This is a genomic window from Mesorhizobium sp. M0051, assembly GCF_040323235.1.
In the GTDB taxonomy this organism is placed as follows: domain Bacteria; phylum Pseudomonadota; class Alphaproteobacteria; order Rhizobiales; family Rhizobiaceae; genus Mesorhizobium.
Genome location: NZ_JAMYUT010000004.1, coordinates 173,015 through 227,883 on the forward strand (window position 1 = coordinate 173,015; position 54,869 = coordinate 227,883).

Below are 54,869 nucleotides of genomic sequence, written 5' to 3' on the forward strand. Positions count from 1 at the left end.
CCCAGCGCCATGATCAGGCTGGAGCAGGCGATCGCCGTCGGCGCATCGCCCTCTTCCAGCAAACGCCTGGTGGCGCGATAGCCGTTCTCTTCGGTCATGACCACCGAGCAGACATGGCGTTCGTCCAGTTCCAGTCCGCTCGCGGCCAGCGCCCGGCGCACGCCGCGTTCGCGATGGATGGCAAAGGTCTCGCGGTTGTCGCCATTGATCAGCGCCAACCGCCGGTGGCCGAGCTGGATCAGCAGCCTCGCCGCCTCGCGGAAGGCGCCCTCGTTGTCGATGTCGGTAAAGGCATAGTCGAAATCGAAGCCTTCACTGCGGCCATGGACGATGAAGGGTATGCCGAGCGTGTTGACCAGCGCCACGCGCCGGTCGGCGGGCCTCGGCGAGGAGATGTAGACAGCGTCGACCTGGCGGTTGGCGACGATGCGCCGGTAGGTCGTCTCCTGATCGTCGGCGTCGGCCGGCGACAGCACCAGATCGAGCTCGTGCGAACGGGCATAATCGCCAAGGCCGGACAGGAACTCGACGAAATGCGGATCGATGTCGACGGATGCACCGGTCGGCAGGACATAGCCGATCATCCCGGTCTTGCCGGTCGCCAGCCGGCGCGCGCTGGGATTGGGGCGGTAGCCGTGGCGCTTGGCGGCGTCCATGACACGCCTTCGCGTTTCCTCGTTGACCTCAGGATAGCCATTCAGCGCGCGGCTTACCGTAGTCTGCGACAATGCCAGCATATGGGCAAGCTGCTTGAGGTTCACGAAAACTCTCCATCTCCCTCAAAGCGCTTTTAAATTGAATCGACCCAAGTGCCGTCGGGGTTGGGCCATTCGACATCGGACCATAAGCGTGGTTCAGAGGTGTTTGAAACAAAAATTGCTGCTGCACTGCCATAAAAGCATGTTGCAGCGCACTTTTCAGACCACAAACGCATCAGATTAAATCGATTAGCCCAGCTGCCTCTTGACTTCCGGCCGATTCAATGGCGAGATCAAAAAGGCCAAAGCGCTTTGGAAGACTCTTCGAAAGGTTGCGGTTCCTTTCTGACTGAGTCACAGTCCTGCGGCGTCGGCGGGCGGAATGGAGGTTCCGTCCGGTGTGTATGATCCACTGGGAGGAATACCGATGAAGAAAATGCTTTTGCTGGGTGCCGCGTTTGCCACGCTCGCCCTGAACGCGCCCGCGCATGCCGAACTGAAATTCAAGCCGGGTGAGGACAAGCGCTTCAACTGGGCGAACTACGAAGAGCTCAAGAAAGTCGACCTCAAGGGTGAGACGCTGTCGATCTTCGGACCATGGCGCGGTGAGGACGAAGGCCTGGTGCGCGGCGTTCTCGATTATTTCTCGGAAGCCACCGGCGTCGAGATCAAATACTCCTCCTCGGAGAATTACGAACAGCAGATCGTCATCGATACGCAGGCCGGCAGCCCGCCGAACATCGCCGTGCTGCCGCAGCCAGGCCTGATCCAGGATCTCGCATCGAAGGGACTGTTGACGCCGCTCGGCGACGACACCGCCAAATGGGTCAAGGACAATTACGGCGCCGGCCAGTCATGGGTCGATCTCGGCACGTTCAAGGACAAGGACGGCAAGCCGGGCTTCTTCGCCTTCCCCTACAAGGCCGACGTGAAATCGCTGGTCTGGTACTCGCCGGACAATTTCGAGGAAGCCGGCTACAAGGTGCCGAAGACGCAGGAAGAGCTCGCCGATCTCGAAAAGAAGATCATCGCCGACGGCGGCAAGCCGTGGTGCATCGGCCTCGGCTCCGGCGGCGCCACCGGCTGGCCGGCGACCGACTGGGTCGAAGACCTGATGCTGCGCACCCAGCCTCCGGAAGTCTACGACAAATGGGTGAAGAACGAGATCCCGTTCAACGACCCGGCAGTGGTCAGCGCCATCGACATCTTCGGCAAGATCGCGACCGACGACAAGATGGTCGATGGCGGTGCCAAGGCAGTTGCGGCGACCGATTTCCGCGACAGCCCGAAGGGCCTCTTCTCAGTGCCGCCGAAATGCTACCTGCACCACCAGGCGTCGTTCATCCCGACCTTCTTCCCGGAAGGCACCAAGATTGGCCAGGACGCGGACTTCTTCTACTTCCCGCCCTATGCATCCAAGCCTGAACTGGGCACGCCCGTGCTCGGTGCCGGTACGTTGGCGATGATCACGAAAGACAGCAAGAGTGCCCGCGCTTTCATCGAATTCCTGAAGATGCCGCTCGCCCATGAGATCTGGATGGCCGAAGGCGGTTTCGTGACGCCGCTCAAGTCAGTCAACAAGGAGGCCTATGCCAGCGACGCGCTGAGGAAGCAGGGCGACATCCTCGCCAACGCCTCGACCTTCCGCTTCGACGGCTCCGACCTGATGCCCGGCAAGATCGGCGCCGGCGCCTTCTGGACCGGCATGATCGACCTGGTCGGCGGCAAGTCAGCGCAGGATGTCGCCACCGACATTCAGAAAAGCTGGGACGCCATAAAGTAGGCAAGCCGCCGATTGTTCGGCTGGACGTTTGAACTATCGATCCTGACTGGATCCGGGCCCCGGGGCCCGGATCCAACCGGCGGCCCGTGCCGCGGCGACTATCATGAGCACACAGACATCCGGCATGAAGCGCGACCAGCAAAGAGGAAGACCTGTCTGCCTGGCGATAGCGCTCTGAACAACTGAATCGGCGCATCTCATCGCCCTGACCGTTCGGCCTTGGCTAGTGATGCGCAGGGGGAGGGACCCATGGCGGCTCAGATTTTCTCGGCCATATTCGTCATCATCGTCGGGGTCGGCGGTTGCGTCGCCTATTTCTGGGGCGCCAACAAACTGGTCGACCTGATATTTCCATCGCGCGGCGTCGCTGGCGCCGCCGCTATCGACAATCTGCGCCGGCAAGGGCTGGTCCGGCCGTGGCTGTTCGTCGGTCCGGCGATGATCATCCTGACCATCTATCTGATCTATCCGGTGGTCGAGACGCTGCGGCTGTCGTTCCTCGATCGCGGCGGCGTCAATTTCGTCGGCCTGGCCAATTATGAATGGGCCTTTGGAGATCGCGAGTTCCGCAACTCGATCCTCAACAACATCGTCTGGCTGGCGGTGGTACCGGCTGCCTGCACCTTCCTCGGGCTGATCATTGCCGTGCTCACCGACAAGATCTGGTGGGGCACGATCGCCAAGAGCCTGATCTTCCTGCCGCTGGCGATCTCCTTCGTCGGCGCCAGCGTGATCTGGAAATTCATCTACGAGTATCGCGGCGAGGGCCAGACCCAGATCGGTATCCTCAACGCCGTCATCCAGCATTTCGGCGGCCAGCCGCAGGTCTGGATATCGCTGCCGTTCTGGAACAATTTCTTCCTGATGGTGATCCTGATCTGGATCCAGACCGGCTTTGCCATGGTGATACTGTCTTCCGCCCTGCGCGGCATCCCCGAAGAAACGCTGGAAGCCGCCGTCATCGACGGCGCCAATCCATTCCAGATCTTCTGGAAGATCATGGTGCCGCAGATCTGGGGCACGATCGCCGTCGTCTGGACAACCATAACCATCCTGGTGCTCAAAGTGTTCGACATCGTGCTGACCATGACCAACGGCCAGTGGAACAGCCAGGTGCTGGCCAATCTGATGTTCGACTGGATGTTCCGTGGCGGCGGCGATTTCGGCCGCGGCGCCACCATCGCCATCATCATCATGATCGCGGTCATTCCGATCATGGTCTGGAACATCCGCCAGGCGAACAAAGAGACGGGAGGACATTGAGATGGCCGTTGCGACCGGAAATTCCTTCGCCAGCCGCTTCGGCGTCCACATCGCCGTGCTTGTCTTCGTCGCGATCTGGACCATACCGACGCTCGGCATCCTGGTCTCGTCGCTGCGCGACAAGAACCAAATCATCGCCTCTGGCTGGTGGAATTCGTTCGCCAGTTCCACTCAGACCGAAGCCGGCCGGCTGCCGGCCGCCTCGACGCAAGTCGAAAAGGACGGCAAGTTCGTTCTCGAGGGCAATATCTTCGGCGACGGTGCCAAGCGCAACATCAGCGCCTTCGGTGTCAAATCGGCGGCGCCAACGCAATATCCCGCTGGCACTTCGGCCGATCTCGGCGATGGCGAAATCTTGCAGCTGAATGAAGACGGCAGCTTCGTCATGCAGTCGCCCAAGGCATTCGAAGGCGATCGCGGCCAGCGCGTCTACTATGCCTCGTCGGCGCCGCCGAAATTCACCACCGAGAACTACAGGACAGTCTTATTTTCCGAGGGCATCGGGCGGTCGTTCATGAATTCGCTGACCGTCACCATCCCGGCGACCGTCATCCCGATCCTGATCGCCGCCTTTGCCGCCTATGCGCTGGCCTGGATGCGGTTTCCCGGCCGGGCGCTGCTGATCGCGGTCATCATCGGCCTGCTGGTGGTGCCGCTGCAGATGTCGCTGATCCCGCTCCTGAAACTATACAACGGCGTCGGCGCTTTCTTCGGCATGCCGTCGAAAACCTATCTCGGCATCTGGCTGGCGCATACCGGCTTCGGCTTGCCCTTCGCCATCTACCTGCTGCGCAGCTACATTGCCGGCCTGCCGCGCGAGATCATGGAATCGGCGCGTATCGACGGCGCTAGCGATTTCGAGATATTCGTCAAGATCGTCTTGCCGCTGTCCTTCCCAGTGCTGGCTTCGTTTGCCATCTTCCAGTTCCTATGGGTATGGAATGATCTGCTGGTGGCGATGGTTTTCCTGGGTACAGAGGCAGACCAGATCGTGCTGACCGCCAAGCTCAATGCGCTGTTGGGCTCACGCGGTGGCGACTGGGAGATTCTGACGACATCGGCTTTCGTGACCATAATCGTGCCGCTGATCGTCTTCTTTTCGCTGCAGCGCTATTTTGTCCGCGGGCTGCTTGCCGGCTCGGTGAAAGGAGGCTGAGACGATGCAATCCGCTTTGAAGGCCAGCTCGAAACCTGACCTCGCCATCGATCGCGACTGGTGGCGGGGTGCTGTGATCTACCAGATCTATCCGCGCAGCTATCAGGACTCGAACGGCGACGGTATCGGCGACCTCAAGGGGATCATCGGCCGCCTGCCCTACATTGCGGCACTCGGTGCGGACGCCATCTGGATTTCGCCGTTCTTCAAATCGCCGATGAAGGATTTCGGATACGATGTCACCGATTATTGCGACGTCGATCCGATGTTCGGCACGCTGGCCGACTTCGACGCGCTGACCGTCGAGGCACACAGGCTAGGCTTGAAGGTGATGATCGACGAGGTGCTGTCGCACACCGCCGACAATCACCCATGGTTCAAGGAAAGCCGGTCGAACCGCACCAACCCGAAGGCCGACTGGTACGTCTGGGCGGACGCCAGGCCGGACGGCACGCCACCCAATAATTGGCTGTCGATCTTCGGCGGCTCGGCCTGGCAATGGGACACCAGCCGCCAGCAATATTACCTGCATAATTTCCTGGCCGAGCAGCCCGACCTGAACTTCCACAACCATGAGGTCCAGAACGCGTTGCTCGACGTCACCCGCTTCTGGCTGGAGCGCGGCGTCGACGGTTTCCGGCTCGACACCATCAATTTCTACTTCCACAGCCAGGGCCTGGAAAACAACCCGCCGCTGCCGCCGGAAGAGCGCAACGACCAGACCGCACCGGCGGTCAACCCCTACAACTACCAGGACCATCTCTACGACAAGAGCCGCCCCGAAAACCTCGGCTTCCTCGAGCGCTTCCGCGCGCTGCTCGACGAATATCCGGCGACCGCCGCGGTCGGCGAGGTCGGCGATTCGCAGCGCGGACTGGACGTGGTGGCTGCCTACACTGCCGGCGGCAAGCGCGTGCACATGTGCTATTCCTTCGACTTCCTGGCGCCGGAAAAGATCAGTGCGGTCAAGGTCCGCTCGGTGCTGGAATCCTTCGGCAAGGTCGCCAGCGACGGCTGGTCGTGCTGGGCCTTTTCCAACCACGACGTGATGCGCCCGGCCTCGCGCTGGGCGGCCGGCGAACCCGACCCGACCGCCTATCTCAAGATCATCTCGGCGCTGCTGATGTCCTTGCGCGGTTCAGTCTGCATCTATCAGGGCGAAGAGCTTGGGCTCGGCGAAGCGGAGCTGCGCTTCGAGGACTTGCAGGACCCCTACGGCATCCGCTTCTGGCCGGAATTCAAGGGCCGCGACGGTTGCCGCACGCCGATGGTGTGGGACGGCAGCACCAAGAATGGAGGATTCTCCCCGGCAAAGCCCTGGCTACCGGTGCCGACCAAGCATCTTTCGCAAGCGGTCAATGTCCAGCAGGGCGACGAGAATTCGCTGCTTGAGCACTATCGTCGCTTTCTCACGTTCCGGCGTGCCCATCCGGCGCTCGTCAAGGGTGACATCACCTTTATCGAAAGCGAGGGCGACACCGTTGCCTTCACCCGCCGCGCAGGCAACGAGCAGGTCGTCTGCGTCTTCAATCTGAGAGCCGGGCCAACCAAGGTTGACCTTGGCAGCCGATCGCTGCAACCTTTGCCCGGGCACGGATTTTCGGGGCAGGCAAGCAGCGGTTCCATCGAGCTTGGCGGCTACGGCGCCTGGTTCGGGCGCGTCGACTGAATTTCAAATCACTGGAGGAAACCAATGGCCGATGTCACACTAAGGCAAGTGAAGAAGTCCTACGGCAATCTGAACATTCTCCACGGCATCGACCTCGATATCAAGTCGGGCGAATTCATCGTCTTCGTCGGTCCGTCGGGCTGCGGCAAGTCGACATTGCTGAGGTCGATCGCCGGGCTCGAGGAAATCACCTCCGGCGAGCTCAGAATAGCCGGCGAGGTCGTGAACGACGTGCCGCCGTCGAAGCGGGGCATCGCCATGGTGTTCCAGTCCTACGCGCTGTACCCGCACATGACCGTCTACGACAACATGGCGTTCTCGATGAAGATCGGGAAGGAGAACAAGGCCGAGATCGACCGGCGCGTACGCCAGGCGGCGGAAATCCTGCAGTTGACGAAATATCTCGACCGCTTGCCCAAGGCGATGTCGGGCGGACAGCGCCAGCGCGTCGCCATTGGCCGCGCAATCGTGCGCAATCCGAAGGTGTTCCTGTTTGACGAGCCGCTGTCGAACCTTGACGCCGCACTTCGCGTCGCCACCCGCATCGAAATCGCCAAGCTCAAGGAATCGATGCCCGCCACGACCATGATCTACGTCACCCATGACCAGGTCGAGGCGATGACGCTGGCCGACCGCATCGTGGTGCTCAAGGAAGGCCATATCGAACAGGTCGGCACGCCCATGGATCTCTACAAGAAGCCCGGCAATCTGTTCGTTGCCCAGTTCATCGGCTCGCCGGCCATGAACATCCTGCCGGCGACCATCGACAAGACCGGGAACCCGACTGTCGTCAGCCATGTCGGCGGTCGCAAGGCAACCGTGCCGATCACGACCCCTGCTTCGGCAAAGGGCGCCGCGGTGAGCTTTGGCGTGCGGCCGGAGGATTTGATCATTGCCAGCGGTGCGGACTATCTGTTCGAAGGGACGGTCGACTACGTCGAGCAGCTCGGCGAGGTCCAGCTTGTCTATGTCGACATCGGCCGCGCCGACCTGCCGCTGGTGACCAAGCTGCCCGGCAACGTCGAGGTCAAGCGCGGCTCGACATTGCGGCTGAGCGCCAATGGCGAAGACCTGCATATCTTCGATACGGACGGGCGGTCCTTCGCGCTTCACGAAGCAGAAGCGAAGGCGGCTTGAGACGGAACCATCTCGACGGTAAAAAAAGAGCGGCGGGCAAGGCCCGCCCCTCTTTTCTGGACATCGGCTTAGACTGTTAGCGGCCGAAGAGGTTCCGATCACTGCCCTGGGGGGCGGACTTCGGAGCGTCGCCCGACGAATTGAGCAGCTTGTAGATCGGCGATTCGCTCTTGCGGATCGAGCCCGTATGCGAGGTATCGACGTTGACGGTCGACTGCTTGTTGATGTCGGTGCCACCAACGTTGTCGTTGCGGGCATAGGCGCTGCCGGCGGCAATCAGAAGAGCGGCGGCAGTAAGAACAATCTTTTTCATTTTTGACACTCCGTATTCTCGAATTCGATGCTGCGGGTTAACCCGCAGCATCGCTGTCGGATGTTGGTTTTGATCGGATGTTAGTTGTTGCCGAACAGGTTGCGGTCGCTGCCATGGTTGACAGGCGCCTGCGTGGCCGGCTCCGACTTCTTGACGGAAGCCGTGTACGAGCTGTCGACGGCGGTGGTGGCAGGCTGGTTGGCGCCGTTCGAACCATAGTTGTCGCTAGCGGCGAAAGCGCTACCCGAGATGGCCAGAACAGCGGCGGTAGCAAGAATGATCTTCTTCATTTCAAGTCTCTTGAATTTTCTGGATTTCGCCAGGACGGCGGGCGAACCCGCTGTCAACTGGGAATTGGTTGTTAGTGGCCGAAGAGGTTACGGTCGCTGCCCTGGGCAGGCGTCTGAGCAGCCGGTTCCGACTTCTTCACCGAAGCGGTGTACGAGCTGTCGACGGCAGTGGCTGCCGGGGCGTTCGAACCGTAGTGGTCGCTGCCATTAGCGAAGGCGCTGCCGGAAATGGCCAGAACGGCGGCGGCAGTGAGAATGATCTTTTTCATTTTTTGTACTCCAGTATCTTCTTTTCGTCCGTCTAGCGGCGTGTCTTGGAAATGAAATCGCGTCGTTCGGACAGGCCCGATGTGGGAGGGCATCCTCGCCTTTTCCAATCACGAAGTTGTTCCGTGTGGACCATGAATCCGCTACTTGAAATTGTGCCAAGGGCTTCCACACGCTACTTCTTATCTTTATTTTTCAATGGTTTAAGCAAAACCGTCCGCTGGATCACCAACTGTTGCCAAGGCCCGGCGTTCACAACGTCCTGCACGCACCGTCAACAGAAACGAACCGTTCGGTTCGATTTTAGAATCAGCTAATAGTCACTTTTCGAAACCGCTAGCCTTTTTTGGCCGCCAGCAAGGGTTGGCTTTCGAGGAGATTGCAAGTGGCGATGGCTGCCGAAGAGATAGGATTTCAGCCCGGCAATCGCCAACCCGAACGTTTCGCACGCGTGTCGCGCCGCATGGATACGATGTCGTTTTCATGCCGATGACGCGCCAGCGATCGTGGTTAGATCATGCCATCTCAGGTGCCGCTTCGTGACGACGGGGCGGAGAATTGGGAAGCCGGTCAAAATCCGGCGCTGCCCCCGCAACGGTGGTGGAGTTCAAGTCGCAACGGGAGACCACTGGGCAACTGCCTGGGAAGGTGTCGCGATCGTCCGCAAGGACAACTCCAAAGCCCGGAAACCAGCCCGAGATTTCTAGACTCGACTGATCGCGGTGGGCGATCAAGAGGTGGATAGTGCATGCCCGGCGCCTCGCCGGCCTGCGTCCAATCCTCCCTCCGTCACCACCAGTTCAGTCCTTAGATAACGAGGACAGGACATGGATATTCGCAACGACATGCTGAGGCTCTTGAACAGCCGTCGGCAAGGCTTTTCGCTAGAGCAGCCCTTCTACACCGATCCAGACTACTTCAAGCTGGACATGGAGCTGATCTGGTATCGCGATTGGCTGTTCATCGGCCATGATTGCGAGCTGCCGAAGCCGGGCAGCTACATTACCGTGCAGATCGGCGACTATCCGGTTGTTCTTGTCCGTGACCAGCAAGGCAAGATCAACGCCTTCCACAATTCGTGCCGCCATCGCGGTAGTCGCGTCTGCAACACCGACAAGGGTACTGCGGCAAAGCTCGTCTGTCCCTATCACCAGTGGACCTATGAGCTCGACGGCCGCCTGCTGTTCGCCCGTCAGATGGCCGACGGTTTCGACAAGAGTGAGTTCAGCCTGAAGCCGGTCGCCTGCGAGAGCGTCGGCGGCTATATCTTCATCTGCCTGGCCAAGGAGCCAGCGGATTTCGCGCCGATGCGGGCGATGATCGAACCTTATCTTCTGCCTCACCGGTTGAGGGAAGCAAAGGTCGCCTTCGAGAGCACGATCATCGAGAAGGGCAACTGGAAGCTGGTCTGGGAAAACAATCGCGAGTGCTATCACTGCGTCGCCAACCATCCCGAGCTGTGCAAGACCTTCCCGGAGGCTCCGACTGTGACCGGCGTCAACGGCGCCGACAGCGACCCTGAAATGGTCGCGCATTGGGCCAAATGCGAGGCCGTCGGACTTCCGAGCAAGTTCCGCATCGATCCGGCCGGGCAGTATCGAGCCACCCGCGCGCCGCTGCTGCGCGATGCCGTCAGCTACACCATGAGCGGCAAACTGGCGGTGAAGAAGAACCTCTCCGACGCTGTCTCCGCCGACCGCATCGGCACCTTGATGCACTATCACTATCCGACGACATGGAACCACATCCTTATCGATCACGCGGTGACGTTCCGGGTGGTGCCGATCAGCGCCACGGAAACGGCGGTGACGACGAAATGGCTGGTGCACAAGGACGCGGTCGAGGGCGTCGACTACACCATCGAAGACCTTACCCATGTGTGGACCGAAACCAACGACCAGGACCGCCGCATCGTTGAGGAAAACGCTCTCGGCATCCTGTCGCCCGCCTACGAACCAGGCCCCTATTCGGAGCTGCATGAGGGCGGCGTGATCCAGTTCGTCGAATGGTACGCGTCGTTCATCGGCCCGCGCCTCGCCGAAGGTGGAAGGCCGGCGCTACGCAGCGTCGCCTAGTTGCATCACATGCACAAAACATGAGGGACAAGAGAGGATGAATGCGATGACGGATCTTGGCCTCTATCGCCATCTCGACCAGATGACGCCCTGGAACGACAGGCTGCAGGTGCTGGAGGTGATCGGCGTCAGCGACGAAGCGCCTGACGTCAAGACCTTCACCTTCCGCTCCGACAACCAGACCTGGTTCCGCTACAAGCCGGGCCAGTTCGTGACGTTGGAACTGCCGACTGCGGACGGGCCGCTGATGCGCACCTATACGCTGTCGTCCTCGCCATCGCGGCCGTTCTCGATCGCAGTGACGGTGAAGGCGCAAGCCGGCAGCACCGGCACGCGATGGATGTTTGACCATCTGACGCCCGGCTCGCACGTCAAGGCCTATGGGCCGACCGGCGATTTTTCGCTGCACAGTCACCCGGCGGCTAAATATCTGTTCATTTCGGCCGGTTCGGGCGTGACGCCGATGATGTCGATGCTGCGCTGGCTGAACGACTGTGCGCCATGGACCGATGTCGGCTTCGTCAATTGCGCGCGCCGCCCGGAAGAGATCATTTTCCGCAAGGAGCTCGAACTGCTCGGCAGCCGTATGCCGGGCTTGTCGCTCGGTTTCATGATCGAGGAGCGTTCGAGCCGAGAGGGCTGGTTCGGCCATATGGGCCGCATCGACGCCATCAGGCTGCCGCTGCTGGCGCCCGATTTCCGCGAGCGCGAAATCTTCTGCTGCGGCCCCGATCCTTTCATGCGCGCCGTGCGCGGCATGCTGGACTCCGCCGGCTTCGACATGACGAAATACCATCAGGAGAGCTTTGCGGCGCCGGCCGTGGAGGAGATCCCGGCGCCGTTCGCTTTGCCGGCGGGAGACGACGCCGTCGCCCCGATCGAAGCCGTGACACCGATCCGATTCTCGCTTTCGGATGTCGATGCCGACTGCGTCGCCGGCCAAACCGTCCTGCAGACCGCGCGGGCCTCAGGCGTGCGGATTCCCGCTGCATGCGAGTTCGGCCTGTGCGGCACCTGCAAGGTGAAAAAGGTCGCGGGCGACGTCGAGATGAGCCACAATGGCGGCATCCTCGATCATGAAATCGACGACGGTTTTATCCTTGCCTGTTGCTCAAAACCGCTTTCGGCGCTCGAAATCGAGGCGTGACCGGCGGTTGGTGCCATTTCAGGAGTCCGGAGTGATCAGTCTCAAAGACGGGAAATAGGTCCGGTATCGACCGACATCGCGGGTCAGAAGCGGAAGCTGAGCGACCGCGGCATGGGCGCCAATGAAGTAGTCGGGCAACACGCCAATCCTGGATCCTCCTGATCGGCGGTACTGTGTAAATACCTTCCCGGCCAGGAAATGAGCTGCTCTTGGCATCGGAGCCATTTCGAGGCCGGCCGCATCCAGAAATGCGTCGAGATCCTCGACGCTGATGTAGCGAACAGCAAGCTCGGCATAGACCGCATCATTGATCAACAATGGTCCATCGAGGCTCGCTGCCTCGAGCTGTGCAACCGACCAGTCCGCCCAGGTCGGATCGTCCGTAACGAGGTCGAGCAGAACATGGTGTCGACCAGCGTCACGCTTCGCCACGCGTCAGTGCCATGATCGCATCGGTCGTGAGCTCCTCGCCGGCATGGCCGTACAACTTGGCGAAGCGGCTCGCAGGCGGCTCTTTGTCAACGCGAGGCAGCACCACGCTGCCATCGGCAGCGCGTCGGAAATCCACTCTGCTGCCCGGGACGATTCCAAGGAGATCGCGGACCGGTTTGGGAATGGTCACTTGTCCCTTTGCCGTAACAGGAGTGGCCATCTTCATCCTCGTGGTAATACCATCTTTCACGAACTGTCAGCGCCAAGACCACATGCGTTAACAACGTCCATTCAAACTCCGTAGCGCTCGGTGCGAATGTTTCCCGCTGCAACGCCGGCATCAATCAGCGCCTGGGCGGCGACTGATACAAACGCGTTGGAGCCGCAGACAAAGGCGAGACCAGGCGGCTCGGGCAGCCGCGCCATTGCTTGCGCCATCATCGCGACGTCCACCCGCCGCACATAATCGGCCGGGCGCCGGGCGGCTTCGCGTGTCAGTGTCAGCACTAGGTCGAACCCGTCCCTGCGGTCGTCGAGGGCGATCAGTTCGTCGCGAAAGATCACTTCGTCCCAGATCCGGGCTGAAAAGACCAGAACGACGGGCACTGTCGAATTGCGCGCGGCGCGATGGCGAGCCATCGACATCAAGGGCACGACGCCGGAACCGCCGCCGACAAGCACAAGCGGTCCGCCCACATCTTCTGGCCAGACGAAATGCCCGCCGAGCGGTCCGCGAAGTTCGATTTCGTCACCAATCGCCGCGACCTCGTGGAAGAAGGGCGAAACCTCGCCATCGTCGAGCTTCTCGATCGCCAGTTCGATCGCGCCAACCGTCTCGGGCGCGGAGGCAATGGAGTAGGAGCGACGCGCCTGGTAACCATCCGGTGCCGTCAGCCTGACATCGACATGTTGCCCGGCGCGGTAGGCAAACGGCCGCGATGGCCGGAAAAAGAAGCTGGTAACACGCGGCGTGCGTTTTTCGATGCGGACGATCCCGGCCGTCTGCCAGGGCGATTGCACTGCTGCCACAGCGCTCATGGATCGCCCGTATAGCGCTGTTCGCGCCATGGATCACCATAGATGTGATAGCCGCGCAATTCCCAGAAACCGGGTTCGTCGCGCGTCGTGAATTGCAGGCCGTTCAGCCATTTGGCAGACTTCCAGAAATAGAGGTGCGGCACCAGCAGCCTTGCCGGGCCGCCATGGTCCGGCGCAATCGGCTCGCCTTCGTAGAGCAGCGCCACCATGGCCTTGCCGCCGGTAAGATCCTTTACCGGCACATTGGTGGTGTACCCGTCGAACGCGTGCGCCAGCGTGAAGCCGGTCGGCGGCTCCAAACCCGCGTCGGCAAGGATATCGTCGACCAGCACGCCCTGCCACGGCGTGTCGAACTTGGTCCACGCGGTCACGCAATGGATGTCGCGTGTCATCTTGGTCAACGGCAGCGCGTTGAATTCAGCCCAGTTCCACTTCTTGATCGGCCGTGGCCCATGCTTCAACGTGAACGACCAATCCTCCGTGCGCACGCGCGGCGTCGGACCGGCCGACAGTACCGGAAAACCCTGTTCGAGATATTGGCCGGGCGGTATGCGCGCATCGTCATCGGTTGGCGGGCGCCGTCCTGAAGAGAAACCTCGGGTGACCATCGCGGTAATTCCTCTGCGGCAGGCATCCATCAACCTGTCGCAGTTTTCTCGATGATGCCGCTGCGGGCAACTGAAATCTTGGCGCACAAAGCCGGCAGGCCCGGCGAGCCTGCCGGCTTTGCATTCAGTTCAGCGCCTCGCGTCAGCCATTGGCGAACGGCACCGCGACATAGCTCTGGCCTCCGTCCCGCTCGACCAGCAACAGCACCGACTTCTTGCCGGACTTGCCAGCCTGGGCAATCGCCTGGGTGACCTGCCTGGCGCTCTTCACCGGCACCTGATTGACGGCGACGATGATGTCACCTGCCTGGATTCCGGAAGCCGCGGCAGCCTTGTCGGGATTGACGCTGGCAACGATCGCACCGCGCTGATTGTGGGCGAGATTCATCTGCTCGCGAATGTCAGGGGTGATGTCCATCAGGCCAAGCCCGATCGCCGCGACGCGTGAGCCTTGCCCGACGCCAGGCGCGCCGGACCCGTCTTCCAATGACGCGGTCTTCACGTCGTCGGTGTTGCGCCCGACATCGACGGAAATATCCACGGCCTTGCCCTTGCGCCAGATGTTCAGTGTTTCTCTGGCGCCGGGCGCGACATCGGCGACCGCCCGCGACAGGTCCTTGGGATCCTTCACATCCTGTCCGGCAAAGCTGGTGATGACGTCGCCGGCCTCGACTCCGGCCCTGGCGGCGGGCGAACCGTCATTGACCCGCGAAACCAGCGCGCCGGCGGCATGATCGAGGCCAATTGCGCTCGCCACATCCGCCGTCACCGGCTGGATCTCGACGCCGAGATAGCCATACTGGATCGAGCCGTCCTTCATCAGCTTGGCGACCACCTTCTGGGCCTGGTCGGACGGGATGGCGAAGCCAACGCCGACGCTACCGCCATTGGGCGAATAGATCGCCGCGTTGATACCGACGACCTTGCCGGCGACATCTATCAGCGGGCCGCCGGAATTGCCGTGGTTGATCGGGGCGTCGATCTGGATGAAGTCGTCGAACGGGCCGCTGTGCAGATCGCGGCCGCGCGCCGAAACGATGCCTGCGGTGACAGTGGTGCCGATGCCGAACGGGTTGCCGAAGGCCAATACCTGGTCGCCTGGCATGAGCTTGTCGGAATCACCCCATTTGACGGTTGGCAGGGGTTTGTCCGCCTTGACCTTGAGGACGGCGAGATCGTTCTTGGCATCGCGGCCGACCAGCTTGGCGGGGAGTTCGGTGCCGTCGTCGAGCGCAACCTTGATCGAGGTGGCACCATCGATCACGTGATTGTTGGTGACGATGATACCATCCGCGCCCACGAGGAAGCCGGAACCCAGTGCTTCGGCACGCTGCGGTTGCTGTTGTGGCGGTGTCTTGGGCATCGGCATGCCCTGGTCACCGAAGAACTGACGAAAATAGTCGTCGAAAGGCGAGCCGCCGTCGAACGGAGAGGCATCGCTCGTCGTTCCAGGCTCTGCCTTCGTGACAGTGGTGATCGTTACCACCGCCGGCTTGTCGGCTGCCACGATGGGAGCGAACGAGCCGTTGGGAGCGGTGAGGCCGGCGACCGGTGTCTGGGTCGTCGGAACGGTGTTGCCCTCGCTTTGGGCGAAAGACATGACGAAGGGGGATACGATCAGCGCAGCGCCCAGCAAGGCCGCGACGCGATGTCTGCGAATTATGTCTGACATGGTCGTTTGTCCGGGCGAGAGTTGATCGGTCGCCGTGGAGGTCTCCTTGTGCGGAAGACCGGCCATTCGGCGTGTCGAACGTCGCGATTGCCTGTCTCGCCTGGCACGGCAGCCGGACCGGATCGACAGCTCTGAATCTAGGGCGCAGCTTGGCCCGATTTAGGGATTCCGGGCCACCTTACGAAGATTTAATTTCCGGAATGACGGCGGTCACGATGTCGTCAGGCGACGGGCCAGTCCGGTCTTCCCTGCCCGCCGGGGGCTCAGATCCCGCCGGTTCGTCCGAGATAGGCAGTGGCAATGTCGTGCATGCGCTTGCTGTCGAAGCTCGGTCCGTGGCCGCCATGGCCGACGCGGATCGGCAGGTCGAGCAGGCGCTGCATCGTACTGATGTAGGCCGATCGATCCGAATCCGGCAGGTCGTCGATCAGCGTGTCGTCGTAGATGGCGTCACCGCTGAAGAAAAGGCCATCGGCCTCGTCGAACAGCGCGATCGAATCCGGCGAATGGCCGGGCAGATGCAGCACACGGAATTGCCGGTCACCGAGATCGACGATGTCGCCCTCGTCCAGGGTTCGCGTCAGCGGTGCGGGCGGGATCTTGTAGTCGGCCGCCTTCCAACCTGTCGCCGGCAGCGTCGAAACGGCGCCGTCGAGATCGTGGAACATGTAGGCGTAAGTCGCCGCCTCATCCATGCTCGCGAACTGCTCCGCGCTGTGCCTTGGCCCTGCTCGCCACGGAAATTCGTGCAGTGAGCCGACATGGTCGAGATGAATGTGGGTGGCGACGACCAGCAGCGCCTTGCCGTCGGGCGTGTCGATCTCCGGCGCAAGCCGACAGATGCCCATGCCGGTGTCGACCAGAAGGTCGGCATCTCGGCCGCGCAGATGCCAGATATTGGCACGCACATAGGCATGCACGAACGGCTCGGTCAGCATCGTCGTCTTGTCGTCGACGATGCTTTTGCTGAACCACTCCGGCATCACCTGTGGCCCGGCATCAGGTGTGAGCCAGGCATCAGACGAACGGCTTCCCGACCTTGTATTTTTCCGGCACCAGCCGCTTGAGATAAGCCATGCCGGCATCGGACAGCTGATTGACATCGGGCTTCATGAAATCGTCCGGCATATGGCGGGTCTTGCCGGCGACGTTCTTCAGCGGCACCTTCTTCAGCACCGTTTTGCTGCCGTGATATTGCAGCGCCACCGAGCCGCCGCCCTGTTCAGCGACAGTGACGGCGAAAGCGCCGGCATCGAAAGCCTCCTGCGCGTCGATCGCGCTGATGGCGCCGACATAGCCGCGCGGCATGTAGCCGAGTGCGTCGACGCGGGCCCGCTTGCCGGGCAGGCCTTCAGCCAGCGCGCGCTCAAGTGCGGCCGGCAGGTCGCTGCCCGACAGCTTGACGTTGCCATGCGCGTCGCGCTCGAGCTTGTCCGGCGGCACCAGGCTTTCGACCAGCGCCTTGCCGTCGGCGGTGCTGACGCCTTCCGAAACGGCGACGATGCAGCGCTTGTAACGATCGAGCGTGGCGCGGACGTCGTCGATGAAGCCGGCGGCCGAGAACGGGCGCTCGGGCACATAGACAAGGTGCGGGCCGCTGTCGGGGTCAAGCTGCCACGCCGCCGCGGCTGCGGTCAGGAAGCCGGCATGCCGGCCCATGACGATGCCGACATAGATGCCGGGCAGGGCGCGAAAATCGAGGTCGACGGACAGGAAGGCGCCGGCGACGAACTCGGCCGCCGAAATGAAGCCCGGCGTGTGGTCGTTTTCCTCGAGGTCATTGTCGATGGTCTTTGGCGCATGGACGAAGGCGATCTCGCCGCCTGCGGCATCGGTCAGGATCTGCTGCGTACCCGACGTGTCGTTGCCGCCGATATAGATGAAGGCATCGGCGCCTGCCTTCTTCAATCCGTTGAGGATGACGTCACAATAAGCGGCATCCGGCTTATCGCGGGTCGAGCCAAGGGCGGCACTTGGCGTGCCGGCGATCAGCCGCAGCCGGTCCTCGGGAATCGCGGAGAGGTCGACATAGTTGCCGTCACGGATGCCGCGCACCCCGTGGATGGAACCGAGGACCTTGGCACCCGGATGCCGCTTGCGGATCTCCAGCGTCGCCCCGACCACCGTCTGGTTGATGACGGCGGTTGGACCGCCGCCCTGCGCGATGACAAAAGTTCCGGCCATTCCCGACGTCTCCCGAGCGATGAATTCGCAGGCACATTCGCCTGTCTTTCGCTATCGCGCAACGGAAGAGTGGGGCGGGCGGCGTGTCAGACGACGACGACCGGGTTTTTCTTGGAGACGCGGCTGTAGAGGTCGATGATGTCCTGGTTGATCAGACGCACGCAACCCGACGACATCGCTTGGCCAATGCTCCGCCATTCGGGCGAACCGTGGATGCGATAGCCGGTGTCCTTACCGTCCTGATAGATGTAGAGGGCGCGCGCGCCGAGCGGGTTGGTGAGGCCGCCGGGCTGGCCGGCCTGCCATTTAACCAGCTCGGGCTTGCGGGCGATCATCTCTGGCGGCGGCGTCCAGGTAGGCCATTCCCTGCCGTACTGGATGTTGGCACGGCCGGACCAGCGGAAACCGTCCTTGCCGATGCCGACGCCATAGCGGATGGCATCACCACCCGGCTGGACGAGATAGAGCATGCGCTCCTTGAGATGGACAACGATGGTCCCGGGCGCCTCGCCTGTGGTGTCGACGACGATCTGGCGGCGGAATTCCGGCTTGACCTTTAGATACGGCACTTCCGGGACGTTGAAGCCGCCATCCGTCAGTGCGGCATACATCACGCCGGGGCTGGTGACGTTCTTGTCGACGCTGATCGCCGGCCGCATCGGCGGCACCGAACCAGTGGAGACGTCGTCGAGCTCCAGCGCCGGCAGGCCACCGCCCGAGGTCGAGCAACCGGCGACGCTAAGCAGCGCCAGCGCCCCTGCCCCGGACAGGATAGCGCGGCGGGAAAGACGATGATCGGCTTCGATTGTGTCGCCATTTCGCGGCGGCGTCAGACCTTGCGGCAACTCGCGCATATACCCAAACCCCACGCTGTCGGCGGGAAGCACGGTCCGGCCGGATGGCAGGCATTTTCATCATTCATGGTTGATAAAGCGTGAAGACCTTGCACAGCCTGCGTTCGCGCATGGCCCGTGGGCGATCGACCTTCTGCGCGATCCGTTGACCGAGAGCTCTGTACAAAAGACCTCGGCGGGTCATAATCCCGGCGCCGGCGTTTCCTACAGCTCAAGCCATCAGCGATGGCCTCATGTGCAAAACCTTAAAAGCCGACACTAGGTTTTTTGCCGCTGCCATTGTCGCGGCGTTCTCGGTGCCAGTGTCAGCCTGGCCGAAAATAATAAGCACGCTGAGCGGCCCGAACTGACGCCGGTCTGCCATTGGCGAAATTAGGGAAATCGCCTCTTTACATTCTGCCGGACGCAAGGATTTATCCTCTTCTTTACGCTCAAAGGAGACGAGCATGTCCTTCGAAAACTGGGCCGCCTTCGCTGCCGCATCGACGATCCTTCTCATCATTCCGGGTCCAACCATCCTTCTGGTCGTGTCCTATGCGCTGGGCCAGGGCTGGCGCACCGCACTGCCGATGGCCGTCGGCGTGGCGCTGGGCGACTTCACCGCGATGACCTTGTCGATGCTGGGCATCGGCGCGCTGCTGGCCGCTTCGGCGACCGTCTTCACCATCCTGAAGCTGATCGGCGCCGGCTATCTTATTTATCTCGGCGTGAAACTGTTCCGTGCCGGCGGCGCTCTGAAAGCCGAACCGCGCACCGATGCGGTGTCGTCGGCCAAGATGATGGCACATGCCTGGCTGGTCACCGCGCTCAACCCGAAGAGCATCACCTTCTTCGTCGCCTTCCTGCCGCAGTTCCTCGACCGGCATGCCGATTTCTGGACGCAGATGCTGATCTTCGAGACGACGTTCCTGGCGCTCGCCTTCGCCAACGCCTTCGGTTATGCGCTGATCGCTGCGCGCGCGCGCAACGTCGTGCGCAATCCCAAGGCAATCCGCATCTTCAACCGCACCGGCGGCACCCTGCTGGTCGGCGCCGGCATCGCCACGGTGGCCATGCGTTCCAGCAATTGAGGTAGAGTTGGATTCGCTCATCACGCAGCGTTTGTGCTGCCCCCTCACCTACGTGCCGACATCCTCTCGCCGCATAGTGACGGGAGAGGGCTCGATTTCGCCGTGCGAGAAGACGTGTCCGACAGGGCGATGAGGGGCAGCGCGGACTTCGGCGGTTGGCACCGCAAAAAGAACTCGCCGTCGTCGCTCACCATTTGAAAGACTACTGGGCTAAACCGGCGCAGCGCGCGGTTGGCGTGCCCGTGGCCCATGCGTTAGGATCGCCTTGGGCCGAAGCATCGAACGGCCGGTCACTGGTCGATCGAAGGACATTGCATGGCAATCAGGGACGCATTGGGCCTGACATTTTCGGGTGCCACGCAGGCGGGGTTCACGCCCTACTGCCAGGCAGTGCGTGAACTACGGTGCTTCATCGGCGACCCCGTGGCCTCCATCGACCGCGCCATCGCGAAAGCTCCCGGCTTCGTCATGGCGCATGTCTTCAAGGGCTACCTTTTCGGCCTCGCCACCGAGCAAGAGGCGACGGACGTGGCCAAGGCTTGCCATCAGGCCGCATTGCCACTTGCCGCGACCACGCGCGAGCAGGCGCATGTCGCAGCCCTTGGCCATCTCGCCAACGGACGCTGGCATCAAGCCAGCCGCATTCTTGAGGATGTCACCATCGAGACCCCTCGCGACGGGCTGGCGCTGCAGGTCGGCCACCAGATCGATTTCTTCACCGGCAATGCCCGCATGTTGCGTGATCGCATCGCCCGTGCCCTGCCATCATGGCAAAGCGGCATGCCTGGCTACCACGCCATGCTCGGCATGCAGGCGTTCGGACTTGAGGAGATGGCTGACTATATCAGGGCCGAGCAGCTTGGCCGCGCGGCAGTCGACATGGAGCCGCGCGACGGGTGGGCGCAGCATGCCGTCGCTCATGTCATGGAAATGCAAAGCCGGCAAAGGGATGGTATTGCCTGGATGCGCGCCGATCCCGAGGCGTGGACAAGGGAAAGCTTTCTGCAGGTGCACAATTGGTGGCACCTGGCGCTGTTCCACTATGATCTCGGCGAGACAGACGAGGTGCTGGCGCTCTATGACGGACCCATCTATGGCGGGCAGTCGACGATGGCGCTCAACATGGTCGACGCGTCGGCAATCCTGTGGCGGCTTTACCTTGGCGGCATCGATGTCGGCGACCGCTGGGCGGGGCTCGCCGCCAACTGGCGCAAGGCCGGGGCCGGCAATTATGCCTTCAACGACGCCCACGCGATGATGGCGTTCGTCGGCGCCGGGCTCGACGCCCCGGCCCAGACCTTGCTCGAGGCTCAACGCGAGGCGATGGGCGGCAGCGACGACAATGCGGCTTTCACCAGGGATGTCGGCCATCCCCTGACGCTCGCCATCAAGGCCTTTGGCGAGGGCAACTATGCCGAGACCGTGCGCCTGATCCGGCCGATACGGGCGATCGCCCACCGTTTCGGCGGCAGCCACGCCCAACGCGACGTCATCGACCTGACGCTGATCGAGGCGGTCCTGCGCGCCGGTGACGGTGCGCTTGGCAGGGCGCTCACGGCCGAACGGGGAATGGCGCGGCCCGGCAGTCCACTGTCGGCGCTGCTTTCTCGGCGCGCGGCCAATTTATCCGAGACCAATTTGTCAGAGAATTGACCCGCGATCGATCTTGTCTTAAAAACTGACAAGCCAGATTTTTTCGGGACTCGAAAAAATTATCGGCAAGGGAGGAACACATGTATCTCGGCCTCGATCTCGGGACGTCGGGCGTCAAGGCGCTGCTGATCGATGCCGGGCAAACCGTCATCGGTTCCGGCCATGCGTCGATCGACGTATCGCGGCCACATCCGGGCTGGTCGGAACAGAACCCCGACGACTGGATCCGCGCTTGCGAAGAGGCGATTGCCGACCTCAAAGCCAAGCATCCCGGGGAGCTCGCCGCGGTCAAAGGCATCGGCCTGTCCGGCCACATGCACGGTGCAACGCTGCTCGATGCCGCCGACAAGGTGCTGCGCCCTTGCATCCTGTGGAACGATACACGCAGTCATGCCGAGGCGGCCTTGCTCGACGCCGATCCGCGCTTCCGCGCGCTGACCGGCAACATCGTGTTTCCCGGTTTCACCGCGCCGAAGCTTGCCTGGGTGAAGAACAACGAGCCAGCTGTCTTCGCCAAGGTCGCAAAAGTGCTGTTGCCCAAGGATTTCCTGCGGCTCTGGCTGAGCGGCGAACACATTTCGGAAATGTCGGATTCTGCCGGCACGTCCTGGCTCGATGTCGGCAAGCGGCGCTGGAGTACCGAGCTGCTCGCCGCGACATCGCTCGATGAAAAACAAATGCCGGCCCTGGTCGAGGGTACGGAGAAGGCAGGCGCGCTGCGTGCCGAACTGGCTTCAAAATGGGGCGTTCCGGCCGGCATTCCCATCGCCGGCGGTGCCGGCGACAATGCTGCCTCGGCCTGCGGCATGGGCACGGTCGGCGCCGGCCACGCCTTCGTTTCGCTCGGCACATCGGGCGTGCTGTTTGCCGCCAACGCCGCCTACCTGCCCAACCCGGCTAGTGCTGTGCATACCTTCTGCCACGCGCTTCCGGACACCTGGCACCAGATGGGCGTCATCCTGTCGGCAACCGATTCGCTGAACTGGCTGTCCGAGATCACCGGAAAAGGCGCTGGCGAACTGACCGCCGAACTCGGCGACACTCTGAGGGCGCCCAGCGGCGTGTCCTTCCTGCCTTATCTCTCCGGTGAGCGCACACCCTACAATGATTCCGCCATTCGCGGCGCGTTCACCGGGCTGGCGCATGAATCGAGCCGTGCGGTGCTGACCCAGGCGGTGCTCGAAGGCGTCGCCTTTGCCTTCCGCGACAGCTTCGAAGCCCTGGCCACGGCCGGCACGACCTTGACGCGGGTGACGGCGATCGGCGGCGGTTCGCGCTCGCGCTATTGGCTGAAGGCGATTGCCACCGCGCTTCAACTGCCTGTCGACATTCCCGCCGACGGCGACTTCGGCGCCGCCTTTGGCGCCGCGCGGCTCGGCCTGATCGCGGCGACGGGTGCCGACCCGCTTGAAATCTGCACGGCACCGAGGACCGATGCCACGATCGAACCAGACGCCGCACTTGGCGGCGTCTATGCGGATGCCTATCAGCGCTACCGGGCGCTGTACCCGGCAGTCAAGGTCGCCACGGCGTGAGCGGGAGTCTACCCCCCTCTGCCCTGCCGGGCATCTCCCCCTCAAGGGGGGAGATTGGCAGCATTGACGTAGCCGCACTTTTTTCAACTTTGGTAATCGGCGAAGGCCCGCGTGACAGCCAATCTCCCCCCTCGAGGGGGAGATGGCCGGCAGGCCAGAGCGGTGTGCCTAGCGCCCACCGTAACAGCAAAACCTCACTGCGCCGGCACTTTGTCGAGAAAACCGGTGACGCTCTTCAGGCGGCCGTTCTCGATGATGCCGATGTCAGTGCCTTCGATCACCGAGGCCGTGCCCTCCGGACCGAGATTCCACGAGAAGCGGATCTTGTCGGCAAAACCGTCCGGCGTGCCCTTCAGCGAGAACCGGAAGCCGGCAAATCGCTGCTGCACGCCGTCGATGAGTGCCGCGACACCCGCATGGCCATCGCCCTTCATGAGCGGGTCGCGATAGCTGACGTCTTCGGTGAAGGTCGCCTTGAGCAAATCGGCCCGACGGCCGGCATCACTTTCGTTCCAGGCGGTGATGTAGCTTTGGGCGATCTTGTTGAGGTCGGTCATGGCCTGTCTCCTTTGTCTGATTGTTTTGACATGAGTTTTTTCGACCAGCGGACGAACGAAACCAATTACGCCTGAGGTAATCACGGCGAATTACCTGAGGTAATCAGGGCCTGAGGTAGGGCCAACTATTCGAGAGGAAAAAACATGAGCAGCGGATTTTTCGGCGACATCAAGAAGATCAAATATGAGGGGCCGGATTCGACCAATCCGCTGGCCTACCGGTTCTACAATCCCGACGAGGTGGTGGCCGGCAAGCGGCTGGAAGACCATCTGCGCTTTGCCGTCGCCTACTGGCATTCCTTCGCCTGGCCGGGCGGCGATCCGTTCGGCGGCCAGACCTTCGACCGGCCGTGGTTCCCCAAGGCCGGCGGTGTCGACACGATGGAACTCGCGAAACTGAAAGCAGACGTCGCCTTCGAGATGTTCTCGCTGCTTGGTGCGCCCTATTTCTGCTTCCACGACGCCGATGTGCGGCCGGAGGGCAAGGACTTTTCCGAGAGTGCGGCACGCCTCGACGAGATCGCCGACTACTTCGAGGAAAAGATGAAGCATACCGGCGTCAAGCTCTTGTGGGGCACTGCCAACCTGTTCTCCAATCGCCGCTTCATGTCGGGCGCGGCCACCAATCCCGACCCGGATGTCTTTGCCTACGCGGCAGCGACGGTAAAAAGCTGTATCGATGTCACCAAGCGGCTGAAGGGCGAGAACTATGTGCTGTGGGGCGGGCGCGAGGGCTATGAGACGCTGCTCAACACCGACCTCGCACGCGAGCAGGAGCAGGCCGGCCGCTTCCTCAGCCTCGTCGTCGACTACAAGCACAAGATCGGTTTCAAGGGCACGATCCTGATCGAGCCGAAGCCGCAGGAGCCGACCAAGCACCAGTATGATTACGATGTCGCGACCGTCTACGGCTTCCTCAAGCGCTTCGGACTGGAGAAGGAGGTCAAGCTCAACATCGAGCAAGGCCACGCCATTCTGGCCGGCCATTCCTTCGAGCACGAGCTGGCGCTGGCCAATGCGCTCGGCGTCTTCGGCTCGATCGACATGAACCGCAACGACTATCAGTCGGGCTGGGACACCGACCAGTTCCCCAACAACGTGCCTGAAATGGCATTGGCCTACTACCAGGTCCTGCAGGCCGGCGGCTTCAAGACCGGCGGCACCAATTTCGACGCCAAGCTGCGCCGCCAGTCGCTTGATCCGCAGGATCTGCTGATCGGCCATATCGGCGGCATGGACTCTTGCGCACGTGGCCTCAAGGCCGCGGCCCGCATGGTCGAGGACAAGGCGCTGTCGGCACCGCTGGCCGAACGCTATGCCGGCTGGAACACAGCCGAGGGCAAGGCGATGCTGTCGGGCAAGCGCACGCTGGAGGACATCGCCGAGCGTGTCGTCAAGAAGAAGATCGAGCCGCAGCCAAGGTCGGGCCGCCAGGAACTGCTGGAAAACATCGTCAACCGATACGTGTGAAGCCGATCTCTGGACCGATATCCGCCACCTCTGGAGCGGCAATCGCCTTCTGCTGGAGCAATTCCAGGAAAAGCGTGAAGCGGTTTTCCGTCTGGAATTGCGTCAAAACAAAGAGTTAGAGCGGCTCGCCGTTTCCGCGAAACCGCGAAATGCTCCAGTCGCCCATTTCGCGACAGGCACCGAGGATCGCATAGATCCTCGGCTGCCTGCTGGTCGAAAAGCAGCTGTAGAACTCTCCTTGGCCTGACCTGCCCAGACACGGGAACAAACTTTGCGCAAAGCCGGGTGCGACGACACGGTTTTTGCCCTTTGACGCCCTTCAATGACCTCGCTCTTGCCTTCAAACTGCCGTCACGTATCTCGTATAAGACTGCTCGTGGCGGGAGAGGAAGAAGGAGGCGACCCGATATGCAGAACGAACGTGAAATCGACGCCCTGCTCTCACCGGGCGAAGTCGAATCGATTATCGACCGGCTGATGGCAATGCCGCATCCGAAGGATGGCACGCGCCGCTCGAACGAATGGGACCGCGCCGTTGCCAGCCGTTTCGAGACCCATCTTGCCAGGCAAATGCGCTCGCAGATCGACGGCGGCAGCGACCACCAGAATGCTGCCTGAACTTTCTGTGCATGTCGTTGTCCTTTTGGGCGACATGCATGTCAGCCCCGGCGCAGCCTGACCGGCGCTTCGCCGAAAGCCCTTGAAAACGCCCTCGAAAACGCCGCGGCGGACGAAAATCCGGTCCGCCCGGCAATATCGGCCATCGCCACCCTGGTGTCGACCACCAGCCGGCGCGCGGCACCCAGGCGCAGCCTGAGATAATAGGCGCCCGGCGTCTCGCCGATCGACTTGCGAAAGATGCTTTCCAAGGTTCGCGCCGTCACCCCGGCGCGTTTGGCCACCGCTTCTATGGTCAGCGGCTGATCGACATGCGATTCCATCAGCCGGATGGCTTGCGCCAGGCGCGGATCGTAGCCATCGAGCCGACCGAGCGAGACCAGCGGCTGGGCGTCGGTCGCGGCACGTGCCTGGTCGTAGATGAAGACGCTCGCGACATCGAGCGCCACGGCCATGCCCAGCCGCGTGCGAATGAGATGCAGCATCAGGTCGAAGGTCGGCGACGCGCCGCCTGACGTGAATACCGGCCCGTCGATGACGTAGCGGTCCGGGCGCACATCGACGCCGGGGAAGGCCGAGGAAAAGTCCTCCATGTCCTCCCAGTGGGTGGTGGCGCTGCGCCCTTCCAGCAAGCCGGCGCGCGCCACCAGCCAGGTGCCCGCTTCGACACCGCCGCAAGCCCGTGCTGTCCGCGCTGCCCGGCGCAGGCCTGACAACAGCCCCGATGTCGCATAGTTCTGGGTGCCAAAGCCGGCGACGACGACAAGAACGTCGGTTGGCTCACCCGCATCGAAACGGCCGCTAACCGCCACCGGCAGGCCGCAGGTGGTGACCGGAGCCTCGCCGGTCAGCGAGACCAGCTTGAAATCGAACAGCGTCTCGCCGCAGATGCGGTTGGCGGCGCGCAACGGATCGACCGCCGACGCGACGCACATGATCGACGAGCCGGAAAACACCAGCAGCGTCACCCTGAGTGGCAGGCGTTCGGCACGAAAGATCGTTGGTTTTTCGCTTTTCGTCATGGAAGCTTCGTAAAACGCAAAACAGTTTCCGGCAAGTCGGTCATTGTTGGTTGGTCTTTGTGCATGTCGTTGTCCCAAAACCGGTTCCCACTTTTGGGCGACATGCATAGTGTTTCTATCGGAGGAGAGTTCCATGCCGCTTGCGATGAACCGTGAGGTCTTCATTACCTGTGCCGTGACCGGATCCGGCGGCTCGCAGGATCGCAGCCCGCATGTACCGCGCTCGCCCAAGCAGATCGCCGATTCGGCCATCGATGCGGCCAAAGCCGGCGCCGCGATCGTCCACTGCCATGTGCGTGACCCTGAAACCGGCAAGCCCAGGCGCGACGTGCATCTCTATCGCGAAGTCACCGAGCGCATTCGCGAGGCGGAAGTAGACGTCATCCTGAACCTGACCGCCGGCATGGGCGGCGACATGGTCTTCGGCTCGCCGGAAGCACCGCTGCCGCTCAACGAAAAAGGCACCGACATGGGCGGCGCCACCAACCGCATGGAACATGTGCGCCAGTGCCTGCCGGAAATCTGCACGCTCGATTGCGGCACCATGAATTTCGCCGAGGCCGACTATGTCATGACCAACACGCCCGGCATGCTGCGCGCCATGGGCGGCATGATGACGGCGCTCGGCGTCAAACCGGAGATCGAGGCCTTCGATACCGGCCATCTGTGGTTCGCCAAGCAGCTGGTCGAGGAAAAGGTGCTCGATCCCGACGCGCTCGTGCAGCTATGCATGGGTGTGCCGTGGGGGGCGCCCGACGACCTCAACACCTTCATGGCAATGGTCAACAACGTGCCGTCGACCTGGAACTGGTCGGCCTTCGCCATCGGCCGCAACCAGATGGCCTATGCCGCCGCCGCCGTGCTGGCCGGCGGCAATGTCCGGGTCGGCCTGGAAGACAATCTGTGGCTCGACAAGGGCGTGCTGGCGACCAATGCGCAGTTGGTCGAACGAGCCGCCAGCATCGTCACCAATCTGGGCGCCAGGATCATCGGCCCGGAGGAAGTGCGCAAGAAGCTCAACCTCACCAAGCGGGCGCCGATAGCGGCATAAATTATTCGCCGGGAGGGTCGATATGACTACCGTAAAATTCACGGCGATGAAGGATGGCGACCGGGACGACTATGAGTTCCTGACCGCGCATGAAATCGACTATGCGGCAAGGACCGGCGAGCGGCTGCTCGACGCGCTGGTTCAGCTCGACGCGGGTCTGTCGGGGTACAAGATCACCCGGCTCGGCCATTCGCTGCAGGCGGCGACCCGCGCCTGGCGCGACGGCGCCGATACCGACTGGATCGCGTGCGCGCTGCTGCACGATATCGGCGACATATACGCGCCCTACAATCACGACGAATATGCCGCTTCGATCCTGAAGCCTTTCGTACGCGAACAATGCACCTGGGTGGTGGAAAAGCACGGCGATTTCCAGCGGCTCTACTATGCCCATCATCTGGGCGGCAACCGCCATGCGCGCGACCGCTTCGCCGGCCACGCCTATTTCGATGATTGCGATCAGTTCTGCGAGCGCTGGGACCAGTCGAGCTTCGACCCCGACTACGACACGCTGCCGATCGAATTCTTCCGGCCCTTCGTGCTCGAAGTGTTTGCCCGCAAGGCTTACGATCCCCCGGTGATCCGCGCCGGCGAGCGCGTGCCTCTCATCGATCCCGCAACAGCCAAGACAAGAACCGGAGCTTCCGCATGAGCATCATCAACAAGGCGGCCGCCATCGGTGGCGGCGTCATCGGCGCCGGCTGGGTGGCGCGCCTGTTGCTCAACGGCATCGACGTGTCGATCTTCGATCCCGATCCCGAAGCGTCGCGCAAGGTTGGCGAAGTGATGAAAGGCGCGCGCCGCGCCTACAAGCAGATGGTGCCTGGCGGCTTGCCGAAAGAGGGCAAACTGACCTTTGCCAAGACCATCGCCGAGGCGGTTGCCGATGCCGACTTCATCCAGGAAAGCGTGCCTGAGCGGCTCGATCTCAAGCACCGCGTGCTGGCCGAGATCGATACCCATGCGCCGGCAAACGCCATTGTCGGCTCCTCGACCTCGGGCATCAAGCCGACCGACATGCAGGTGGCGATGAAGAAGCACCCGGAGCGGCTGGTCGTCGGGCATCCGTTCAACCCCGTTTACCTCTTGCCGCTTGTCGAGATCGTCGGCGGCGAACAGACCTTCCCAGAGGCGATCGAGGTCGCCAAGGAAATGTATGCCTCGATCGGCATGAAGCCGGTGGTGATCCGCAAGGAGATCGAAGCCTTCGTCGGCGACCGCCTGCTCGAAGCGGCATGGCGCGAGGCGCTGTGGCTAATAAAGGACGGCATCTGCACCGTCGAGGAACTCGATGACATCATGCGCTTCGGCTTTGGCCTGCGCTGGGCGCAGATGGGCATGTTCCAGGTCTATCGCGTCGCAGGGGGCGAGGCCGGTATGCGCCACTTCATGGCCCAGTTCGGGCCGTGCTTGAAATGGCCATGGACCAAGCTGATGGACGTGCCGGAGTTCAACGATGAACTGGTCGACCTGATCGCCACGCAGTCGGACGACCAGGCGCATGGGCTGTCGATCCGCGAGCTGGAAAAGATCCGCGACGACAATCTGGTTGCGATCATGGACGCGCTGTCGAAGCAGAACAAAGGCAAGGGCTGGGGTGCCGGTGCCTTGCACAAGGACTATACCAGGCAACTGGCCAAGCTAGCGGCCAAAAAGCCTGTGGCCTCCAAGGCGGCCGAGAAGGCCAAGACGTTGAAGCCGGTGAAGAAAGCCGAAAAGCCGAAGAAAAAGACCGGCAAGAAGAAGGGCTGAGATCATGGATTTCGGGTTGTCGGAGGAACAGAAGCTCATCGTCGAGACGACGAAGGCGTTCGTCGAGAACGAGCTATACCCGCATGAGCGCGAGGTCGAGCGCACCGGCGTGCTGCGCCGCGAGTTGATCGAGCAAATCAAGGCCAAGGCGATCGAGGCCGGGCTCTATGCCGCCAACATGCCGGCCGATGTCGGCGGCGCGGGCCTGGATACGGTGACCTGGCTGCTCTACGAGAAAGAGCTCGGCCGTGCCAATTATGCGTTGCACTGGACCTGCGTGGCGCGGCCCTCCAACATCCTCTTGGCCGGCACACCCGAGCAGCGCGAGAAATATTTGTTCCCCTGCATCCGCGGCGAGAAATGGGACTGCCTGGCGATGACCGAGCCGGGCGCCGGCTCCGACCTGCGCGGTATGAAGGCGACGGCCGTGCAGAATGGCGACGACTGGGTGCTCAACGGCACCAAGCATTTTATCTCCCACGCCGACCTCGCCGACTTCGCCATCGTGTTCATGGCTTCCGGCGAAGAGGATTCGCCGCGCGGCAAGCGCAAGAAGATCACCGCCTTTTTTGTCGACAAAGGGACCAAAGGCTTCACCGTCCGCGACGGCTACCGCAACGTCTCGCATCGCGGCTACACCAATGCCATCCTCGAATTCGACGATTGCCGCTTGCCGGCCTCCCAGGTTCTGGGCGAGGTGCACAAGGGCTTCGATGTCGCCAATTCCTGGCTCGGCGCCACTCGGCTGCAGGTCGGCGCCACCTGTCTCGGCCGCGCCGAGCGGGCGCTTGGCCATGCGGTGGAATATGCCGCGCAGCGCCAGCAGTTCGGCCAGCAGATCGGCAAGTTCCAGGGCGTGTCGTTCAAGCTTGCCGACATGGCGACCGAACTGAAGGCCGCCGACCTGATGGTGTTCGAAGCCGGCTGGAAGTACGATCAGGGCACCGTCACCGACCAGGACATGGCCATGGCCAAGCTGAAGGCCACCGAAATGCTCGCCTTTGTTGCCGATGAAGCGATCCAGATCCATGGCGGCATGGGGCTGATGGACGATTTGCCGCTGGAGCGCATCTGGCGCGACGCCCGGGTCGAGCGAATTTGGGAAGGCACTTCGGAGATTCAGCGACATATTATTTCGCGGGCGCTGCTGCGTCCGTTCGGGGCTTAGAGCATGATCCCCCAAGGCCGGAGCTAGGCTTGGGAGAAGATGATGCTCAAACGAAAAGATGACCATGCATAAACTCGAACGTCTTTTGCGCCCCAAATCGATTGCCGTCTTCGGCGGCGCTCAGGCCGCAGTCGTCGTGGCGCAATCGATCAAGATGGGTTTTGCCGGCGAGATCTGGCCGGTGCATCCGAGCAAGGAAGAGGTCGCCGGCCGAAAGGCCTATCGCTCCGTCGCCGATCTTCCCGGCGCGCCGGACGCCGCCTTCGTCGGCGTCAACCGGCACTTGACCATCGAGGTGGTCAAGGCGCTGGCCGAGCGCGGCGCCGGCGGTGCAGTCTGCTTTGCCGCCGGCTTCCTCGAGACCGAGGCCTATGACGACGACGGCGAGCGGCTGCAGGCCGAGCTGGTCGCGGCGGCGGGCCAGATGCCGATCATCGGCCCGAATTGCTACGGCCTGATCAACTATGCCGACGGCGCACTTCTGTGGCCCGACCAGCATGGCGGCATCCGACTGGCCGACGGCGGCAAAGGTGTCGCTATCATCACCCAGTCGTCGAACATCGCCATCAACATGACGATGCAGAAGCGCGGCCTCCCGATCGCCTTCCTGATGACCGCCGGCAACCAGGCGCAGACCGGCCTGTCCGAAATGGCACTCGGCCTGATCGAGGACGAGCGGGTCACCTCGCTTGGCCTGCACATCGAAGCCTTCGATTCCGTAGCCGGCTTCGAACGGCTGGCGGCCAGGGCCCGCGAGTTGAAGAAGCCGATCATCGCCATGAAGGTCGGCCGTTCCGAACAGGCGCGGCAAGCGACCGTCTCGCACACCGCCTCGCTGGCAGGGTCGGACGCCGCATCGGGCGCCTTCCTGAGGCGGCTGGGCATAGCGCGCGTCGATTCCATCCCCGCCTTCATCGAGGCGCTGAAGCTGCTGCATATCACCGGACCGTTGCCCGGCTATAGGCTGTCATCGATGAGCTGCTCGGGCGGCGAGGCTTCGGTCATGGCCGACAGCGCCGAAGGCCGCTGGGTCAATTTCCCGGTGCTCAGCGACACCCACCGTGCCCATGTCAAATCGACGCTCGGGCCGCTGGTCGCGGTGGCCAATCCGTTGGACTATCACACCTTCATCTGGAACAATGAGCCGGCGATGACCGCCACCTTCACCGCCATGGTGTCGGGCGGGTTCGACCTCAACATGCTGGTGCTCGACTTCCCGCGCCCCGACCGCTGCTCGGACACCGACTGGTGGGCGACGCTGCGTGCCTTCGAATCTGCGCTTAAGACCAACAAGGCGCAGGGTGCCATCGTCTCCTCGCTGCCGGAGAACCTGCCGGAGGAATACACTGCCGGCCTTATGGCGCGCGGCATGGTGCCGCTGTTCGGGATTTCCGAAGCCATGGATGCAGCCGGGGCAGCGGCCTTCATCGGTTGGGCTTGGGCTGAGCCGCAGGCGCAGCCGATCGACACCTCCGCCTCCGGCGCGCCTGTCGGCGAACACGTCACGCCCGACGAGGCCGAGGCGAAATCCCGCCTCATCAAGGCCGGCCTGCCGGTGCCGAAAGGCGAGCGCGCCGCCAATGCGGTCGAGGCGGTGATCTCGTCGATGGCGCTCGGCTTCCCGGTGGCGCTGAAGGCGCTGGGTGTCACCCACAAATCCGAGGTCGGCGCGGTGCAGCTCAACCTCAAAGACGCCGAGTCCGTCAGCACCGCTGCGCATGACCTCTTGCCGCTCGGCACCGGGCTCTATGTCGAGCGCATGGTGCGCGACGGCGTCGCCGAGCTGATCGTCGGCTTCACCCGCGACCCGATGTTCGGCGCGGTGATGACGCTGGGCACCGGCGGCGTGCTGGTCGAGCTGCTGCGCGACAGCGTCACGCTAATGCTGCCAGCGACCCGCGATGACATCGAGGCGGCGTTGCACGGCCTGAAACTCTATCCGCTGCTCGAAGGCTATCGCGGCCGGCCGAAGGCCGATGTTCAGGCTGCCATCGACGCCATCTCGGGCATTGCCGCCTTCGTGCAGGAGAATGCCGGCGAGATCGAGGAACTCGACATCAACCCGCTGATCGTCTGCACGGAGGGCAAGGGCGCCTGGATCGCCGATGCGCTGCTGGTGCTGGGAGACAAGAAGAATGTCTGACGTCATTTCGACCCGCCGCGAGGGCACCATCCTGGAGGTCACGCTCGACCGGCCCAAGGCCAACGCCATCGACCTGAAGACCTCGCGGCTGATGGGCGAAACCTTCAAGGCATTCCGCGACGATCCCAATTTGCGCGTCGCCATCGTCAAGACCGCCGGCGACAAGTTCTTCTGCGCCGGCTGGGACCTGAAGGCGGCTGCCGGCGGCGATGCGGTCGACGGCGACTATGGCGTCGGCGGCTTTGCCGGCCTGCAGGAACTGCGCGACCTCAACAAGCCCGTCATCGCCTGCGTCAACGGCATGGCGGTCGGCGGTGGCTTCGAGCTGGCGCTGTCCTGCGACCTCATCTACGCCTCCGACCATTCCTCCTTCGCGCTGCCCGAAATTCGCGCCGGCACGCTGGCCGACGCGGCAACGATCAAGCTACCGAAGCGCATTCCCTATCATGTCGCCATGGACCTTCTGCTCACCGGCCGCTGGATGGATGTCGCCGAAGCGCATCGCTGGGGCCTGGTCAACGAAGTGCTGCCCAAGGAAAAGCTTGAGGACCGCGTCTGGGAGATCGCCCGGCTGCTCGCCGGCGGACCGCCGCTGGTCTTTGCAGCGATCAAGGAAACGGCGCGCGTGGCCGAAGCGCTGACTTTCCAGGACGCGATGAACAGAGTGACGCGCCGGCAGCTGCCGACGGTCGATGCGCTCTACGGCTCCGAAGACAATATGGAAGGTTTTCGCGCTTTTGCGGAAAAGCGCGATCCGGTGTGGAAGGGGAAGTAATGGGAACGATGGCGTTCCGTCACACCCCCCTCTGCCCTGCCGGGCATCTCCCCCGCAAGGGGGGAGATTGGATGTCATTTCTGCTTTCGCCAACCGTCAACGTTGCAAGAAGTGCACCGCGATCAACGCTGCCAATCTCCCCCCTTGCGGGGGAGATGGCCGGCAGGCCAGAGGGGGTGCCCGGGCTCTGCCCTTCCAGTGCCCATGACCGACTACAAAACGCTCATCGACGCCGAGACCTGGGCTTTCATCGAGCGGACCAATTCCTACTATCCGCCCGACACGATCGATTACACGATCGCGCAGCAGCGCGACATCTACGACCGCATGTGCCGCGAATTCTTTGCCGGCTACCCGCAAGGCGTCGCGGTCGAAACCTCCGCCATTGCAACGCGAACGCACGAGATCCCGATCCGCATTTACCGAAGCGCACGCCAAGCAGCCGTGACGGTGCTGTATTTCCATGGCGGCGGCTTCATTCTCGGCGGCCTGAACAGCCATGACGATGTCTGTGCCGAACTCTGCGACCGCACCGGCTACGAGGTGATCTCGGTCGATTACCGGCTGGCGCCGGAGCACTTGCATCCATCGGCCTTCGACGACGTGATGAGCGCCTTCGAATGGGCTGGCATCGCCCGCAGCCACCCAATTCTTCTATGCGGCGACAGCGCCGGCGGCAATCTTGCCGCCGCGGTCAGCCACGCGACACGCGGCCATGCGAAACGGCCGATCGGCCAGGTGCTGATCTATCCCGGTCTTGGCGGCGACCGGTCGAAGGGATCCTATCTCAGGCATGCCGAAGCGCCGATGCTGACCATGCGCGATCTCGAATTCTACAAGAACATCCGCACCGGCGGGCGAGACGGCACCGGGGACATCACGCAGTCGCCGCTTGCCGACGCCGATTTCGCCAACCTGCCGCCGACCGTACTGATCACCGCGCAATGCGATCCGCTATCGTCCGACGGCGGAGCCTATCGCGACCGCATCGTCGCGGCCGGCGGACGGGCATACTGGTTCGAGGAACCGGGCCTGGTGCACGGCTATCTCAGGGCCCGGCACACGGTCGGCCGCGCCCGCGCGAGTTTTACCCGGATCGTTGACGCGGTTGCTGCCCTTGGACAGGGTGCCTGGCACTGGTGAGCGGTCTTTTCGCCTCGCCGCCTGAACCTTATTACACCGAGGCAGCCGCCGACCGGCCGGCGCTGCGGCCGGAAAAGATGCAGCCGCCCAGGAAGGTCCCCTCAAGCGCCGCATAGCCATGCACGCCGCCGCCGCCGAACCCGGCGGCTTCGCCGACCGCATAGAGCCCGGCGATCGGCTGGCCATCGGCACCCAGCACGCGGCTGTCGAGATCGGTCTGCAGGCCGCCCAGCGTCTTGCGGGTCAGGATGTTGAGGCGCACCGCGATCAGCGGGCCGTTCGCCGGATCGAGCATCTTGTGCGGCTTGGCCGTGCGGATCAGCCTGTCGCCGAGATAGGCGCGAGCGCCGCGCAAAGCGGTGATCTGCATGTCCTTTGAGAACGGATTGTCGAGCTGCCGGTCACGAGCGCGGATTTCGCGCTCGACCTGGGCCAACTCAAGCAGCGGTTCGCCGCCGGCCAGCGCGTTCATGCGGGCGACCAGTGTCGGCAGGTCCGCCTCGACGATAAAATCCTCGCCTTTTTCCATGAACGCCTTGACCGGGCCCGGAATGCCCGAGGTGGCGCGGCCGAGTACCTGGCGCCAGCTTTTGCCGGTCAAATCGGGGTTCTGTTCGGAGCCCGACAACGCGAACTCCTTCTGGATGATCTTCTTCGTCAGGATGAACCAGGAATAATCGAAGCCGGTGCTCATGATGTGGGACAGCGTGCCCAGCGTGTCGAAGCCAGGATAGAGCGGCACGGGCAGGCGCTTGCCGCGTGCGTCGAGCCACAGCGAAGACGGGCCGGGCAGGATGCGGATCGCATGATCGGTCCAGATCGGCGACCAGTTCTTGACGCCCTCGACATAGTGCCACATGCGGTCGCGGTTGATGATCGAGCCGCCGGCCTGCTCCGTGATCGCCAGCATGCGGCCGTCGACATGGTCGGGCACGCCGGTGATCATCCGCCTAGGTGCGGCGCCCAGCCGCTTCGGCCAGTTTTCGCGGACAAGCTGATGGTTGGCGCCGATGCCGCCGGAGGCAACGATCACCGCCTGCGCTCGGAATGCGAAATCGCCCGCGATGTCGCGTGAACTCTTGTGGCCGCGCTCGACTGTGCTCGGCTGCAGTATGTCGCCGCGCACACCGTCGACGGTAGCACCCGTGCGGGTCAATTGATTGACGCGGTGGCGGAATCTGAAACTGATCAGCCCTTGCTTCTGGGCCTCGCGCACGCGCTGGACGAAGGGTTCCAGCACGCCCGGGCCGGTACCCCAGGTGATGTGGAAACGCGGCACCGAATTGCCGTGGCCGATGGCATTGCCGCCGCCGCGCTCGGCCCAGCCCACCACGGGGAAAAACTTCAGGCCGCGCTGCAGAAGCCAGGAGCGTTTCTCGCCGGCGGCGAAGCCGACATAGGCTTCCGCCCATTGGCGCGGCCAGAAATCCTCGGGCCGATCGAACGCCGCGGTGCCCAGCCAGTCCTCCAGTGCCAGGTCATGCGAATCGCGGATGCGCATGCGCCGCTGCTCGGGCGAATCGACAAGGAAAAGGCCACCGAACGACCAGAATGCCTGGCCACCGAGCGACTGCTCCGGCTCCTGGTCGACGATGATGATCCGTTTGCCGGCCTCGGCAAGTTCGGCGGCGGCAACCAGCCCGGCAAGGCCGGCGCCGACAATGATCACGTCCGCGTCGTCAGACATTTCCCCTCCCAATCAGCCGGCTAAGCTCAGACTGTCTCCCAGCTGTCCTTGCCGCCGGCGCGGAAGATGGCGTCGATGACTTTCTGGTTGAGCACGGATTCCTCCAGCGTGAAGACGCGCTCCTTGCCGCCCTGTGCCGCACGCGCGAAGGTCTCGACCTCCAGCCGGTATTGCTGCGTGCCGGGAAAGCGGAACACTTGCGCCTCGGTGTGGTTCTGGTTGTGCAGTTCGACCCGGTGATGGTCGTACAGCCCGGCGTTGAAGGGCGAGAACACTTCGATGAAACCCTTCTCGCCGTGGAACACCATGACTTGGCGCGCCGCCATCTGCGTCGACAGGTAGAAGGACAGTTCGAAGTCGCCGAAATCGGCGCGGATCGAGGAGTAGATGTCGGTGCCGAATTTCTCGTCGCGTTCGATTGTCGCCTGCACGCGCAGCGGCTCCTTGCCAGTCGAAAAGCGCGTCGACACAGTCGGATAGACGCCGATGTCGGGCAGCGCGCCGCCGCCGAGATCGAGCTTGTTGCGCATATTGTTGGGGTCGACATTGTAGTAGGAGAACGCGCCCTGCACATGGCGCAGCCGGCCGATGGCGCCGCTGGCGATGAGATCGCGCACCTTGATCCATTGCGGGTGGTAGATGACCATGAACGCTTCGCAGACGAGCACTTTTTTGGCGTCGCGCAGCTTGATCAGCGGGAGAATGTCCTTGGCGTCGAGCGCCAGCGGCTTTTCGACCAGCACATGCTTGCCGGCTTCGATGGCCTTGGCTGTCCATTCGACATGTTGCGAGGTCGGCAACGGGATGTAGACGCCGTCGATTTCGTTGGAGGCGAGCAGGTCCTCATAGGAGCCGAAGGCATGGCGGGCGCCAAAGCGCTCGGCCAGTGCCTTGGCCTTCGACAGGTCGCGACTGGCGATCGCCGACAGCACACCATTCTCCGCCTCGACCATTGCCGGCAACAAATGCTCGCGGCCGATCTTGGCTGTGGACAACACACCCCATCGAAACATCAGGCTTCTCCATCACGATTTACAGGCCACGAGGTTTGCCCGATATCGGAAGAAAAGCCAATGTGCAGTGCTGGCTCATCGCCCACCATGGCCACAAGGGCAGGGTAAAGCGCCGCCTACCCGCTCACCTTGAAGAAATCGACGAAGGCGCGCAGCGCCGGGCGCATCTGGCGGCGACTGGGGTAGTAGACGAAGAACCCGTCGAAGGGCGGGCACCAGTCCTCCAGCACGCGGATCAGCCGGCCGTCGGCAAGCGGTGCCCGCACATAGTCCTCGAAGACGAAGGCAAGCCCGGCGCCATCGACCGCTGCTTGCGCGATGAGCCGATCCTCATCGAGGATCAGTGGCCCCTGCGTGGCGATCTCGATCACCTCGCCATTTCTCTCGAACTCCCAGCGGTAAAGGATGCCGCTGGAGAAGCGGAAGCGGAGGCAGCGATGGTCGGCAAGGTCGCGCGGGTGGCGCGGTCTGGGCATGACCTCGAAATAGGATGGGGCGCCCACCACCGCGCCGCGAATGTCCGGCCCGATCCGCACCGCGATCATGTCACGTTGCAGACTCTCGCCGAGCCGAACGCCGGCATCGAAGCCGCCTTCGACGACATCGGTGAAGCGGTCCTCGATGGCGATCTCCAGCACGATATCGGGATAGGCCGCAGCAAAAGCACCAAGCCGTGGCGTCAGCACCAGATGCGCTGCCGTGCGGGGTACGCTGAGCCGCAGATTGCCGGCAGGCCGATCGCGCGCTTCGATCGCCGTCTCCAGCGCCAGGTCGATCTCCGAAAGAGCTGGGCGCAATCGCTCCAGCAACTGCGCGCCTTCTTCCGTCGGCGCGACGCTGCGCGTGCTGCGCGCCAACAGGCGTACGCCTAGCCGTGTTTCCAGGCTGGACACGGCGTGACTTACCGCCGACGGCGCGATTGCCAATTCCTTGGCCGCGCCGCGAAAGCTGCCGCATTGGGCAACGGTTGCCAGCACTGCCAGCTGTGAAAGATGTGCTCGGTTCATTGATCTACTTTTTAGAACAACCCGTACACACATTAACGTATTATCGAACGCAAAGCAAGGCGCTATCTTCCAGGCATCACAACAAGGAGACGCGTGATGCAAACCCGCAAGCTAGGAACTGAATTGAACGTCTATCCGGTCGGCCTCGGCTGCATGGGCATGAGCTTCGCCTATGGCGGCCAGGCGGAAGCCGACGCGATCACCACCCTGCACCGCGCCGTCGAGATCGGCGTCAACTTCTTCGACACGGCGGAAGTCTACGGCCCCTTCGAGAACGAGATCCTGCTCGGCAAGGCGCTGAAGTCGGTGCGCAACAAGGTGACAATCGCGACCAAGTTCGGCTTCAAGATCCTGGAAGAAGGCACCGGCATCGATCGCATGGCCGGCGTCGACAGCCGTCCCGACCACGTCAAGGCCGTTGCCGAGGCGTCGCTGAAGCGATTGGGCACCGACGTCATCGACCTTTACTACCAGCATCGCGTCGACCCCAACGTGCCGATCGAGGATACGGTCGGCGCCATGGCCGAACTGGTGCGCGAAGGCAAGGTGCGCGCGCTCGGCCTGTCGGAGGCGAGTGCCGCGACTATCCGCCGGGCGCATGCCGTGCATCCGATATCAGCCGTGCAGAGCGAATATTCACTGTGGAGCCGCGACCCGGAAGACGAGGTGTTCGCCGTCTGCCGCGAACTCGGCATCGGCTTTGTCCCTTACAGCCCGCTCGGCCGCGGCCTGCTCACCGGTACCATCGCCAAGCCCGAGGCGCTGAGCGACGACGACTGGCGCCGTGGCCTGCCGCGCTTCCAGGCCGATGCCATGGCGGCCAACGCCGCCGTCATCGCCACGCTGGAAAAGATGGCGGCTGAAAAGGGCGTGACCACGGCACAGCTGGCGCTGGCCTGGGTGCTGCACCAGGGCGACTTCATCGTGCCGATCCCCGGCGCGCGCAAGATCCGCCATCTTGAACAGAACACGGCTGCAGCAGAGATCGAGCTGAGCGCTGCCGAGGTAGCGGCCATAGGCGATGCGCTGTCGCCGGACAAGGTCGTTGGCAAGCGCTACACCGAGGAGCTGTTGGCGCTGGTGAATGGGTGAGTCAGGTCACCGTTGGAGGGGGCGCTTCGGCGCCCCTTTTTCATGCGAACGTGACAGCGAAGGTTGCGAGAAGTCAGCGCGAAACACCCCCCTCTGTCCTGCCGGACATCTCCCCCGCAAGGGGGGAGATCGGATGCCGTTGCTGCTTTCGCCAATCGCCAAGGTTGCAGGAGGAGCGACAAGGCCGAAGCTGCCAATCTCCCTCCTTGCGGGGGAGATGGCCGGCAGGCCAGAGGGGGGTGCCTCGCGCCGACATTTTCTTATTCCGGCACTTCTACCACGGCACCACTGAAATCTCCGGCCAGTTCTCCTTCGCACGCTTGCCCTTCACCTCGTGCGTGCGCTGATTGTCCATCACCCGGTTCGGCACGATGCGGAACGAAAAGATGTCGTCGAGCCCGAACGGCGCAACGAGATCGAGCTGCCCGTCCGCGTCGTATCGCACGCCGACCGCGTGGGTCTTAGAGGCGAAATAGCTGACGGATTCGCTGGAGCTCGTGTAGCGCGGGCAGGGTTGCCCGAATTTTAGGGGATACCACAGATGCACCCGCGCCTGGTTGCGCACCTCGACCGGCAGCGCCAGTCCATCAAAATGCACCGCCGCGCGGCGGATCACCGCGTCCTCCGCCTCGTAGGACAGGTCGCTGTCATCGAAATAGAACAGGTCGACATCTTTGATGCCATAGCCCGGCGGCTTGCCGGTCAGATGGTTCCAGACAGAGTTGTAGAGCGCGCCGGAGACGACCAGCCAGTCGGCAAGACCAAGCGCGCGGGCATGCGTCAGCGCTTCGCGAACAAGCGGATCGGCCGAGACGATCTCAAGAAACGCCATGCGTTGCGTTTCGAAAGGAAGGCCGGAATAGCGCAGATGGTCCATCGCCCTTTGGACGGCGATTCGCCACCTGCCCGCAAGTCTTGGCTCCTGCGCAATTCCCAAGGGAAAGCGCTATGCGTTTTTACCGGGAAAATCGTTACGCAGTTTTCCCAGAATTGCTCTAGCCGCGCAGAACGCCGCCGGTCTGCTTGCCGACATTATCGACGATGCGCTTGGCCAATGCCTCGAAATCCTCGTCGGTCAACGTCTTCTCGACCGGTTGGATCGATACTTCGATGGCGATCGACTTCTTGCCCGCTCCGAGCGATGCCCCTTCGAAAATATCGAAGACCGAAACGCCTGATATCAGCTTCTTGTCGGCGGCGAGCGCTGCGCGCACCAGCGTGCCGGCCTCGAGGGTCTTGTCGACGACGAAAGCGAAGTCGCGCTTGACCATCTGGAAGGCGGAGAGCTCGAGCTTCGGCTTGGTCTTCGTCGGCTTGGCCTTCGGCTCGGGCACGGCATCGACGAACACTTCGAAGCCGCAGAGTGGCCCGGAAGCGTCGAGGCCCTCAAGCGTCTTCGGGTGAAATTCACCGAAGGTGCCGAGCACGGTTTTCGGGCCGAGCTTGATCGTGCCGGAACGGCCGGGATGATACCAGCCCGGTCCGCCTGCCTCGATCTGCAGCCGCTCGACCGGCGCACCGCAGGCTTCGAGCGCGGCGATAGCGTCGGCCTTGGCGTCGAACACGCCGACCGGGCCGGAATTGCCGGCCCAGTTGCGGCCGGAGCCGTCGAGCTTGGCGGTACCGCGGCGCACGCCGGCGGCCACGCGCCGCTGCTGGTCGGCGCCGTCGCCTTCATAGGTGCCCGAAACTTCGAACAGCGCCACGTCGCCAATGCCCCTGTCGGCGTTGCGCTGGGCGGCGGAGATCAGCCCCGGCAGCAGCGAGGGCCGCATGTCGGACATGTCGGCGGCGATCGGGTTGGCGAGCTTCAGCGCGGTCTGGCCGCCGCCGAACAATTCGGCGTGTTTGGCCGGAATGAACGACCAGGTGACGGCTTCCATCATGCCGCGTACGGCAAGCGCGCGCTTGGCCGTACGGGTGCGGACCTGCAGCGTGGTGAGTATTCTCGCGTTGACCGCGTCATGCGCGCCGAGCGGCTGCGGGGCGATGTTGTCGACGCCGTGGATACGCATCACCTCCTCGACCAGATCGGCCTTGCCGTCGACATCGGGACGCCAGGACGGCACCGCCACATCGATGACGTCGCCCGAGCCCTCAGGCCTGAAGCCAAGGCGCGACAGGATATGGCGACTCTCCGATGTTGGCACTTCGATGCCGGTCAGCCGCTTCACTTCCGAGAGCGGGAAGGAGACGATCCTTGGTGTGTGGCCGGCATAGCCTGCCACTTCGATCTCCGTCGGCGTGCCGCCGCAGAAATCGAGCACCAATCTGGTCGCCAGCTCGACGCCGGGCACCATGAACTCGGGATCGACGCCGCGCTCGAAGCGATAGCGCGCGTCGGTGATGATGCCGAGCGTGCGGCCGGTGCGCGCGGTGGTAATCGGGTCCCAAAGGGCCGATTCGATCAGTACGTCCGTGGTGTTCTCGTCGCAGCCCGAATGCTCGCCGCCCATGATGCCGGCGATCGACTCGACGCCGTCTTCATCTGATATGACGCACATCTCCGGCGTCAGCGTGTATTCACGGCCGTCGAGCGCCTGTACCTTTTCGCCATCGCGCGCACGGCGCACGGTGAGATTGCCTGAGACCTTGCTGGCATCGAACACATGCAGCGGGCGGCCGCGATCGAAGGTGACGTAGTTGGTGATGTCGACCAGCGCGCTGATGGGCCTCAGACCAATGGCGATCAGCCGCTGCTGCAGCCATTTCGGCGACGGGCCGTTCTTGACGCCCTTGACCAGCCGCAGCGCGAAGCCGGGGCAGAGCTCCGGCGCTATGATCGTCACCTTGACCGGGCACATGCCGTTGCCGACATGCGGCATGATCGCGCCGCCGACGAGACGGCCAAGTCCACTCGCCGCCAGATCCCTGGCGATGCCGTAGACGCTGGTGGCGTCAGGCCGGTTCGGCGTCAGGTTGATCTCGATGACCGGATCGTCGAGATGCGCATAGGCCGCGAAGCTGGTGCCGACAGGCGCATCCTGGGGCAGGTCGATGATGCCGTCGTGCTCGTCCGACAGTTCCAGCTCGCGCTCAGAACACATCATGCCATGGCTTTCGACGCCCCTGATCTTGCCGACCGTCAGCGTCACGTCGATGCCGGGGACATAGGTGCCGGGCGCGGCAAAGGCGCCGATCAGACCCGCGCGGGCGTTAGGCGCGCCGCACACCACTTGCACGGGTGGCCTGCCATCGCCCGTATCCACGGTCAGCACGCGCAGCCGGTCGGCATCGGGGTGCTGAACCGCCGTCAGCACCTTGGCGATGACGAAGGGTTTCAGGCTCGACTTGTCGTCGACATGCTCGACTTCGAGGCCGATCGAGGTCAGCCGCTCGACGATCTCGCCGAGCGTGGCGTCGGTCTCGAGATGATCCTTGAGCCAGGAGAGGGTGAATTTCATTGGACTGTTCCGTCTGGTCTTTTGACGCTTGTTTTCAGATGTCTCGGCAGGTCGTCAGACATATGCAGGAAGGCAAGCTGCTCGCTGACATAGGCATGCAGCGTCGGCTCGAAATTGGCTGGTGCGTCCATGGCGCCGAGCATGAAATAGATGTCGTCCTCCAGCCGCTCGTCGACATAGGCGATGGGCGAGCCGCAGACGCCGCAGAACGAGCGCGTCACCGGGCCGTTCTCGAACATCTTCAGCGCCTTGCCTGTGAACGCGACCTGACCGGCCAGGAACCCGACAAAGGCCGATACCGGCGCGCCGCTCGCCCGCCGGCAATCGCCGCAGTGGCAATAGCTGACGTGATGCGGTTCGGCCGTGGCCTCGAACCGCACAGCGCCGCAGCGGCAGCCGCCGGCGTGCGGCGCTGTCATGCGCTTAGGCCCCCGAACAAGGTCGGCATGTCGAGCGGCCTGAAACCGTAATGCGACAGCCAGCGGACATCGGCGTCGAAGAAGGCGCGCAGGTCCGGCATGCCGTATTTCAGCATGGCGATGCGGTCGATGCCCATGCCCCAGGCAAAGCCCTGATATTCGTCCGGATCGAGCCCGCCATGGCGCAGCACGTTGGGATGCACCATGCCGCAGCCGAGGATCTCCATCCAATCGGAGCCTTCGCCGAAGCGTACTTCGCCGGGCCGCGAGCGGTCGCACTGGATGTCGACCTCGAGGCTCGGCTCGGTGAACGGGAAGAAGGACGGCCGGAAGCGCATCTTGACCTGCGGCACCTCGAAGAAGGCCTTGCAGAACTCCTCCAGCACCCACTTCATGTTGGCGACATTCGCCGTCTTGTCGATGACCAGCCCCTCGACCTGATGGAACATCGGCGAGTGGGTAGCGTCGGAATCCTGCCGATAAGTTTTTCCAGGAATGACGATGCGGATCGGCGGCTTCTTCGTCTCCATCGTGCGGATCTGCACCGGCGAGGTGTGGGTGCGCAAAAGCTTGCGCTCGCCCTTCTCGTCCGGCTGGAAGAAGAAGGTGTCGTGCATCTCGCGCGCCGGATGGCCTTCCGGGAAATTCAGCGCGGTGAAATTGTAGTAGTCGGTCTCGATATCTGGACCTTCGGCTATGGAGAAGCCGAGATCGCCGAAGATCGCCGCGATCTCGTCGATGACCTGGCTGATCGGATGGATGCGACCGCGCTCGGCCGGCGACTGCCGCACCGGCAGCGTCACGTCGACCCTTTCGGCGGCGAGACGCGCGGTGATCGCCGCATCCCTGAGCTCAGCCTTGCGGGCCGTCAGCGCATCGGTGACGCGGTTCTTGAGGCCGTTGATGGCCGGGCCCTTCACCTGGCGCTCCTCGGCGGTCATGGCGCCGAGCGTCTTCAGCATCTCGGAGATCGAACCCTTCTTGCCAAGAGCCGCGACTCGCACGGCCTCGATCGAGGCCTCGTCGGAGGCCGCTGCGATGTCGGCAAGCAGCGAGGCCTCCAGCGCTTCAAGATTTCCAGCTGTGTCGTTCACGGCGAAACTCTCTCGATCGGGCGACCGACACCATTTTGGTTCGTCGTCACCATTTTGGTTACATCAGGGTCAAAAAAGAACCCGCGCCAGCCGTGCCAGCGCGGGTTCCCCAAATCAGAATTGCGAATGCTTGGGAAGCGCTGGTCTTAGGCGACAGCGCTTTCAAAAGCGTTCGGCGTGGTGTTCTTCAGATATTCGAGCGCCACCTTGGCTTTGGCGACCAGGGCTGCGAAAGCCTGCGGCTCATGGATGGCCATGTCCGACAGGATCTTGCGATCGATCTCGATGCCGGCCTTGTTGAGGCCGTCGATGAAGCGGCCGTAGGTCAGGCCATGCTCGTGGGTCGCTGCGTTGATGCGCTGGATCCACAGCGCGCGGAACGAGCGCTTGCGGTTCTTGCGGTCGCGGTAAGCGTACTGCAGCGACTTTTCCACCGCCTGCTTGGCGATGCGGATGGTGTTCTTGCGGCGGCCATAGAAGCCCTTGGCGGCTTTCAGGACCTTCTTGTGCTTGGCGTGCGAGGTGACGCCTCTCTTTACGCGTGCCATGTCATGATCTCCTTAAAAGCAATTCCAGGAAAAGTGCCTTGCGGTTTTCCGTTCGGAATTGCGTAAAACAAATGCGTGTCCGGACCGAATGCCTTATTTGAGCGGGATGTTATCCAAAAAGTCTGCAACTTTTTGGCATCGCGCCTTAGAGGCCGTTCGGCAGAAAATTCTTGATGACCTTCTTGCCATCCGGTTCAGCCAGAACCATCGTGCCGCGGGCATTTCGAATGAACTTGTTGGAACGCTTGATCATGCCGTGACGCTTGCCGGCCGCAGCCGACAAAACTTTACCCGTACCTGTGATCTTGAACCGCTTTTTGGCGGCGGACTTGGTCTTCATCTTGGGCATTTTGCTACTCCGTTTCTATGAGGTCCCTGTCGTGCCTCCGGCACTCCACGCCTCTTGTCTTGTTCGCTTCGGGCCGACCAAAGCCCGAAAAGCAAATGAAACCGCCACGGCATGCCCTGCCGGGCGGTTTTCTTGAACGGCGGTCCTATACGTCAAAGCCGGCGGCTGTGCAACACCAGTAGAGATGCGGCTCTGTCGTCGAGTCAGGGCAGCCGGAACAATACCGGCAGCATGCCCGACTGCTGGGCGCCGTCGATCAGTTCGAAGGCCGGCAGCGCGACGAGGAACACCAGGCCGTCGAGCAGCGTGGTCAACAATAGGCGCGGCTTGAAGCTGCCGGTATCACCCTCCTGGTAAAGGGAAAGCTTCGGGAAGAAGCGCGGCACTCTCGCCAGATAGGCCTGATATGTGGCGGGAAGCGCTTCCTTGAGGAACTTCTCCTCGCGCAGGATGACGATATGGAAGGCGCCCGCGCACAGAAGCGCGAAGAGAGCGATGCCGGAGAACGAGCCGATCTGCGCCCCGACGCCGGCCGCGGCTACGGTCGAGAAGACATAGAGTGGGTTGCGGGTGATCGAGTAAGGCCCGCCGGTCACCACCTCGGAAGATTTGCGTCCGCCTATGTAGAGCGTCGACCAAAGGCGCCCGACGATGCCGAGGAAAATCAGCAGCACGCCGAACATTTCGATCGACTCATGCACCGGCGTGTCGGGCGGAAAGGTCGATTGGCCGAACAGCAGCGCTGCGAACAGCACCGCCACGAGCCCGGCAAGCACCATCCGACGCGTACGCTGGTAATTGCCCAGCCCGTATTTGAGTTCTTTATCCAACCTTGGAATCCGATCATCGTAGAGCGTGATGCATGTCGCCCGAAGGCGCGGTCTTGTGACATGCATAAAAAACCGGCGATCGCAGCCTCGGCCAAAGAAAACAGGCGTCCCGCCGATCGCCGGGACGCCTTGGGATGTGATTCAGGCGGATTTAAGCGCGTTAGCGCGTCATCGTGACTGAGGTGTGTTGATAGTTCAGCACACCTTAGCGCGGCGACAGCACCATCATCATCTGCCGGCCTTCGAGCTTCGGTTCCGCTTCGACCTTGGCAATCGTCGCCACTTCCTCGCGGACCTTGTTCAAAAGCTGCATACCGAGTTCCATATGCGCCATCTCACGGCCACGGAACCGCAGCGTCAGCTTGACCTTGTCGCCTTCCTCGAAGAAGCGGCGAACCGCCTTCATCTTGGTCTCGTAGTCATGGCTGTCGATGTTCGGGCGCATCTTGATCTCCTTGATCTCGATGACCTTCTGGTTCTTGCGCGCCTCGGCCGCCTTCTTCTGGTTGGCGTATTTCAACTTGCCGAGATCGAGAATCTTGACGACGGGGGGCACCGCATTGGGCGATATCTCGACGAGATCAAGCCCAGCCTCTTCGGCGAGCAGCAATGCGTCGTTGATGGAAACATCGCCGCGGTTCTGGCCTTCGGCGTCGATAAGCTGGACCCGGGGAACCCGGATATCACGGTTGGAGCGCGGGCCATCCTTGGTCGGCGCCGCTGCTTTGAAAGGTCTGCGAATGGTCGTGGTCTCCTTGGCCGTTTCGTTCAGGGTTTGTCAGTGTTGATGCGTGGACGCGTCAATGTGGTGAGCGCGCGGGCGGAGTCAATAGCACAGCATTGACAGAAAATCACCCTGATCGCTGCCCTGCACCAAACAAAGAAACATCGCGAGCACTTTCCGCCTCGCCGCTGGCTGTGCCACAAGACCGACGTTGAGGAAAAAGCCATGAACGCCACGCCCCCCATCTTTATCGATGTCCCAATCTTTCCCGGTGTTGGGGGATCGCGCATCGCGGTGCGCCATAGTGCCGGCTCCGCGCCCGGCATCGTCTGGCTTGGCGGCTACAAGTCGGACATGCTGGGCACGAAGGCGCAGACGCTGTCGGATTGGGCGGCAAGGGAAGGCCGCGCGTTCCTACGCCATGATTATTCCGGCCATGGCGAATCCGGCGGCGCCTTTGCCGACGGCACGATTTCGATATGGCTCGCGCAGAGCCTTGCCGTGTTCCGGCATTTCACCAAGGGCCGGCAGATCCTGGTCGGCTCCTCGATGGGCGCCTGGATAGCGCTGCGCATGGTGCAGGAATTGCACAAAGCGGGCGGCAGCAGCGTCGCCGGCCTGGTGCTGCTGGCGCCGGCGCCTGATTTTACCACCGAACTGGTCGAACCGGTGCTGACCAAGGCGCAGAAGCGCGATCTCGTCAAAAAAGGCTTCTTCGAGGAGCCGTCGGACTATTCCGCCGAGCCTTACATCTATACGCGCGCTCTGATCGAGGACGGGCGCGAAAACAGGGTGATGACGGGCCCGATCGACACGCATTGCCCGGTGCACATCCTGCAGGGGCTGGCCGATGCTGACGTGCCGGCAAGCCACGCGCTGAAGCTGGTCAGCCTGCTGCCGGCCGACGACGTGACCTTGTCGCTGATCCCCGATGGCGACCACCGCCTGTCGCGGCCGCAGGATCTCGACATGTTGGTGCGGGCCGTCGATGCGATGGCACAGAGGGGAAACTGAACTGATGCGCCTTTCCATTCCGATATCCGCCTTCGTCGCGGCGATCGTCGGTTTCGGCGGCACGCTGGCCATCGTCATTGCCGCCGCCAAGGCGGTCGGTGCGACGCAGATCGAGACGGCGAGCTGGGTAACGGCGATCTGCCTGGCGATGGCGATCGAGTGCCTGTGGCTGTCCTGGCGCACGAAAATGCCTGTTATCACCGCATGGTCGACGCCGGGTCTGGCGCTGATCGCCGCGTCGAGCGGCTTTTCGATGAACGAGGCGGTCGGCGCCTTCATCGTCACCGGCATCCTGTTGATCGCCACCGGCCTGTTCGGACCACTGACGCGGCTGATCGCCAGGATACCGGCGTCGGTGGCATCCGGCATGCTGGCCGGCATCCTCGTCAGCTTCGCCATCAACGCAGTCAAGGCCATCCCCGCCGATCCCTGGCTGATCCTGCCGCTGATCGCGGCCTTCTTCGTCATCAGGCTGTTCAATCCGGCGGTGTCGGTGCTGGTGGTGCTGATCGGCGGCGGCCTCGCGGCATTTCTCACCGGCCGCGTCGGCGGCCTGCCGACGCCGGAACTGTCGACGCTGACGCTGATCGCGCCGCAGTTCAGCGCCGCCGCGATCATCGGCCTGGCACTGCCGCTCTATCTCGTCACCATGGCTTCGCAGAACCTCTCCGGCCTCGCCGTGCTGCGCGCCGCCGGCTATCACCCGGAGCCCGGGCCGCTGATCGGCGTCACCGGCCTGTTTTCGCTGCTGTCGGCGCCGTTTGGCGGCTCGACCACCAATCTGGCGGCGATTTCGGCGGCGATCTGCACCGGGCCTGACGTCCATCCGGACCCCGCCGAGCGCTGGAAGACCGGTCCGTTCTATGCGCTCGCCTATCTCATCTTCGCCATTTTCGGCGCTTCGCTGGTGGCGATATTCGCCGTCCTGCCGCAGAGCCTGATCGTGCTGGTGGCCGGTCTCGCGCTGATGGCGCCGCTTGCCAATGCTTTGTCGATCGCCTTGAAGGATGAAGGCGAACGCATGCCTGCCACCGTCACCTTCGCCGTCACCGCGTCGGGACTGACGCTGTTCGGCGTCGGCGCGGCATTTTGGGGACTTGTCGCCGGATTGGTCGTGCTTTTCCTCGAAGCATTCAAAAAGCAACAATCATTTCAGCCTCTTGTCCGGTTTTGGCGGATATTGTCTTGAATCGCCGTTTTCTTCTTCCCATTTCGATTCCACACAGCCGGTCTTGGCTGTCTCCAACCGAAGGAATGGGAGAAAATGAACACATCTGCATTGATCCGCCCGGCTTGGACGCCGGCAACCATCGCGTTGATGGTGATCGGTTTCATGGTGTTCTGGCCACTCGGCTTCGCCATGCTCGCCTACATCATCTGGGGCGACCGCCTCGACGGCTTGAAGCGTGACGTCAACCGGGCCACCGACGGCATCTTCGCCGGCTGCCGCCGTGGTTCCGACAAGGCGGCGCGCTGGGGTCACGGCTCCGCCCGCACCGGCAACGTCGCCTTTGACGACTGGCGCGAAAAGGAACTTGAGCGCCTCGCTGAGGAACGCCGCAAGCTCGACGAGATGCTGACCGAGTTCGACGACTACGCCCGCGAATTGCGCCGAGCCAAGGACCAGGACGAGTTCGACCGCTTCATGGCCAACCGCAACAAGTCGACGGCGCCGACGAAGGCCGATCCGAGCACCGGGACGACCACCAAGCGCGGCAAGGGTTCGAACCTGCTTGACGACTGACATCCAGCGACTGGTCAGATCGTGAAAAAACGGCGTCGCACGAGCGGCGCCGTTTCTTTTTTGTTCCATTCTTTATTCTATCCGTTTTCCTCGAATCGCGTATCGTCCGGCCATGTCCTTCGGCTTCTTCCGCAATTTGACAAAGCCCAAGCCCGCGCCTGTCGAAGAGCGCGAGCATGTCGTTGCCGGCCGCTCGTTGCCACTCAAGATCGTCGAAAACGACCGCGCCCGACGGCTGACGCTGCGCATCGATTCCGGCGGCCGTGGCCTGCGCATTACGGTGCCGCCGGGCTTGCGCCGGGGCGAGGTGGAAAAATTCCTCGACCGCCATCAGGACTGGCTGGAACAGCGGCTGGCCAAGGTTCCGGCTCGGCCGCAGGTGCGGCCCGGCATCAAGATTCCGGTGCGTGGCGTGGCGCATCGCATCGTCCACGAGCCGTCAAAGCGCGGGACCGTGACGGTGTCGAGCGATGAGCGCGGGCCGCTGCTGATCGTGCACGGCGATCGCATACACCTGCCGCGCCGCATCACCGACTTTCTCAAGCGCGAGGCCAAGAAGGACATCGAGAAGCTGGTGCTCAAGCACACCCAGGCGTTGGGCAAGCGCGCCAAGGCCGTCCGCTTCAAGGACACGTCGAGCCGCTGGGGCTCCTGCACCTCCGACGGCAATCTGTCCTTCTCCTGGCGGATCATGATGGCGCCGTCGCCGGTGATCAATTACCTCGTCGCGCATGAAGTCGCGCATCTCAAGGAGATGAACCACGGTCCGAAATTCTGGAAGCTGTGCGAGCAGCTTTGCCCGGACACCGAGCGCTGCAAGGTCTGGCTGAAGCGCAATGGCGGCGCGCTTCAGGCGATTGCGTTCGAATAGGGATGGGCGAAGTGAGGCCTTAAGGGCTGTCCGCTGTCCGCTGTCAACGGTGCAAACGATGGAGATGGGCTGAGCCATCTCAACTTCGTCATCCTGGGGCGAAGCAAGGAGCGAAGTGACGCGGCGCAGACCCTAGGATCCATGCCGTGACGCACAAGCGCCGCAACGGTGCAGGTCTCGGATATCCACCAGAACAAAACGAACGCATTCATTCTCCACCGTCGCATTTTTCGGAGGATGTCACGGCATGGATCCTAGGGTCTGCGCTCCGCTTCGCGTCGCTCCGCCCTAGGATGACGACATTCAATCGTCATTCGTCGCGTTGAGTTCCTCCGGACGCAGCCCCTCTTCGCCGTGATGCGGCCACGGCAAAAAATTGCGGTCGAAGGCATCGCTGCCGAAATAGTCGAGCGCGCGGTGCGCCTCGGCGCCGTTGAAGGCGGCCTTGTCCATCAGGTGCGCAATGACCTCGCGCGCCTGCGTTATCTTCTGCCTGAGTTCGGCAACGGTTCTCTCGGTCATGATCGTACTCCCGCCTTGTCCATCCATAGGTAGCGCCTTTGGCGTTGCCGGCAAACAGTATGCTTTTTCTCGACTCTTTTCGCTTTTCATGCCAATTCCCGCGCATGGCACTCGACATCAAGATCTGCGGCTTGAAGACCGACGGGGCAATGGCCGCGGCGCTGGCCTGCGGCGCCAGCCATGTCGGCTTTATTTTCTTTGCCAAAAGCCCACGCTATGTCGAACCTGCCGAGGCTGGCCGTCTGCGCGAGGCGGCGCGTGGCAAGGCGATTGCGGTTGCGGTCACCGTCGATGCAGGCGACACCTTCCTGGACGAAATCGTTGCCAAGATGCAGCCCGACATGCTGCAGCTGCATGGCGCGGAGACGCCGGAGCGGGTGACCGAGATGAAAGCCCGCTATGGCCTGCCGGTGATGAAGGCGCTGCCGCTCAGCGAGGCCGCGGATCTCGAACGGATAAAGCCGTTCGTCGGCATCGCCGACCGGTTCCTGTTCGACGCCAAGCCGCCGAAAGGCTCCGAACTGCCGGGGGGCAATGGTGTTGTCTACGACTGGCGCATCCTCGCCGGCCTTGACGCCGGCGTCGATTACATGCTTTCCGGTGGGCTCAACGCCGGCAATATCGGCGATGCCCTTCGGCTTGCCAATCCGCCCGGAATAGACATTTCCTCAGGCGTGGAAAGTGCGCCGGGCGTCAAGGATCCGGCGCTGATCGAGCAGTTTTTCCGGGCCGTCAGGGCAGCGCGCGACAACCGCGCCGCCTGACCGGTTCAATCCAGAGCATGCGGGGAACCGGTTTTCCGACAAGCATGCTCAAGAAATCAAGATGCCAGGAGATCGGCGATGAACAAGCCGGCGATACCCAATTCCTTCCGCACCGGGCCCGACGAACAGGGCATGTTCGGCATTTTCGGCGGTCGTTTCGTTGCCGAAACGCTGATGCCGCTGATCCTCGACCTGGAGCGGCACTGGAACGAGGTCAAGAACGATGCGGATTTCAGGGCTGAACTGACTGACCTCTCGACCCACTATGCCGGGCGACCCTCGAAGCTTTATTTCGCTGAAGGCCTGACACGCCATCTCGGCGGCGCGAAAGTCTATTTCAAGCGCGAGGATCTGAACCACACCGGCTCGCACAAGATCAACAATTGTCTCGGCCAGATCCTGCTGGCCAAGCGCATGGGCAAGAAGCGCATCATCGCCGAGACCGGTGCCGGGCAGCACGGCGTGGCGTCGGCGACGGTCGCGGCCCGCTTCGGCTTTCCCTGCGTCGTCTACATGGGCGCCACCGATGTCGCCCGGCAAAGCCCCAACGTCTTCCGCATGAAGCTGCTCGGCGCCGAAGTGCGGCCGGTGACCGCCGGCCACGGCACGCTTAAGGACGCAATGAACGAAGCCCTTCGTGATTGGGTCACCAATGTCGAGGATACTTACTACCTGATCGGCACCGCCGCAGGCCCGCATCCATATCCGGAACTGGTGCGCGACTTCCAGTCGGTGATCGGCATCGAGGCGCGGGCGCAGATCCTCGAGCAGGAGGGCCGGCTGCCGGACACCATCATCGCCGCTGTCGGCGGCGGTTCGAACGCCATCGGCCTGTTCCATCCCTTCCTGGACGACAAGGAGGTGCGCATTATTGGCATCGAGGCCGGCGGCCGTGGCCTCGACGGCATCGAGCATTGCGCCTCGATGAATGCCGGCGCACCGGGCGTGCTGCACGGCAACCGCACCTATCTCCTGCAGAATGCCGACGGCCAGATCATGGACGGGCATTCGATCTCGGCCGGTCTCGATTATCCCGGCGTCGGCCCGGAGCATTCCTGGCTGCGTGATTCAGGCCGCGTCGAATATGTGCCGATCCTCGATGACGAAGCGCTGGAGGCCTTCAAGCTGACGACGCGGGTCGAAGGCATCATCCCGGCGCTGGAATCGGCGCATGCCATCGCGCATGCGGTGAAGATCGTGCCTGCGATGAACAAGGACCAGATCGTGATCGTCAACCTGTCCGGCCGTGGCGACAAGGACGTGCATACTGTGGCCTCGATGCTGGGCATGGAGATCTGATCATGGTGACCCGCATCGATCGCCGCATGGCGAAGCTGAAGACCGAAGGCCGCCCGGCCCTCGTCACCTATTTTATGGGTGGCGACCCGGACTACGACACCTCGCTGTCGATCATGAAGGCACTGCCTGGCGCAGGCGCCGACATCATCGAGCTCGGCATGCCGTTTTCCGATCCGATGGCCGACGGCCCGGCGATCCAGGCCGCGGGCCTCAGGGCGCTGAAAGGCGGCCAGACGCTGGTCAAGACACTCAAGATGGCGGCGGAGTTCCGGACCGGCGACAACGAGACACCGATCGTGCTGATGGGCTATTACAACCCGATCTACATCTATGGCGTCGACCGCTTCCTCACGGATGCTATTGCCAGCGGCATCGATGGGCTGATCGTCGTCGACCTGCCGCCGGAGATGGATGAGGAACTGTGCATTCCGGCGCTGAAAGCCGGTATCAATTTCATTCGGCTGGCGACGCCGACCACCGACGACAAGCGCCTGCCCAAGGTGCTGCAGAACACGTCGGGCTTCGTCTATTACGTATCGATGACCGGCATCACCGGCTCGGCGCTGGCCGACACCGGCAAGGTGGCGGCGGCCGTCAAGCGCATCAAGGGCCATACCGGCCTGCCGGTCTGCGTCGGCTTCGGCGTCAAGACCGCCGAGCAGGCCCGCGTGATCGGCGCCAATGCCGACGGCGTCGTCGTCGGCACCGCGATCGTCAATGCAGTGGCCAATGTCCTGGGGCCGAAAGGCGAGAAGACCGCCGACCCTGCCGAAGCCGTGGCCACGCTGGTCAGCGGTCTTGCGCAAGGTGTGCGCTCGGCCCGCCTTGCTGCCGCCGAATAGTTTCCCTACCTCTTTACCCAACTCTTCGTCAGGACAGGAGCCGAAGCGATGAACTGGATCACCAATTACGTTCGCCCGAAGATCAATTCGATGCTCGGCCGGCGCACCGACATGCCCGAGAATCTCTGGATCAAGGATCCGGAGACCGGCGAGATGGTGTTCCACAAGGATCTGGAATCCAACCAGTTCGTCATCCCTTCGTCAGGTCATCACATGAAGATCTCGGCCAAGGAGCGGCTGAAATTCTTCTTCGACGACGGCAAATACGAGACCCTGGACAACCCCAAGGTCATGCAGGACCCGCTGAAATTCCGCGACGAGAAGCGTTATGTCGACCGGCTGAAGGACGCCAAGGCCAAGACCGGCCTGGAAGACGCGATCATCAACGCGCTGGGGACCGTCGAGGGCCTGCCGGTTGTGGTCACGGTGCAGGACTTCGCCTTCATGGGCGGCTCGCTCGGTATGGCCGCCGGCGACGCCATCGTGCATGGCTTTGAAGTCGCCCTGCAGCGCAAGCGGCCGCTGATCCTGTTTGCCGCCTCCGGCGGTGCCCGCATGCAGGAAGGTATTTTGTCCCTCATGCAATTGCCGAGGACCACGGTCGGCGTCGACAGGCTGAAGGAAGCCGGTCTTCCCTACATCGTCGTTTTGACCAACCCGACCACCGGCGGCGTCACTGCCTCCTACGCCATGCTGGGCGACGTGCACATCGCCGAGCCCGGCGCGCTGATCGGCTTTGCCGGACCGCGCGTGATCGAACAGACCATCCGCGAAAAGCTGCCAGATGGCTTCCAGCGCTCCGAATATCTGATGGAGCATGGCATGGTCGACATGGTGGTGTCGCGGCTGGAACTGCGCGAAACCATCGCGCGCCTGCTCAGGATGCTGCTCAAGCTGCCGGAGGAGCAAAAGCCGATCGAGCCGGAAATCCTGCCGCCGGCTACCATTCCGACGGAAGCCCGACCGCACGCCTGACGCGACATCGTGCGCCCCGAACCACGATTGCGCGTGCTTTGCGGCCCGCATAGGATTCTTCCATGATGACGCTTGCCGCCGACCGCGAAATCGAAGCCCTGATGGCGCTTCACCCGAAAGGCTTCGAC

General features: G+C 62.8%; 55 protein-coding genes, 1 pseudogene and 1 riboswitch (2 of these 57 running past the window's edge). Of the genes and pseudogenes, 29 read left to right on the forward strand and 27 right to left on the reverse strand.

The window, feature by feature from the left end:
- On the reverse strand, positions 1–761 hold the 5' portion of the coding sequence (locus tag NKJ90_RS06230) for a LacI family DNA-binding transcriptional regulator (RefSeq protein ID WP_352485816.1). 262 nt of this gene lie to the left of the window's left edge; only the first 761 of its 1,023 coding nucleotides appear in the window; it begins with the start codon at positions 759–761; the stop codon falls past the left edge of the window.
- 364 nt (positions 762–1,125) lie between these two features.
- Here NKJ90_RS06230 and NKJ90_RS06235 point away from each other — a divergent pair, with 364 nt between their 5' ends.
- The 5 genes from NKJ90_RS06235 (at position 1,126) to NKJ90_RS06255 (ending at position 7,706) form a co-directional block, all read left to right on the forward strand.
- Positions 1,126–2,481, forward strand: a complete 1,356-nt coding sequence (locus tag NKJ90_RS06235) for an ABC transporter substrate-binding protein (RefSeq protein ID WP_352485817.1) — start codon at positions 1,126–1,128, stop codon at positions 2,479–2,481.
- Between the two features lie 249 nt (positions 2,482–2,730).
- Positions 2,731–3,744: a carbohydrate ABC transporter permease gene (locus NKJ90_RS06240; RefSeq protein WP_023761197.1), complete on the forward strand. Its 1,014-nt coding sequence runs from the start codon at positions 2,731–2,733 to the stop codon at positions 3,742–3,744.
- 1 nt (position 3,745) lies between these two features.
- Positions 3,746–4,900: a carbohydrate ABC transporter permease gene (locus tag NKJ90_RS06245; protein WP_023761196.1), complete on the forward strand. Its 1,155-nt coding sequence runs from the start codon at positions 3,746–3,748 to the stop codon at positions 4,898–4,900.
- Between the two features lie 4 nt (positions 4,901–4,904).
- On the forward strand, positions 4,905–6,569 hold the full coding sequence (gene bglA, locus NKJ90_RS06250; protein WP_352485819.1) for a beta-galactosidase BglA: 1,665 nt from the start codon (positions 4,905–4,907) through the stop codon (positions 6,567–6,569).
- 24 nt (positions 6,570–6,593) lie between these two features.
- Positions 6,594–7,706: an ABC transporter ATP-binding protein gene (locus tag NKJ90_RS06255; RefSeq protein ID WP_023761194.1), complete on the forward strand. Its 1,113-nt coding sequence runs from the start codon at positions 6,594–6,596 to the stop codon at positions 7,704–7,706.
- Between the two features lie 76 nt (positions 7,707–7,782).
- Here the strand turns inward: NKJ90_RS06255 and NKJ90_RS06260 are convergent, their stop codons facing one another.
- The 3 genes from NKJ90_RS06260 to NKJ90_RS06270 all read right to left on the reverse strand — a co-directional run bounded on the left by NKJ90_RS06260 (position 7,783) and on the right by NKJ90_RS06270 (position 8,578).
- The gene (locus tag NKJ90_RS06260) at positions 7,783–8,019 is read right to left on the reverse strand and encodes a DUF680 domain-containing protein (protein ID WP_023761193.1); all 237 of its coding nucleotides are present in this window, start codon (positions 8,017–8,019) and stop codon (positions 7,783–7,785) included.
- An 80-nt stretch (positions 8,020–8,099) separates the two neighbouring features.
- Complete coding sequence (locus NKJ90_RS06265) at positions 8,100–8,309, reverse strand: DUF680 domain-containing protein (protein WP_023761192.1); 210 nt, start codon at positions 8,307–8,309, stop codon at positions 8,100–8,102.
- A 71-nt stretch (positions 8,310–8,380) separates the two neighbouring features.
- The gene (locus tag NKJ90_RS06270; protein ID WP_023761191.1) at positions 8,381–8,578 is read right to left on the reverse strand and encodes a DUF680 domain-containing protein; all 198 of its coding nucleotides are present in this window, start codon (positions 8,576–8,578) and stop codon (positions 8,381–8,383) included.
- Between the two features lie 508 nt (positions 8,579–9,086).
- A riboswitch (cobalamin riboswitch) is annotated at positions 9,087–9,288 on the forward strand.
- Positions 9,289–9,403: 115 nt separating this feature from the next.
- Between NKJ90_RS06270 and NKJ90_RS06275 the strand changes: the two genes are divergently transcribed.
- Together NKJ90_RS06275 and NKJ90_RS06280 are read left to right on the forward strand one after the other, a co-directional pair.
- Positions 9,404–10,651: an aromatic ring-hydroxylating oxygenase subunit alpha gene (locus NKJ90_RS06275; RefSeq protein WP_352485821.1), complete on the forward strand. Its 1,248-nt coding sequence runs from the start codon at positions 9,404–9,406 to the stop codon at positions 10,649–10,651.
- A 46-nt stretch (positions 10,652–10,697) separates the two neighbouring features.
- Positions 10,698–11,798 (forward strand): FAD-binding oxidoreductase, encoded by a 1,101-nt coding sequence (locus NKJ90_RS06280; RefSeq protein WP_023761189.1) that lies wholly within the window; start codon positions 10,698–10,700, stop codon positions 11,796–11,798.
- Between the two features lie 18 nt (positions 11,799–11,816).
- Here NKJ90_RS06280 and NKJ90_RS06285 read toward each other — a convergent pair.
- The 9 genes and pseudogenes from NKJ90_RS06285 to NKJ90_RS06325 all read right to left on the reverse strand — a co-directional run bounded on the left by NKJ90_RS06285 (position 11,817) and on the right by NKJ90_RS06325 (position 19,034).
- Positions 11,817–12,220: pseudogene (locus NKJ90_RS06285) on the reverse strand (type II toxin-antitoxin system VapC family toxin).
- Positions 12,217–12,450: an AbrB/MazE/SpoVT family DNA-binding domain-containing protein gene (locus tag NKJ90_RS06290; protein WP_023761188.1), complete on the reverse strand. Its 234-nt coding sequence runs from the start codon at positions 12,448–12,450 to the stop codon at positions 12,217–12,219. The pseudogene NKJ90_RS06285 and the gene NKJ90_RS06290 overlap by 4 nt, the downstream one beginning before the upstream one ends.
- A gap of 71 nt (positions 12,451–12,521) precedes the next feature.
- Entirely contained in the window at positions 12,522–13,268 is a 747-nt protein-coding gene (locus NKJ90_RS06295; protein ID WP_023761187.1) for an FAD-binding oxidoreductase, read from the reverse strand.
- Positions 13,265–13,876, reverse strand: a complete 612-nt coding sequence (locus tag NKJ90_RS06300) for a molybdopterin-dependent oxidoreductase (protein WP_023761186.1) — start codon at positions 13,874–13,876, stop codon at positions 13,265–13,267. The genes NKJ90_RS06295 and NKJ90_RS06300 overlap by 4 nt, the downstream gene beginning before the upstream one ends.
- 142 nt (positions 13,877–14,018) lie before the next feature.
- Positions 14,019–15,548 (reverse strand): DegQ family serine endoprotease, encoded by a 1,530-nt coding sequence (locus tag NKJ90_RS06305; protein ID WP_023761185.1) that lies wholly within the window; start codon positions 15,546–15,548, stop codon positions 14,019–14,021.
- A 263-nt stretch (positions 15,549–15,811) separates the two neighbouring features.
- Positions 15,812–16,531, reverse strand: a complete 720-nt coding sequence (locus NKJ90_RS06310; RefSeq protein WP_023761184.1) for an MBL fold metallo-hydrolase — start codon at positions 16,529–16,531, stop codon at positions 15,812–15,814.
- Between the two features lie 34 nt (positions 16,532–16,565).
- Complete coding sequence (locus tag NKJ90_RS06315; RefSeq protein WP_023761183.1) at positions 16,566–17,732, reverse strand: diphosphate--fructose-6-phosphate 1-phosphotransferase; 1,167 nt, start codon at positions 17,730–17,732, stop codon at positions 16,566–16,568.
- An 86-nt stretch (positions 17,733–17,818) separates the two neighbouring features.
- The gene (locus NKJ90_RS06320) at positions 17,819–18,586 is read right to left on the reverse strand and encodes a L,D-transpeptidase (protein ID WP_352485823.1); all 768 of its coding nucleotides are present in this window, start codon (positions 18,584–18,586) and stop codon (positions 17,819–17,821) included.
- A gap of 211 nt (positions 18,587–18,797) precedes the next feature.
- Complete coding sequence (locus tag NKJ90_RS06325) at positions 18,798–19,034, reverse strand: hypothetical protein (protein ID WP_023761182.1); 237 nt, start codon at positions 19,032–19,034, stop codon at positions 18,798–18,800.
- Here NKJ90_RS06325 and NKJ90_RS06330 point away from each other — a divergent pair.
- The 3 genes from NKJ90_RS06330 to xylB all read left to right on the forward strand — a co-directional run bounded on the left by NKJ90_RS06330 (position 19,033) and on the right by xylB (position 22,844).
- The gene (locus NKJ90_RS06330) at positions 19,033–19,656 is read left to right on the forward strand and encodes a LysE family translocator (RefSeq protein WP_023761181.1); all 624 of its coding nucleotides are present in this window, start codon (positions 19,033–19,035) and stop codon (positions 19,654–19,656) included. The genes NKJ90_RS06325 and NKJ90_RS06330 overlap by 2 nt on opposite strands.
- Positions 19,657–19,971: 315 nt before the next feature.
- On the forward strand, positions 19,972–21,309 hold the full coding sequence (locus NKJ90_RS06335; RefSeq protein WP_023761180.1) for a tetratricopeptide repeat protein: 1,338 nt from the start codon (positions 19,972–19,974) through the stop codon (positions 21,307–21,309).
- Between the two features lie 80 nt (positions 21,310–21,389).
- Positions 21,390–22,844 (forward strand): xylulokinase, encoded by a 1,455-nt coding sequence (gene xylB, locus NKJ90_RS06340; protein WP_023761179.1) that lies wholly within the window; start codon positions 21,390–21,392, stop codon positions 22,842–22,844.
- A 194-nt stretch (positions 22,845–23,038) separates the two neighbouring features.
- Here xylB and NKJ90_RS06345 read toward each other — a convergent pair whose 3' ends face one another.
- Positions 23,039–23,401, reverse strand: a complete 363-nt coding sequence (locus NKJ90_RS06345) for a nuclear transport factor 2 family protein (RefSeq protein WP_023761178.1) — start codon at positions 23,399–23,401, stop codon at positions 23,039–23,041.
- 144 nt (positions 23,402–23,545) lie between these two features.
- On the opposite strand from NKJ90_RS06345, the gene xylA reads away from it, so the two are divergent.
- Together xylA and NKJ90_RS06355 are read left to right on the forward strand one after the other, a co-directional pair.
- On the forward strand, positions 23,546–24,871 hold the full coding sequence (gene xylA / locus NKJ90_RS06350; protein WP_023761177.1) for a xylose isomerase: 1,326 nt from the start codon (positions 23,546–23,548) through the stop codon (positions 24,869–24,871).
- 408 nt (positions 24,872–25,279) lie between these two features.
- Entirely contained in the window at positions 25,280–25,489 is a 210-nt protein-coding gene (locus tag NKJ90_RS06355; protein ID WP_023761176.1) for a hypothetical protein, read from the forward strand.
- 41 nt (positions 25,490–25,530) lie between these two features.
- Here NKJ90_RS06355 and NKJ90_RS06360 read toward each other — a convergent pair whose 3' ends face one another.
- Positions 25,531–26,511, reverse strand: a complete 981-nt coding sequence (locus NKJ90_RS06360) for a GlxA family transcriptional regulator (protein WP_023761175.1) — start codon at positions 26,509–26,511, stop codon at positions 25,531–25,533.
- A gap of 133 nt (positions 26,512–26,644) precedes the next feature.
- On the opposite strand from NKJ90_RS06360, the gene bcoG reads away from it, so the two are divergent.
- The 7 genes from bcoG (at position 26,645) to NKJ90_RS06395 (ending at position 34,543) form a co-directional block, all read left to right on the forward strand.
- On the forward strand, positions 26,645–27,562 hold the full coding sequence (bcoG, locus tag NKJ90_RS06365) for a 3-dehydrocarnitine:acetyl-CoA trimethylamine transferase BcoG (protein WP_023761174.1): 918 nt from the start codon (positions 26,645–26,647) through the stop codon (positions 27,560–27,562).
- Positions 27,563–27,584: 22 nt separating this feature from the next.
- Positions 27,585–28,214 carry an HD domain-containing protein gene (locus tag NKJ90_RS06370; protein WP_023761173.1) on the forward strand — a complete coding sequence of 210 codons (630 nt, stop codon included), beginning with the start codon at positions 27,585–27,587 and terminating at the stop codon, positions 28,212–28,214.
- Entirely contained in the window at positions 28,211–29,314 is a 1,104-nt protein-coding gene (locus NKJ90_RS06375) for a carnitine 3-dehydrogenase (protein ID WP_023761172.1), read from the forward strand. Before NKJ90_RS06370 ends, NKJ90_RS06375 begins: the two co-directional genes overlap by 4 nt.
- Positions 29,315–29,318: 4 nt before the next feature.
- Positions 29,319–30,482, forward strand: coding sequence for an acyl-CoA dehydrogenase family protein (locus tag NKJ90_RS06380; protein WP_023761171.1), 1,164 nt, complete (start codon positions 29,319–29,321; stop codon positions 30,480–30,482).
- 64 nt (positions 30,483–30,546) lie between these two features.
- Entirely contained in the window at positions 30,547–32,625 is a 2,079-nt protein-coding gene (locus NKJ90_RS06385; protein ID WP_031260722.1) for an acetate--CoA ligase family protein, read from the forward strand.
- Positions 32,618–33,400: a carnitinyl-CoA dehydratase gene (locus NKJ90_RS06390; RefSeq protein WP_023761169.1), complete on the forward strand. Its 783-nt coding sequence runs from the start codon at positions 32,618–32,620 to the stop codon at positions 33,398–33,400. The genes NKJ90_RS06385 and NKJ90_RS06390 overlap by 8 nt, the downstream gene beginning before the upstream one ends.
- A gap of 204 nt (positions 33,401–33,604) precedes the next feature.
- Positions 33,605–34,543: an alpha/beta hydrolase gene (locus tag NKJ90_RS06395; protein WP_023761168.1), complete on the forward strand. Its 939-nt coding sequence runs from the start codon at positions 33,605–33,607 to the stop codon at positions 34,541–34,543.
- A gap of 31 nt (positions 34,544–34,574) precedes the next feature.
- Here NKJ90_RS06395 and NKJ90_RS06400 read toward each other — a convergent pair whose 3' ends face one another.
- The 3 genes from NKJ90_RS06400 to NKJ90_RS06410 form a co-directional block, all read right to left on the reverse strand.
- Positions 34,575–36,230, reverse strand: a complete 1,656-nt coding sequence (locus tag NKJ90_RS06400; RefSeq protein WP_023761167.1) for an FAD-binding dehydrogenase — start codon at positions 36,228–36,230, stop codon at positions 34,575–34,577.
- A 26-nt stretch (positions 36,231–36,256) separates the two neighbouring features.
- Positions 36,257–37,243, reverse strand: coding sequence for a Gfo/Idh/MocA family protein (locus tag NKJ90_RS06405; protein ID WP_023761166.1), 987 nt, complete (start codon positions 37,241–37,243; stop codon positions 36,257–36,259).
- A gap of 116 nt (positions 37,244–37,359) precedes the next feature.
- Entirely contained in the window at positions 37,360–38,250 is an 891-nt protein-coding gene (locus tag NKJ90_RS06410; protein WP_023761165.1) for a LysR family transcriptional regulator, read from the reverse strand.
- Positions 38,251–38,346: 96 nt separating this feature from the next.
- Between NKJ90_RS06410 and NKJ90_RS06415 the strand changes: the two genes are divergently transcribed.
- The gene (locus NKJ90_RS06415; RefSeq protein ID WP_023761164.1) at positions 38,347–39,342 is read left to right on the forward strand and encodes an aldo/keto reductase; all 996 of its coding nucleotides are present in this window, start codon (positions 38,347–38,349) and stop codon (positions 39,340–39,342) included.
- Positions 39,343–39,616: 274 nt separating this feature from the next.
- On the opposite strand, the gene NKJ90_RS06420 is transcribed toward NKJ90_RS06415, so the two are convergent.
- From NKJ90_RS06420 to infC, 8 genes are all read right to left on the reverse strand, one after another.
- Positions 39,617–40,219: a nucleotidyltransferase family protein gene (locus NKJ90_RS06420; protein WP_023761163.1), complete on the reverse strand. Its 603-nt coding sequence runs from the start codon at positions 40,217–40,219 to the stop codon at positions 39,617–39,619.
- Positions 40,220–40,337: 118 nt separating this feature from the next.
- Complete coding sequence (gene pheT / locus NKJ90_RS06425) at positions 40,338–42,746, reverse strand: phenylalanine--tRNA ligase subunit beta (protein ID WP_023761162.1); 2,409 nt, start codon at positions 42,744–42,746, stop codon at positions 40,338–40,340.
- On the reverse strand, positions 42,743–43,165 hold the full coding sequence (locus NKJ90_RS06430) for a GFA family protein (RefSeq protein ID WP_023761161.1): 423 nt from the start codon (positions 43,163–43,165) through the stop codon (positions 42,743–42,745). Before NKJ90_RS06430 ends, pheT begins: the two co-directional genes overlap by 4 nt.
- Positions 43,162–44,259, reverse strand: a complete 1,098-nt coding sequence (gene pheS, locus NKJ90_RS06435) for a phenylalanine--tRNA ligase subunit alpha (protein ID WP_023761160.1) — start codon at positions 44,257–44,259, stop codon at positions 43,162–43,164. The genes NKJ90_RS06430 and pheS overlap by 4 nt, the downstream gene beginning before the upstream one ends.
- A gap of 146 nt (positions 44,260–44,405) precedes the next feature.
- Complete coding sequence (gene rplT, locus NKJ90_RS06440) at positions 44,406–44,807, reverse strand: 50S ribosomal protein L20 (RefSeq protein ID WP_006201247.1); 402 nt, start codon at positions 44,805–44,807, stop codon at positions 44,406–44,408.
- A 145-nt stretch (positions 44,808–44,952) separates the two neighbouring features.
- The gene (gene rpmI / locus NKJ90_RS06445) at positions 44,953–45,156 is read right to left on the reverse strand and encodes a 50S ribosomal protein L35 (protein WP_006201248.1); all 204 of its coding nucleotides are present in this window, start codon (positions 45,154–45,156) and stop codon (positions 44,953–44,955) included.
- A gap of 203 nt (positions 45,157–45,359) precedes the next feature.
- Entirely contained in the window at positions 45,360–45,986 is a 627-nt protein-coding gene (locus NKJ90_RS06450) for a methyltransferase family protein (protein ID WP_023761159.1), read from the reverse strand.
- Positions 45,987–46,191: 205 nt separating this feature from the next.
- Positions 46,192–46,728, reverse strand: coding sequence for a translation initiation factor IF-3 (gene infC / locus NKJ90_RS06455; protein WP_013528312.1), 537 nt, complete (start codon positions 46,726–46,728; stop codon positions 46,192–46,194).
- 207 nt (positions 46,729–46,935) lie between these two features.
- Between infC and NKJ90_RS06460 the strand changes: the two genes are divergently transcribed.
- The 4 genes from NKJ90_RS06460 to NKJ90_RS06475 all read left to right on the forward strand — a co-directional run bounded on the left by NKJ90_RS06460 (position 46,936) and on the right by NKJ90_RS06475 (position 50,339).
- Positions 46,936–47,724, forward strand: a complete 789-nt coding sequence (locus NKJ90_RS06460; protein ID WP_023761157.1) for an alpha/beta hydrolase — start codon at positions 46,936–46,938, stop codon at positions 47,722–47,724.
- A 4-nt stretch (positions 47,725–47,728) separates the two neighbouring features.
- Complete coding sequence (locus NKJ90_RS06465; protein WP_023761156.1) at positions 47,729–48,913, forward strand: benzoate/H(+) symporter BenE family transporter; 1,185 nt, start codon at positions 47,729–47,731, stop codon at positions 48,911–48,913.
- Between the two features lie 75 nt (positions 48,914–48,988).
- Entirely contained in the window at positions 48,989–49,468 is a 480-nt protein-coding gene (locus tag NKJ90_RS06470) for a DUF2852 domain-containing protein (RefSeq protein WP_023761155.1), read from the forward strand.
- Between the two features lie 112 nt (positions 49,469–49,580).
- Complete coding sequence (locus tag NKJ90_RS06475; RefSeq protein ID WP_023761154.1) at positions 49,581–50,339, forward strand: M48 family metallopeptidase; 759 nt, start codon at positions 49,581–49,583, stop codon at positions 50,337–50,339.
- Between the two features lie 303 nt (positions 50,340–50,642).
- Here NKJ90_RS06475 and NKJ90_RS06480 read toward each other — a convergent pair whose 3' ends face one another.
- Positions 50,643–50,861, reverse strand: a complete 219-nt coding sequence (locus tag NKJ90_RS06480; protein ID WP_023761153.1) for a hypothetical protein — start codon at positions 50,859–50,861, stop codon at positions 50,643–50,645.
- A 104-nt stretch (positions 50,862–50,965) separates the two neighbouring features.
- Here NKJ90_RS06480 and NKJ90_RS06485 point away from each other — a divergent pair, with 104 nt between their 5' ends.
- The 5 genes from NKJ90_RS06485 to NKJ90_RS06505 all read left to right on the forward strand — a co-directional run.
- Entirely contained in the window at positions 50,966–51,625 is a 660-nt protein-coding gene (locus tag NKJ90_RS06485) for a phosphoribosylanthranilate isomerase (RefSeq protein ID WP_023761152.1), read from the forward strand.
- A 78-nt stretch (positions 51,626–51,703) separates the two neighbouring features.
- Positions 51,704–52,924, forward strand: a complete 1,221-nt coding sequence (trpB, locus tag NKJ90_RS06490; protein ID WP_352485828.1) for a tryptophan synthase subunit beta — start codon at positions 51,704–51,706, stop codon at positions 52,922–52,924.
- A 2-nt stretch (positions 52,925–52,926) separates the two neighbouring features.
- On the forward strand, positions 52,927–53,766 hold the full coding sequence (trpA, locus tag NKJ90_RS06495) for a tryptophan synthase subunit alpha (RefSeq protein ID WP_023761150.1): 840 nt from the start codon (positions 52,927–52,929) through the stop codon (positions 53,764–53,766).
- 48 nt (positions 53,767–53,814) lie between these two features.
- The gene (gene accD, locus NKJ90_RS06500) at positions 53,815–54,741 is read left to right on the forward strand and encodes an acetyl-CoA carboxylase, carboxyltransferase subunit beta (RefSeq protein WP_023761149.1); all 927 of its coding nucleotides are present in this window, start codon (positions 53,815–53,817) and stop codon (positions 54,739–54,741) included.
- A gap of 62 nt (positions 54,742–54,803) precedes the next feature.
- On the forward strand, positions 54,804–54,869 hold the beginning of the coding sequence (locus NKJ90_RS06505; protein WP_023761148.1) for a bifunctional folylpolyglutamate synthase/dihydrofolate synthase. 1,260 nt of this gene lie beyond the right edge of the window; only the first 66 of its 1,326 coding nucleotides appear in the window; it begins with the start codon at positions 54,804–54,806; its stop codon lies beyond the right edge, outside the window.

What these genes read in the sequence shown, in the direction of transcription:
- NKJ90_RS06380 (WP_023761171.1), top strand. Translation starts at nt 29,319, where the DNA reads ATGGATTTCGGGTTGTCGGAGGAACAGAAGCTCATCGTCGAGACGACG.
- NKJ90_RS06280 (WP_023761189.1), top strand. Translation starts at nt 10,698, where the DNA reads ATGACGGATCTTGGCCTCTATCGCCATCTCGACCAGATGACGCCCTGG.
- NKJ90_RS06475 (WP_023761154.1), top strand. Translation starts at nt 49,581, where the DNA reads ATGTCCTTCGGCTTCTTCCGCAATTTGACAAAGCCCAAGCCCGCGCCT.
- NKJ90_RS06415 (WP_023761164.1), top strand. Translation starts at nt 38,347, where the DNA reads ATGCAAACCCGCAAGCTAGGAACTGAATTGAACGTCTATCCGGTCGGC.
- NKJ90_RS06470 (WP_023761155.1), top strand. Translation starts at nt 48,989, where the DNA reads ATGAACACATCTGCATTGATCCGCCCGGCTTGGACGCCGGCAACCATC.
- NKJ90_RS06395 (WP_023761168.1), top strand. Translation starts at nt 33,605, where the DNA reads ATGACCGACTACAAAACGCTCATCGACGCCGAGACCTGGGCTTTCATC.
- NKJ90_RS06240 (WP_023761197.1), top strand. Translation starts at nt 2,731, where the DNA reads ATGGCGGCTCAGATTTTCTCGGCCATATTCGTCATCATCGTCGGGGTC.
- NKJ90_RS06255 (WP_023761194.1), top strand. Translation starts at nt 6,594, where the DNA reads ATGGCCGATGTCACACTAAGGCAAGTGAAGAAGTCCTACGGCAATCTG.
- NKJ90_RS06400 (WP_023761167.1), bottom strand. Translation starts at nt 36,230, where the DNA reads ATGTCTGACGACGCGGACGTGATCATTGTCGGCGCCGGCCTTGCCGGG.
- NKJ90_RS06405 (WP_023761166.1), bottom strand. Translation starts at nt 37,243, where the DNA reads ATGTTTCGATGGGGTGTGTTGTCCACAGCCAAGATCGGCCGCGAGCAT.
- NKJ90_RS06245 (WP_023761196.1), top strand. Translation starts at nt 3,746, where the DNA reads ATGGCCGTTGCGACCGGAAATTCCTTCGCCAGCCGCTTCGGCGTCCAC.
- accD (WP_023761149.1), top strand. Translation starts at nt 53,815, where the DNA reads ATGAACTGGATCACCAATTACGTTCGCCCGAAGATCAATTCGATGCTC.
- NKJ90_RS06235 (WP_352485817.1), top strand. Translation starts at nt 1,126, where the DNA reads ATGAAGAAAATGCTTTTGCTGGGTGCCGCGTTTGCCACGCTCGCCCTG.
- NKJ90_RS06270 (WP_023761191.1), bottom strand. Translation starts at nt 8,578, where the DNA reads ATGAAAAAGATCATTCTCACTGCCGCCGCCGTTCTGGCCATTTCCGGC.
- NKJ90_RS06265 (WP_023761192.1), bottom strand. Translation starts at nt 8,309, where the DNA reads ATGAAGAAGATCATTCTTGCTACCGCCGCTGTTCTGGCCATCTCGGGT.
- NKJ90_RS06390 (WP_023761169.1), top strand. Translation starts at nt 32,618, where the DNA reads ATGTCTGACGTCATTTCGACCCGCCGCGAGGGCACCATCCTGGAGGTC.
- bcoG (WP_023761174.1), top strand. Translation starts at nt 26,645, where the DNA reads ATGCCGCTTGCGATGAACCGTGAGGTCTTCATTACCTGTGCCGTGACC.
- NKJ90_RS06360 (WP_023761175.1), bottom strand. Translation starts at nt 26,511, where the DNA reads ATGACGAAAAGCGAAAAACCAACGATCTTTCGTGCCGAACGCCTGCCA.
- NKJ90_RS06480 (WP_023761153.1), bottom strand. Translation starts at nt 50,861, where the DNA reads ATGACCGAGAGAACCGTTGCCGAACTCAGGCAGAAGATAACGCAGGCG.
- NKJ90_RS06320 (WP_352485823.1), bottom strand. Translation starts at nt 18,586, where the DNA reads ATGCGCGAGTTGCCGCAAGGTCTGACGCCGCCGCGAAATGGCGACACA.
- trpB (WP_352485828.1), top strand. Translation starts at nt 51,704, where the DNA reads ATGAACAAGCCGGCGATACCCAATTCCTTCCGCACCGGGCCCGACGAA.
- NKJ90_RS06260 (WP_023761193.1), bottom strand. Translation starts at nt 8,019, where the DNA reads ATGAAAAAGATTGTTCTTACTGCCGCCGCTCTTCTGATTGCCGCCGGC.
- NKJ90_RS06330 (WP_023761181.1), top strand. Translation starts at nt 19,033, where the DNA reads ATGTCCTTCGAAAACTGGGCCGCCTTCGCTGCCGCATCGACGATCCTT.
- NKJ90_RS06335 (WP_023761180.1), top strand. Translation starts at nt 19,972, where the DNA reads ATGGCAATCAGGGACGCATTGGGCCTGACATTTTCGGGTGCCACGCAG.
- NKJ90_RS06355 (WP_023761176.1), top strand. Translation starts at nt 25,280, where the DNA reads ATGCAGAACGAACGTGAAATCGACGCCCTGCTCTCACCGGGCGAAGTC.
- NKJ90_RS06295 (WP_023761187.1), bottom strand. Translation starts at nt 13,268, where the DNA reads ATGAGCGCTGTGGCAGCAGTGCAATCGCCCTGGCAGACGGCCGGGATC.
- NKJ90_RS06275 (WP_352485821.1), top strand. Translation starts at nt 9,404, where the DNA reads ATGGATATTCGCAACGACATGCTGAGGCTCTTGAACAGCCGTCGGCAA.
- NKJ90_RS06420 (WP_023761163.1), bottom strand. Translation starts at nt 40,219, where the DNA reads ATGGACCATCTGCGCTATTCCGGCCTTCCTTTCGAAACGCAACGCATG.
- pheT (WP_023761162.1), bottom strand. Translation starts at nt 42,746, where the DNA reads ATGAAATTCACCCTCTCCTGGCTCAAGGATCATCTCGAGACCGACGCC.
- NKJ90_RS06410 (WP_023761165.1), bottom strand. Translation starts at nt 38,250, where the DNA reads ATGAACCGAGCACATCTTTCACAGCTGGCAGTGCTGGCAACCGTTGCC.
- trpA (WP_023761150.1), top strand. Translation starts at nt 52,927, where the DNA reads ATGGTGACCCGCATCGATCGCCGCATGGCGAAGCTGAAGACCGAAGGC.
- bglA (WP_352485819.1), top strand. Translation starts at nt 4,905, where the DNA reads ATGCAATCCGCTTTGAAGGCCAGCTCGAAACCTGACCTCGCCATCGAT.
- xylB (WP_023761179.1), top strand. Translation starts at nt 21,390, where the DNA reads ATGTATCTCGGCCTCGATCTCGGGACGTCGGGCGTCAAGGCGCTGCTG.
- NKJ90_RS06460 (WP_023761157.1), top strand. Translation starts at nt 46,936, where the DNA reads ATGAACGCCACGCCCCCCATCTTTATCGATGTCCCAATCTTTCCCGGT.
- NKJ90_RS06370 (WP_023761173.1), top strand. Translation starts at nt 27,585, where the DNA reads ATGACTACCGTAAAATTCACGGCGATGAAGGATGGCGACCGGGACGAC.
- NKJ90_RS06485 (WP_023761152.1), top strand. Translation starts at nt 50,966, where the DNA reads ATGGCACTCGACATCAAGATCTGCGGCTTGAAGACCGACGGGGCAATG.
- NKJ90_RS06465 (WP_023761156.1), top strand. Translation starts at nt 47,729, where the DNA reads ATGCGCCTTTCCATTCCGATATCCGCCTTCGTCGCGGCGATCGTCGGT.
- xylA (WP_023761177.1), top strand. Translation starts at nt 23,546, where the DNA reads ATGAGCAGCGGATTTTTCGGCGACATCAAGAAGATCAAATATGAGGGG.
- NKJ90_RS06315 (WP_023761183.1), bottom strand. Translation starts at nt 17,732, where the DNA reads ATGGCCGGAACTTTTGTCATCGCGCAGGGCGGCGGTCCAACCGCCGTC.
- NKJ90_RS06310 (WP_023761184.1), bottom strand. Translation starts at nt 16,531, where the DNA reads ATGCCGGAGTGGTTCAGCAAAAGCATCGTCGACGACAAGACGACGATG.
- NKJ90_RS06305 (WP_023761185.1), bottom strand. Translation starts at nt 15,548, where the DNA reads ATGTCAGACATAATTCGCAGACATCGCGTCGCGGCCTTGCTGGGCGCT.
- NKJ90_RS06290 (WP_023761188.1), bottom strand. Translation starts at nt 12,450, where the DNA reads ATGGCCACTCCTGTTACGGCAAAGGGACAAGTGACCATTCCCAAACCG.
- NKJ90_RS06325 (WP_023761182.1), bottom strand. Translation starts at nt 19,034, where the DNA reads ATGCTCGTCTCCTTTGAGCGTAAAGAAGAGGATAAATCCTTGCGTCCG.
- NKJ90_RS06385 (WP_031260722.1), top strand. Translation starts at nt 30,547, where the DNA reads ATGCATAAACTCGAACGTCTTTTGCGCCCCAAATCGATTGCCGTCTTC.
- NKJ90_RS06375 (WP_023761172.1), top strand. Translation starts at nt 28,211, where the DNA reads ATGAGCATCATCAACAAGGCGGCCGCCATCGGTGGCGGCGTCATCGGC.
- NKJ90_RS06300 (WP_023761186.1), bottom strand. Translation starts at nt 13,876, where the DNA reads ATGGTCACCCGAGGTTTCTCTTCAGGACGGCGCCCGCCAACCGATGAC.
- NKJ90_RS06430 (WP_023761161.1), bottom strand. Translation starts at nt 43,165, where the DNA reads ATGACAGCGCCGCACGCCGGCGGCTGCCGCTGCGGCGCTGTGCGGTTC.
- rplT (WP_006201247.1), bottom strand. Translation starts at nt 44,807, where the DNA reads ATGGCACGCGTAAAGAGAGGCGTCACCTCGCACGCCAAGCACAAGAAG.
- NKJ90_RS06345 (WP_023761178.1), bottom strand. Translation starts at nt 23,401, where the DNA reads ATGACCGACCTCAACAAGATCGCCCAAAGCTACATCACCGCCTGGAAC.
- rpmI (WP_006201248.1), bottom strand. Translation starts at nt 45,156, where the DNA reads ATGCCCAAGATGAAGACCAAGTCCGCCGCCAAAAAGCGGTTCAAGATC.